The sequence below is a fragment of the Shimia marina genome (genome assembly GCF_001458175.1).
GTDB lineage: Bacteria > Pseudomonadota > Alphaproteobacteria > Rhodobacterales > Rhodobacteraceae > Shimia > Shimia marina.
The window spans coordinates 546,842-604,512 of record NZ_CYPW01000006.1 but is presented as its reverse complement, the minus strand read 5'-3'; the positions used below and the strand labels follow the sequence as shown (position 1 = coordinate 604,512).

Genomic DNA, 57,671 nt, shown 5'->3' with positions numbered 1-57,671 from the left:
CAGACAGGCGTTCCGCCGAGGCTTGAAACAGGCTGTCTTCGCCGGTGAGCTGGGCAAATTGTTTGGGGTAGCTCTTGCGGCTGAGCGGCCAGAGACGTGTGCCGGAACCACCGCAAAGCAACAGGGGATGAATGATCTGTGACATACTGAAATTGTCCTTGGGTAAAATTATCCGCGAAACGAATCCTGGTTATCAAGGAACCAGCGGTAGGTCTCTTTCACACCGTCCTCCAACGCCACGCTCGCTGTCCAGCCCATATCGGCCAGTCGGCTGACATCCATCAATTTCTTCATGGTGCCATCCGGCTTGGTGAGATCCTGCGTGATCTTGCCTTTATATCCGGTCACTTCAGCAATCATATGTCCCAGATCCCCGATGGAGATATCGCTGCCAGTGCCGACGTTGATGTGGCTGAGCATTGGATCGGTATTGGCTTCATAGATGGCTTTGTCGAGCTCCAGCACAAAGAGGCTGGCCGCGGCCATATCATCCACATGCAGGAATTCGCGCATGGGTTTGCCCGTGCCCCACATGACCACCTCTTCCTGACCGGATTGCGCTGCCTCATGGAAACGCCGGATCAGGGCGGGCATGACATGGGAGTTTTCAGGGTGGAAATTGTCCCCCGGCCCATAGAGGTTGGTGGGCATCACAGAGCGGTAATCCACGCCATATTGGCGGTTGTAGCTTTCACAGAGCTTGATGCCGGCAATTTTCGCCACCGCATAAGGCTCATTGGTAGGCTCCAGCGTGCCAGTGAGCAGCGCATCTTCTTTCATCGGCTGCGGCACAGCCTTGGGATAGATGCAGGAACTGCCGAGTTGCAGAAGCTTTTTCACACCGCAGGCATAGGCCTGATGGATGACATTGCACTCCATCATCAGGTTTTCGTAGATGAACTCTGCCGGGTAGGTGTTGTTGGCATGGATACCGCCCACCTTGGCCGCCGCGAGGATCACCACGTCGGGCTTTTCATCCTGCATAAAACCGCGCACAGCCCGCTGATCGGTGAGATCAAGCTCTGCGTGGGTGCGGGTGATCAGCGTGAGATCTTCCCCTGCATCCTTTCGGGCCTGCAACTGACGCAGAATGGCGCCTCCGACCATGCCACGATGGCCTGCGATGTAGATTTTTTTTGTCATTTACTTCGCCAAATCTAGGTCAAAGCAAGCCGTATCAAACGGCTTGTTCCAGCTTGCCTTCACGAAAAGCCTTTGCAATTTCTGGGGTGAAACTTCCAGCTTCTACAACCTCTTGAAGCGCTTCCAGCTCTTTCAAATAAGCCTCTGGCAGCTCTTCTTTGGCGACGCTCAAACCACCGGTTCTAACGTGCTGGCCCTCTTGCAAGCTCTTCTTGCTTGAAATACGCACCTGCGTTTTTTCAACCAGATTGATCGCATCAAACAAAGAACAAGGAGATCCGATGAACTTTGTCACCTCTTCAATGAGTGGCACAGCATCCTGTACCATGCTCTCATAGTTTACCATCAACGCATTCGGCTGATCTTGCCATGACAAGCGGTGACGCACAGCGCGCAAAGCGAACTGGCGGCCTTTTGTGTCCAACCAATTCAACTTATCTTCGCTGCTTGTCTTATTCATACGCAACTGGTGGTGAAACCACGAGACAACTGAGTCGGTCAACTTGCGGTATGTCACAACCACCTTGATGTCGTCTGCAACCAAAAACTTGTAGCCTTCAGAATACTCAATATGTGTCTTGAGAAGCGTGGTCCCTTCTTTCCACTCACCGCTCGCAACATACCCTTCGAGTTTGTCAGGATCCACAGACGGGTTCTTCCAATCGTTGGCCCACTTCTCAGATGGATAGGCTGGGCTCAAGTAGTTGCGAAGGATGTTTTGCATCCAGGTGGATCCGCTTTTCGGTACGCCGTTGTTGAGAATAAGCATCGATGAATTCTTTTCTATGTCTTGGGGTCAAATTTGCGATCAAACAGCAGTAGCTTGAGCGGGTTCCATTTCAAACGTCACATCCGCCGCCCCTAACAGCGACTGTGTTCTGCTATAAATACCTTCAAGTTCTTCAGTGATTTCTGCTGGTATTTCTATGGAGTTACGTTTTTTATCTGCGTATCCGCGATGCGCAGTACTTCCACCTGCACACACTTTTTTACGTTCGCCCGTCCGTACAAAATTCAGTAGTGCCTCGCCCGTCTCATCAGGAGCTGCTGCCAATTCTTCCTGTGCAATGATTGTAAGTTGCGAGGACGGCACAGTTTCAAGTAACCGCCCGATGTGCACATCGTAACATAGGCGCTCTTTAGCATATCGCTCATAATACTCAGACAAAGAAGCTGTCGCGTAAAAATCGCGCTCTTTATAGGCAAAATGGTTCTTATTGCGCCCGGTGACAGCAATCTTTGTATGCATGTTGTGCCAGGAAATGAGGGATTTGACCGGATGGCGGTAACAAAGAACCAAGCTCATTTCCGAATTCAATTGTAGCAGCTCCTGCGTGCCCTGCGACGTAAATGCCCGTGCAACAAATTTATGGGCAAGGACATCACAGGCCGGGGCCGATTCTCGATATCCTTCGAGGTCTTTGGGAGGAATTTCCAAGGAGTCATTTCCGGTTCGAACGACATACACTCGAGGATCTTTTTCGACGATCCGCATCAATGCAGATGTGCCGCATTTCGGAAAACCAATCACCGATAGTTCATGCTTTGATTGCGTAGCCATAGTAAAATTCCTGCATGATTGAATATCCGGATAAGCTTCCGGTAATAGTCGGGCGCCCGCTCAAAACACGGACAACCCGGGATCAAACTAAAATAGCAATATCAAACAGCTAACTTAACCCAGGAGTGGATTACGCGCGCTGCAGTTCGATACCTTTTTTCTTCATAACACGAAGAGCATGACGCATGGCTTGACGGTTTTCTTCCTTTTCAAGCTCCCATGCTGCTTTCATTTCGTCTTCGCTCGCATCCGGATTTGCCAGCTTGAATTTGGAGCGCCAAAAGATACGCGCTACGTCTTTGCTGAGTTCCATGGAGATACCGGCTTTGTCAAGTTTATCACTCATTTGAATGTCCTTTCAATTTTGAGCTTTAAAAGTAATTGTTGAGTAGTCACGACCACTCATACGGTGGCGTGCAGTTAACCATTTTCAACGGAAACAGGCACTTCCATGCCGTGCTCTTTCAACAACGCGTGGCGCTTTGCGACCTGCAAATCCTCGCGCACCATCTCGGCGCACATTTCCTGCACCGTGATCTCTGGCTCCCAGCCCAGTTTCTGTTTGGCATTGGCCGGGTCGCCCAAAAGGGTTTCTACCTCTGCCGGGCGGAAATAGCGGGGGTCGATGCGCATGATCACGTCGCCCACTTTCAGCGCCGGTGCATTGTCCCCTTCAATCGCAGCCACAGTGGCAATCTCTTCTGTGCCGCTGCCCGTGAATTCAAGCGTCACGCCCAGTTCCTGTGCGGACCAGGCGATGAACTCACGCACAGAATACTGCACGCCGGTGGCGATCACAAAGTCTTCGGCCGCATCCTGTTGCAGCATCATCCACTGCATGCGCACGTAGTCCTTGGCATGGCCCCAGTCGCGCAGGCTGTCGATGTTGCCCATATAGAGGCAAGGCTCCAGACCCTGTGCAATATTGGCCAGACCACGGGTGATTTTGCGCGTCACGAAGGTTTCGCCACGGCGCGGGCTCTCGTGGTTGAACAGGATGCCGTTACAGGCATACATGCCATAAGCCTCACGGTAGTTGACGGTGATCCAGTAGCTGTAAAGCTTGGCCACCGCGTAAGGCGAACGCGGGTAGAACGGGGTTGTCTCCCGCTGTGGGATTTCCTGCACCAGACCGTAGAGTTCAGAGGTCGACGCCTGATAGAAGCGTGTTTTCTTCTCCAGTCCGAGAAAGCGAATGGCTTCCAGCAAGCGCAGCGTGCCGATGCCATCCACATCGGCGGTATATTCCGGCGCTTCAAAGCTGACCGCAACATGGGACTGCGCCCCAAGGTTATAGACCTCATCCGGCTCCACTTCGCGCAGGATCCGCGTGAGGTTTGAGGTATCGGTCAGATCGCCATAATGCAGTTTGAAATTGGCGTTATCGACATGCGGATCCTGATAGATGTGATCCACACGGCCGGTGTTGAACAGGGAGGCACGGCGCTTGATGCCATGCACCTCATAGCCTTTTTCCAGCAGGAACTCAGCCAGATAGGAGCCGTCTTGGCCGGTCACGCCGGTGATAAGAGCTTTTTTGGTCATGTAATGTCTACTTCTACAATTCGGATTTTGAAATTCTCATTCAGCCGCATGTTTGCCAGTTTTGCTGGCCCCCAAACGCGCAGCCACAAAACTCTCAACGCGGAGGAAATGGGTTTTGTCTGGGTTGCTGGCCGGCAGGCCTGACAGGACTTTATCCACTGCGGCGCGCACCTGCGAAGAGCCGAGCACGGACAAGGTGTCTTTCGGTGCCAACAAGAGGTTCGCTGCTGCAATTTTCAAAAGCAAAGGATCCGATTTGGCGCCTGCCTTCTTGGCCAGCAACTGCATGAACTCGAGAGAGTCAGGCGTATGCAGTGGCGCGTCGAACAGATCTTGGTCGATACCAGAAATGGGTGCGGCCACTGGTTTTTTGATAAATTCGGATACTTGCGGCACACCGGCCACCGCTTGGGCAATACTGGCGCGCAGCGCATCGCGCAGTTTCACAACATTGCGATCACGGAAAGCAATTTGACGCGCTTTTTCTGCAAGCTGATTGCGCTTCCCAGGGTTGTCCAGCAAGCTCACCAACTCCGCCTCCAGAGCAGAAACTTCGGGCTTCGTCACAACAGCAGCGGCATCGGTCGATCCAAGATAGGCAATGGTCGCGAAATCCGCAGGGCCATGTGCAAAAACGACAGCACCAGAAGCCAGACATTCAGGCGTCTTATTGGCCATGCTGTACTGCACGTAGCGGCGGGTCTCTTCGTTGAAGTTATAAGCGATGACCACCGCATCCGCCTCACGCAACCATTCGCGATACTCCTCGGTGGGGCGATTGGTCGTTTCGATACGCGTGAATTTGAACTTGTCAAACTTATCACCGTGATCGCGGTGCCACCATTTCTGCGTGTTGATCTCAAAGGAAACCGGTTTGCCTTTTTTTGCAAGGTTTTCCACGGCTTCGGCCACACGCAACACGCTGTCCAGCGTCATGTTGGGCGCCAGACCACCGGCATAGCGCACACGCAGCTGTTTGCCTTCCTGATGGCGCAGCTCAGCCCAGTCCACAGGGTTGACGCCGTTGGCGTAGGCTTTGAACGGGTGGCCATAACGCTCTTCAAAGGCTTTAGACATCGCATCGCAGATCGAGAGGCGCACGGCGGATTGCTCCAGAAGCTTGATCAGGTCAGGCCCATGCACAGCCCATTGCTCTGGGTCGTTGCGCTCCATCTCTGCAGGCCAGTCATCCATAAGCCAGGTCACAAGCGGCACATTCAGGCGCTCGATGGTCTGCATGGCGAAGGCGTGCAGCTCTGACGTATTAGGCACCTGACGGTACATGATGACCTCAGGATCGAAGGCATCAATCGCAGCGGTCACTTCTTCTGCGGTGGAGACCTTTGCCGGATAGGTATCATCCTCTCCCATGGTCACCAGAGCCATCTGATCTTTGCCATGTTTGGCAACTTGCAGGATCTGTTCGCTTGGCCAGCCCGCAAACAGGGTGGATTTGATTTCACCGGTTGCAGTGCCATTGCCCATGGCGGTCATATCAATCACCAGCATGCGCGGCGTTTTGGCCAGCTGCTTGGCTTCATTTTCTGCTGCCACAACCTCAGGAGACTTGGCCTCTGGGAAAATCGAGTGGAAGCTGCGGCGCTCAAACACCTCCAGCATGCCCCCGACGGTGGCGTTATAGATCGTCTGGCCGGTGCCTTCCAAGGTACGACGGGCCTCAGAGTACGCTTCAACCATTTTCTCCACTTGCGGATCGTGCCAGCGGAAGCCCTTGCCGAAATAATCCGGGTCAAAATGGTTGGTGTCATCGGACTTCATATCCAGAACACCCACGGCGTAGTCCTGACCTTCCTGTGCGTCAGCGGGAATGTCATAGCTGGCATCCACGCCGATCAGGTAAATCTCTTCAAAACCCAGATAGGCCGCGATCTGCATCATGGAGAAGGTCACGGTACAACCGGTGTAGGTGATCTTGTCCGCTTCCATTGAGAAGTCATAGCCGTCAGGATAGCTTTTGCGCGGGCGGTGATTGTAGAAAATCGTGTCTTCCGCCGCAGGGAAAGCGTAACCCAAATAGGCTGGGAACAATTTGGTCGAGCCTTTGAATTCATTGATCCAAGGCGCGCGATCCTCTGCCACCAGATGGTCTTCCACCAGATAGAAGGTCGGCTTCCAGTCGAGATCCTTTGCCTTCAGGAAGAAGCCATTCACGGCAAAGGTGACTTCGTCCTTAAGCATGCTGAGATCGGTTTCATTCAGGCTGGGCCCGTTGCCGATCAGGAAGCAACGTTTGTGATCTTTGTACTTTTCTTTCAGCTCACGCAGCTTGGGGCGATAGATCGCATCCAAGTCTTTTTTGTAAATCTGATCCACGTGCTCCGCACCGCGGATACGATCAATCATCGGCACCCGCTCGGTCGCGGTGTAAATCGGAGCACGAGACGGCAGCTTGGACAGCCGGTCGTCATAGATCTCTTCGAGTTCTTTCGTGGTTGCTTCGTACAAATTCATGGGAACCTCTGGAGGAAAAGGCGGAATGGAGACAGATCAATAGAATCCGGCGAGCCGGTCGATAGCAGTGTGCGTGGCGCGGATCACCGCATCCACGGTGTTGGAGCCATTGTGCGTGCCCAGAATGCAGCGTTCCATGCCACGGATCGGGCTGTCCATCGGCAGGGGTTCAACTTCAAAAACATCCAAGGCTGCGGAATGCACATGGCCAGATTGCAACGCTGACACCAGCGCCGCTTCGTCAATCAAAGGCCCACGCGCCACATTGACCACACGTACCCCTGCTTTGCATTTGGACAGAACATCAGCGTCCAGCATGTGGAAATTGTGTTTGTTCAGGGCACAGGTGAAGACCAGAAAGTCCAGATCCTCAACCGCTTCCGGCCACGCCGCGCGCTCAAGCCCGGGAATGCCAGCATCCCCTTCGACACCAGGGTCATAGGCCACAACAGTCATGCCGAGGGCCTGCAGACGGGTGGCAACATTGCGCCCAATATCACCCAGACCAATCACGCCAACACGACGGTTGATCAAGCTGATCCCAGCAGGTTTGGGCCAGTTGCCCGCGCGCACGCCCCGGTCAATCAGGAAAAGTTCCCGCGCCAGACCGATCACAAAGCCAACCGCCACATCCGCAACTTCGGAACCAAACATCATCGGCGTGTTGATGATCGGAATACCCAGATCCTTACAAGCCTCAAAATCAACATTGTCCACGCCAATGCCCCATTTCACAGCCGCGCTCAGACGGCCTTTTTGGGCTGTTTCAAACACGCGGCGGGTCGCCGGATCATCGCCGATGATCCAGCCATCATAATTCGGCAACTGTTCGCAGAGCTCGTCTTCGCTCAAGATCTGTGTGACCTGCGCCGGGTGCAGCTTCAGCCCACGCTCGGCGGCATAGTCGTAAAACAGATCAATCTGACCCAGCATTGGAGGGCAGGTTACGAGGACGTCTTTCATTCGGCGGCAACTTTCTCAGTCATGCGGATGCGAGCACAGGCTTCGGCCAGCAACCAGTCTTCGGGGGTATCAATATCAACGGCTTCCATTTTGCCCATTTCAAAGAGGATCGGCTTTTTGCCGATGCGAGCATCGGTTGCGGCAAAGCTCTCAGCGGAGAAGATGAACAGGTTGGAATTCTCCTCAAACCAAGGTTCCAGATCCTGCGTCTGGATCAGGTTGTCGGGATCGTGGTTCACCGGCGTGCCATCTGCACGGTAAAAACGGGTTTGAATTTTGTTCACTGTGAACAAGGAATCTGCAGTGCCAGCGGCGAGACCTTTGTCATATGCCGTGATCGCCCCCCGGATGGTTTCTGGCGTCAGCATCGGATTGGTCGTGTGAGTCATCAGGTAGGTGGCTGCCGGCTCGGCCGCGATATCATCGGCCAGAATACGGTTCATAGACACGGTATCCCCGCACAGCTCTGGCTTGCGGTCGCGGATCTTCACACGATCACTTTCCACCAAGCCGTTCTCCGCCAGGATCTCACGTGCATCGGTATTGATGACCACCTGGTCAATCTCATCCAAGGCCAGCAGACTGTCCAATACCCAGCGAAACAGCGGTTTGTCATGCAGAACGCGGAAGTTCTTGCCCTTAACCCTCTGGCTGTTTGCTTTCATGGGGAGGAGTGCGATACAACGGTTGGAGCCACTCATCTTTATCTGCCTTTTCAATAACCTGAGGGTAAAAATATTGCTGTTTCAAATCTTGGGACAGGAGCCTGTGCTCGTGGTTGCCCTTGTAGGAACCGACATATTGGTTCCAACGATACCGCAGCATATCTATCCGAGATGTCGATGTAATTCCGTTTCGGGCGGCAGAACGCCAATCTCCGAAAGTGCTTGAGACCACACAGCGCAGCACGTCCAGACGGGACAGGTGCACTTCTGGCATGATGTCCCGCAGCGCGATGGCTTCGCGCTCAAAACGACGTCGGACAGATTGCCAGGTTTCGCTATGATGGTGGAAAACAGGGGCCTCAGCGACATAGCCCACCTTGTGACCATCCGCTGTCATGCGCTTGGCCAGTTCCATGTCTTCGAGGCCGGTCAGCTCTTCGTCAAAACGGTAGTTTTCCCATGCGCTCCGCAAAACCGCAGAGTTGGCGTTGTTACAGAAAAACCCCTCCTGCGGCACCTGAGAGGTGTCCGGGAAGTATTTTGCGAAGATCCTACGCTCTGAATAGTAGCTGTCGTCATCGCCAATTTGACGCCCGTATGTATAGGACACCGTACCGTCGATCAGAGGTTGACACAGGTTCTGAAGCCAATGCTCATCCGTTGGAACGCAATGACCCGAAATCAGGATCAGCATGTCGCCGGTGGCATGATCACAGCCCCAGTTGAGCGAGCGCCCAAAGGAGAACTCTGCCTTTGTGATGTGCGTGATGCGGCATCCATGATTTTCGGCGATCTTAAGCGTACCGTCCGTCGACCCGGAGTCGATCAGAACAGTTTCCACATCAAAGTCGGTTTTCTGACGCGCAATCATCACCAGAAGATCATCCAGATGACGGGCTTCGTTCAGCGTCCTAATGACAATGCTTGCAATCATATCAAGCCTCTTCGGTATCAAAACATCACATTCGAAATAAATATTCGCCCAAAGAAATAAGGCGACGACCGAAGTGAAGTCGAGAATTTTGTGAATTTTGTTTTAATCTGGTTAACGGATTCGTGCGGACTTTAGTACCGTTCGTTTGGTGCTGTCTACCCGAGCGCGACCCCCTGCCAAAAAAATACTCTGCTTGACAAAAAAAATCGCCATTTCTTCATGAAAATGGTTAAGCGAATGAGGAGGTGTGCGCCCAAAAAACAAGGCAAGCAGCACAGGCGCCCTAGGAAAATGCTGCGCTTGCGAAGGAGCCTAGGGCGTGTAGCCGAATCTTCTGCACAAATCGTGGTAGACTTGGCTGTTCTCACGTTGGCTTGCCACCTGCTTGGATATTTTGCGACGCGCGCGCGTGCTGATGTCTTTGGTGTGTCGACCGCTGTCGCCGCTCAGGTGAACCTGTTCCCGCCCTTCAATTGCATCAGGAGCAAAGGGCAAATTCAGAACATCGCAGATCTTGCGCAAAGCTGTCTGTGGCTGGCTTACAAAATCTTCGTAAAGCACCACCGGCACATCTTTGTAGCGCTCCAGAAATGTCACATAGCGGCGCGCATATTCTTCGAGCGTGAAAGGCTCGAGGAACTTTGCCCCCCATCCAGCCGCTTCCAACGAGAGAAAGGAATCAAGCGGGTGGCGCACCGTGACCACGGAAAGAACCGGCAGCTCTTCTGCAACCATTTCCCGCAGTGTTGGCCGCGCATTTGGATCCTGCTGTGTGCAGAAGCAGGAATGCGCATGATCGCGCAGAACGAGATTCTGACCGTTGTTAAAAAGCTCATTGCGGATGGTCCGCAACGTGCGCTGGAAGCTCTTGACCACCACCTCATCCGCCACAGGCAGCGGCGACTGACGCAAGGGCCGCAAGAGATCCGTGGGGGTAAAGCGGGTTGAAGGCATCAAGATATCGCTAAGCGGGTCAATTTCACTGAACACCACCGTATCTGGCAAACCGGCAATGCATTTGGAAATCAAAGTGCCGCCGGTGCAGGCGAAATGATGGATCGTTCGCACCGGTTCAAGCGATTGCGCCACGGATGTTCCGCTGGAAAGATCACACAGAATGGCAGAGAGGCCCTCGTTGTGCGCTGCGGGCAAAACATCAGAGTGGACACCATCGTCAATCAGCATGCGCATGGCAGCCCCCAATGACCCCAGATCAGACAGAAGAGACGCCGCCAAAACGCGCAACCACCGGGCGTGGGCCGGGAGCAGGGCCTGTGCCTTGGCAATATGCTTTAAGCTGGTCTCTTTGTGTCCGGGAAGCCGCTGAAAATGTGCTGCCGCCAGCAGATGGCTAAGGGCAGCATGCTCTGGTGACAAAGCATGAACCATGGCGTCAAACGCAGCAGGAAATCCCTCCTCACCGGCCTGCAGACACCGATCAAGGCCCGCCACCAACGACGAAAACTCAGGCGCGTTGCTTTGTGCCCCGAGCGTAGCGTAGATGCCCTGCGCCCGTTCAACAAATCCAGAGACCAGAGCCTGAGGCAGGCCTTCGGACCGCGTGGGGAGAGACATAGCAAACGATGCAGGTCGGGGCGCAAGGGCCAGCGGTGCCGCGGCGGCTTTGCTGAGCTGCGCGGCTTCGCTCCACTCCACATCATAATTGAGCTCCTTGCACAGCAAGGCATAGGCACCCTCTTTGCGATCTGCATCCGTCACGCAAGCCAGCGCGCGCCGTGCCTCTTCTGCCGTCAGATATTTGGGCGTAGCCGCGCTGCTGGATCTGGGTGGCAATCTCGGCGCCTTCAGATCCAATGCTTTACACAGGCTCTGTACCCCCAGAAAATCCCGCACGGACGAAGCGTCCCCCTGTCCTGAGAGGTCAAAGAGCTCTTCGGCCTTCAAGATCGTGACAGAGGATGATGCAACAGCTTCGAAAAGGCTCTGGCAGAACCGATCCAATGCCAACGGCATGTTTGGCGTCGTGCCCAAATGATGCGCATAAGCCCGCAACGGATGGCAGACCAGAGCGGCCCCTCCCAGAGTTGGGGCAACATCGCCCCCCTCGGCCAAGACGACAAGCGGGCGGCCTTCGCGCTGGAGGGCCTTGGCCAGACTGCCAGCCGCCGCACTCAACACCTGCTTCTGGAGCGCGGGTGACACCACATCAATGTCTCCGCCAAGCTGGCTCGTCTTCACGGGCAAGACGGAAGGCAACTGGGTTTGCCACCATGCTGGGCGGGCCTGATCCAATCCGGGAAAGACCCGAAGGAGGCGTGGCACATAAGAGGCTTTCTGTGCCTGAAGGGCTTTCACCTGTGCTTCACAACGGCTGAGCAGGCTGGGCAAGGAGGCTTTTTGGGCGGCATCCGCCACAGGCAGACCTGATCGTTCAACCAGCGCCACTGCACTATCAAGGCTGCTCAAAGCGCGGGCTTCGTGCGCCTCATGATCACGAGTCTCTTTCTTCTTGGACTTGCGCGGCATCAGGATGCTCCATGGGCAAGATCGTCGGCATCTGCGGACACGCGGGGGTCCTCTCCGTCAGAGGAGATGACACGGTCGCGCAGATGTGCGGCGGCTTCCTGAAGCTGAGGCGTGAGCTGTTCCAGCAGATCTTGTAGCGCAGATTTTTCGTCATAGAGCGCGCCAAAGCGGGCCCGCATGTCCTCCAGCTCATCCTGTAGCCGCCCCTGGTTTTCCAGAACAAGCGTGAGGTCTCGACGCGCGAGCTGATAGTCGGCGTTCAACCGAGTGTAACGCTCTTGGTCTTGCGCCTGTGTCACCTGCATTGCCTCGATTTCGCGGGCTTTTTCAAGCGTGGCCTGCTGGGCCTGACGCACGTCCAAAAGATGCTCTTCGATCTTTTCCTTCAATTCCGGGATCTCCTTCAGATCCTCGAGCTTCTTGGTTGCGGCCGCAGTCTCAGTTTTAGATTCGTTCCACTGCGACTTCAGGAAGGCACAGCGCTTCTCAAGCGCCTCCTGTGCGTCTTTGGCTTGTTTTCTCAGTTCCGCGATCTGTTGAGCAGCCTCGGCCTGTGCTTGTTCAGCAGAGCTGCGCTGCGCCTCAAGCTTCGCGTTCAACGTGTCGACTTCTTTGAGACCTTCAAGCTTCTTGCGCTGTGCCAATAAGGCGGCTTCTGCAACTGCCAGTTTTTTCTGCAGCTTATCACCGGAATCACGCAGCTCATCCCGCGCGCGTTTCAGGGCGCTCTGCTGGTTCAGTGCCTCGGTATTAGCGGCCTTCTGATCCGTATTGGCTTGCTTCAGTGTGTCGATCTCTGCCCGCAGCTTCTGCTGCTGTTCCGTCAGCAGATCACATTCCTGCTGTACGCTGTCCCGCGCTGCTTTCAGACGTTTCTCGGTTGTCTGAAGCCGCTCCTGCGCCGCCTGACGTACGCGGTTCATGGTTTTTTTCTGTTTTTCGATTTCAGACCGCAGTGCATCAAGTTCATCCAGCGCCTTGAGCTCTTTCTCAGTTGCTGCGAGTTTAGACTTTTCTGCCACCAGACGGCTGGCAAGATCTTTCTGCTTGGCCTGCATCTGAGTCTGCGTTGCTGCATGTTTTTCTTTCTCTTCCGTAAGAAGCTTTTGCGCCGCTGCGACCGACTGATCAGCCTTCGTCTTTTGCTCTTTCAGCGTTCTTTGAAGATCGTTTATGGCCTTGTCCGATGTTACCTGTGCCGCCTCAGCGGTTTTCTTCAACTCTGCAAGCGCTTTGTCTGCGCTGTCGGCCCTGCTCTCTGTTTCATGCAGTTTCGCCTCTTGAGCCACCAGCTTTGCTTTGTGGTCATCTACACGCTTTTGCAGAGCGGCCTGCTTCACGTTGAACCGCGCTGCAAGTTCCTGTGGCAGGATCGAAACCTTATTTTTCAATGTGTCGACACTGATCTCAAGATCTTTGTTGGCGCTTTTCAGTTCGGCAATTTCCGCGTGCTGCTGCTTGCCCAGCGCCTGTTGCTCGTCCAGTTGGACGGACACCTCTTTGAGCGTTGCCGCCGTGGTTTTCGTGCGGGTTTTATGCTCGTCAATCTTCACGTTCAGACGTTGCACAGTTTTTTCCGTCGAGGTGATCTTGCGTTGACGCTCCGTGGCCAATTTGCTCTTCGCCTTCAGATCGCCTTCAAGCTTCTTGCTCTGCTTACGCAACACTGCGTTTTCTTTGAGGGTTTCGGCTTGCTTTGACGTCAAAGCAGAGAGTTCTGATCGCACCTCGGCCAATGTCGCCGCCAAAACATTGGGGCGCAGCCAGAGCACAGGCCAATCCGGATCTTCCGCATCGGTTTCCATGAGCTGAAAAAAGGCATCTTCCAGATATTTCTGAATGTGCGGCGCCGGATCCGCATTTTCAAAAAAGGCTTCGCCGCCTGCACAAATTGAGATTTGTTCAAGATCAGACAATAGTCCGGCGGCGTGCAAACCTTGCAGCACCGCGATTTCATCACCGGGCAAGTGCATCCACAGACGCAATGGCCCCATGAGTTTACCAAATCTGGAAACCAGCTTTTGGGCTGCGGTGGCCGAGATTTGGGTGGTTTCCCGCACGGACAGGCCAGGCAGCAAAGCTTTGAGCGTCTCTTTGGGCCGCGCGGTGCCAAACAACCCCGGCCAAGTGTACTCTGTGAGGGTCACATCACCGCTTTCAGCGGCCGGAAGGGCCTCAATCAAGGTGGTCCATTCCGGAAGGCCCGCCTGTTCCACCACGGTTTTGGCTTGCGGAGAGACCACTATGATCTGCTCCGGCCAGCCATTCATATGTGCCTGAAAGTTCGTGGCCGCACTATCGGAAATCTGGCCGAGAACAATAAGAGCGCCAGGGATTTTTGTCTGTTCTGTCATAGTGCTTTTTCTCAAAATCTTTGGGTAACAATAAACGGTGGCACCCGTTGGTCTAGTGCCCTTGCAATTCTTGCTTCAAATCCGCGCGACGAAAGACTTCCAACGCGCCACCAACGGTACAGTTTACAATCTCACGTCCGTCTTTTTCATAGATCTGTTTGGCCAATTCGAAAGAGGCCTGCATGTGATCCGTATCCGCAGCCTGCCATATCTTGCCTTGAAAATACGTAGGGTCAAAATGGTTCAGATCAGGCGTTGTTTGTTGCACAAGGTCGCCTTCCTTCAGTGTCTTGTCCTGACGATAGCTGTTGTCGACTCCAATGAGGATAATTTTGCGATATCCCGCGCAATAAAGGATCTGTAGCCAAAAAAATGAGACGGTTGCGTGCCATGCAACCTTCTTTGCAAGATCCTCAGAAAAGAACATCGGGCCGCCCAGCGCGTTCAACCAGATGGTTTTGTCATTGTCACCCAGAAGATGGCCAAGCCAGACAGGAAAGAACCGCCAATGCGCGCCGAGTTGAAACACATGTGGGGCCTGTTCTGCGACCAGAATATTGCTCACCGCCGCGCCGCGGGCGGCCTCAAACAAAGCTTGATGGCGCGTTGCATAGTTGGAAATGAACACGTCCTGCCCCTGCAGTGCATCCAGGTCGGTTACATTGAGAGATGGTCCATTGCCCACCAGAATGGCGGTGTCAGAGCGACGTTGCTTGGCAAACTGTTCAAACCGGGTCTGAGATTTGGTCAGACGGTCCAGAACCCACGACGTGTCAAAGCCAAGGTGTTGCTGTGCTGCATTGAGAGGATACAGCCCGTTTGTCTGTGTCAGAAAAGCAGCGCTGTCGTGCAGCAGGTCAGCCTCAAGCGCAAGGCCGCGGCTGGGAGGCAAGGTGGTCGGACAGGGCAAGGCCAGATCATGATGGGCCATCCAAGCAAGGACATTGGCAGCCTGTTTGCTTTGTGCGTGCCATGTCTGGCGTGCAAGCCGTCTCATCTCATGTTGCGCGGGGGCACTGCTGTTGAAGATACAACACAGCTGTTTGGCGATGGCCGTGATGTCACCCGCCTCATCGGGCCGCGCCTCAAAGACTCTTTGAGCGGCCGAAAACAGATCCTGCAAAGGCACAAACCCATGCAAATCGCGGGTGGGTTCACATAGGTGAAACAGCTGCTGTATCTCTTGGAAGCTCTGCGGTGCGAAGGCTGACATCAGAAATCCACGCCGCTTTGTTCAAACTGACATCCCCGCGGTGCAAGACGGCGTGCCACATCGGAGAATGAACTGCCGCTGCTGGCAAGGAAACGCTTGGACCGCGCCAGAAGCATCATGTCAGCCAGAGCGTACTGTGCCTGCGCGCAGGAGCGATCATAGAGATCTCTGGGGAGGTTCCGCAGACGGTCTCCATAACGCTCCTGAAGGGTCACGTAAGTTTCCGGAAGATCACAGGCCACAAACAAGCTGTCACACGCGCCCTCCGCCACAAGAGCATCCAACCGTGTAATGAATGCGGATACATGGCTTTGCGCCCGCCAGAGCTTCAGTTCCTCATGGCGGATCGCCGGCCAGTTTTCGGGAGCTTCCCAACTGAGGTGATCAAACCCATCGCCTGTTGCCATACGGATATGGGCCGAGACATCGGAGGGAAAGGGCACTTGGTTCAGAAGGTCCAGAACCGGTTGTGAAGGACGCAACCCGTGTAAAAAGCGGTCTTCATGCTCCCAAGAATAGTAGGGGCTGTTCAACGTATAGGCGGATCTGATGTAGATATGTTGCGATGCAAACCGCTGCGAATCGGGCAGGACCGGCTCCTGAAACTGCGCGCCGGGCTCAATCTCCATGTAATTGTACACTTTGGCTGCGCTGTCGCGCATCACATCATCGCTGTCATCGGCAACAACGGGACCAGCATAGTCAAATACATCGACCATATCAGCCTGACAATGATGATCCCGGCGCCAGATCACAACCAACTGCCGCTCTGTCGCATCTGCAATACAGGCCGCAGAGGCAAGCGCACGCATGCGGTTTCCCAGACCATGCTGGGCATCAATAAACAGATAGGGCCTGCGAACGATGGACGCAGGTGCAGGTATCCTAGAGTTTTTGGCCAAAGACGCGCTCACTTTCGCCCTTTCATTGATACCGCCCGCGGGGTTGACCAGCCAATGGCTGCCCCTCAAGTAGCGCCTTTCATGAACTTGGAACGCACAGCGCGGATTGGGCTGGTGATGCGCCAAGAGTTTGACCCATAGACACGATCCAACTCCTGCGCGAGCGCTTCGAGTTCTTTGGTCTGACGGTTGAAGCTCTCCTGAAGCTGCAGCATCGCTTGCCCCAAGGCGGCATCGCGCGCCTCTCCGGTTTGTTTGGCATCCTCCGCCCGTCGAGAAAGCTCTCTGGCAGACCATTTTTTGTGGCCTTCCAGTTCCTCATGCAGGGCGTCAATCTCTTTGTACTGCTGCTTAGTGCGTGATTGCAGATCAACCACCTGCGCCAAGGCGGCGTCACGCGCCTCTCCGGTTTCTCTGACATCCTTCGCCCGTCGAGCAATCTCTTCTTCAGACCATGTTTTATGGCCTTCCAACTCCTCTTGAAGAGCATCTATTTGTTTATACTGCTGCACGATGCGCGATTGCAGATCCAGCATATGCTGACCAAGGACTTCTTCGCGCGCTTTGCGTTGTTCTTCGGCCTGAATAAGGCGACGATCTTGTGCTTCGTTTTCCGCTCTCAGAACATGCATTTCCATCAGTTTGACACGCGCTTCCGCCAATCGCGTTTCCTTGTCCGTGACGCTTTCAGTAAGCGCACGAATGTCCACCATCAGCGTTTGAACAGTCTTTTGTAGCAATCCACGCTCCTTGCGCAGACCTTCGATTTTTTGGGTGTTTTTCTCTGTGATTTGAAGTTGATCGGCCAGACTGCTGCGCAGGAGTTGCTGTTCCTGCAACACCACGTTCAGTTCACCATGCGCTTGTGCCACCAGTGTCACCTGAGCGGCAAGGCTTTCGCGCAACAACGCAATCTCTTCGGACAAAACGTCAACAGCCTGTTTGCGCGCGGAAAGCTGCTCCAGCTGCCCCGCGAGATTTTCACGCAAAAGCGCGCGTTCCTGCTTGATCTCATTCAAGGATACACTGAGTTTGGCGACCTCTTCGCTTTGAGACGCGAGGCTTTCGCGCAGCAATGACCGTTCCGCATCAAGATTGCTTATTGAGGCCGTCAGCTTTGCAACCTCTGCCGATTGCGCAGAAAGGCTTTCGCGCAAAAGCGCGCGCTCCGCTTTCAACGCCTGTGACTCCGTGGTGATTTTGGCCACTTCTTTGGATTGCGCTGAGAGGCTCTCCCGCAGGAGATCACGCTCCCCTTTGAAGCCCTCCGCCCTGGAGGTGGTCTCCGCAAGTTGGCTCAGATGGCTGTCCAGGCTCTCCCGCAGAAGTTTCTTTTCGTTGGACACAGCCTCAAGCGTGGCGCTGTGCTGTGACGTTTGCGCCACTTGCTTTGCGAGGTTGTCTTTGAGCAGGGCACGCTCTTGTTGTGCGGACTTTGCGGTTTCATCCAGCTGTGCGACACGAGATTGCAAATCTGAAACCGCCGTGCGCCAGTTCGACACCTGCTGCCACATTGCATGCGTCTGGCTGGCCTGAGTCTGCTCCGGCGCCCCAATTAGTAAGGCAAGCAGACTGTCAGCAAGCGCTTGCAGATCTTTGTCCTGAGAAATTGCGATAGAAGCAAACCAAAGATCGCTGTCTTGCATAGGCGCGATTTTGGCGGGCTTTAGCGCAATATCAAAGCGCGATTGAAGATTGTCCGCGACGGCTGGATCTGCCGCCAGCATTGCTTCCAGCGACACCAGAGAAACATCGCGCCGCCGCGTTCTCAAGCTTTTGAGGATTTCAGATCCTTGATCGTACCACTGACCAAGCGCCTCAGGCAAAGAAACACCTTGCGAGAGCAAAGCGGCAACCGCAGCGCTCGGTGTGCGCAACGGCACCAAAACAGCGCCTTTGGGCAACGATTTCAGCCCAGCGCCCAGAGTGTCAAATCGCTGTTGTTCAGAAACGGTGGCCTTGCCATCAAAGCAGGCATTCACAACCTCTAGGGCATCCGCTTCTGTCTTCAGGATGACGATGGGCAATGTGTCGTGTGAGACTGAATTTGCAGACATTTTGTAGTCCATAATTGGGCTGTCCGGAGAATTGAGTGACATTAAATTCCTACGATTCTACATCTTTACTAAAAACAATGCCCAGAAGGGCGCACATCAACTCAAACGGGACGTATAAAACTTGTCGCTACACAGACTTTGATAGCCGGATTGGCGCACTGCGTAAACCGCGGGCTCTTGGAGAGACGAAGAACTGTAAATCAAACATCTCTAGGGTGAAATCCTCTGTCGGGAGAGGTATGATAATGGTGTGATACTTATCGTGCCCTGTCAGGCCGTCGGCATCTTCCACAGTATGCATCAGCGTGACGACACGCCTTTTGGCGTCCCAAGGCAAGGCTTCCTGCCATTTGGTGTCGTCAAACTGACCTTGGCGCGCGGAGCTTCTGACAAGCATTTGCGGCTGCCCCGTTTGAGAACACTTCCAATCAAGTGTCAGCCCCAGAACATCGCCAGGGAGAAATTGTCCTAGCCTCAGTATCAAGCAGAGGTTGAACCAATCTGGCGTTCCCGTGACTTTCGCCGTCGTTTTGAATAGAGTGTCATCGTCTCGGCTTGTGGACATATCGACGGAACCGCCAATACTATCCCACGTAAAATAGATGCCATCTCCAAGTTTTTGGCCATTCTCCAAACGCCTGGGCAAGTCAGCAGATCTGACCTGAATCAGTGTGTTGAGCAGAGATTGCGCACAAAGATGGGACATGGACACTTCTCAAATAGACATGCCTTGCATGTCGATCTCCCGACAACAACAAGGCAAAAGCCACCCTGACTGCCAAGACTCGTAAAATTCAATACCCGCGATATACCGCGAAAAAGGATGAACAAATTCGGCAGCAAACTAGCTTGAGACCTACTACAAAAGCAATAACCAGACCGCGCATTTTTTTATTCAGTGACACCTGACGCCCAACAGTAGGGCAGACAGAGGCGCATCTTGGAACAACAGCATCCTCTTGTGGCACAGGCGGCGTAACTTCCGCCTGTGGTATAGTGATTCTGCCTATGCCTTTAAGTTCAGGAAAACCCTTTGCGCCCAATACTGTCATAGGCTTCAAAGCCTGCGCGCTTGGCGTCACGTACAGAATAGATGTTGCGCAGATCGGCAAGGCGCGGAGTCTGCATCTTGCGTGCAAGTTTTTTGAGGTCCAGCGCGCGGAACTCGTTCCATTCGGTCAGGATGACCAGGAGGTCGGCATTCTGTGCGGCTTTATACGCATCCTCGACCCATTGCACCCCGGGCAGCAAAGCTTCACCTTCATGGCGCCCCTGAGGATCTGTCACACGCACCTTGGCCCCACCACCCACAAGCGCTGGCACAAGGGTCAGAGAGGGCGCATCCCGCATGTCATCGGTGTTGGGTTTGAAAGTCACCCCCAAAACTCCGATGGTTTTGCCATTGAAAGATCCGCCACAAAGATCCTGCAACTTATCAATCATGCGCCGTTTCATTTCTTCGTTCACAGAGATCACGGTTTCCGTGATCTGCATGGGGGTGGCGTGCTCCTGACCGATCCGGGCAAGTGCCTTGGTGTCTTTCGGGAAACAGGATCCCCCATATCCGGGGCCGGCATGCAGGAATTTATTCCCGATGCGCCCATCCATGCCCATGCCTTTGGAAACCTGTTTCACATCCGCACCGACTTTTTCACATAGCGCGGCAATCTCGTTGATAAAGGTGATTTTTGTCGCCAAAAACGCGTTGGCGGCATATTTGATCATCTCCGCGCTTTCGAGATCCGTGGTCACCACAGGAAACTCGCGCAGATAAAGCGGCCGATAGATTTCATTCATGACTTCGGCTGCGCGGTCGTTTTGAACCCCAACCACAACGCGATCAGGCTTCATAAAGTCGTCAATCGCCGCGCCTTCACGCAGAAATTCCGGGTTGGACGCCACATCAAACTCTAGGGACGGATTGGCCTTATATACCACCTGCTTCACCTGACGATTGGTGCCCACAGGAACCGTGGATTTGGTGACGATCACAACATAGTCTTTCGCCGCTCTGGCAATTTCCTCGGCGGCGGCCATTACATAGGTGAGATCGGCATGACCATCACCGCGCCGCGTCGGGGTTCCAACGGCAATGAACACGGCCTGCGCACCATCGATGGCGGTCGCGAGATCCTGTGTGAAACTCAAACGACCCGCCGCAACATTTTTGGCCATCAGGACATCCAGGCCGGGTTCGTAAATCGGCACCTCCCCCTGCTCCAGCATGGCAATTTTGGCAGGATCCTTGTCCACACAGACAACATCATGTCCGAAGTCAGACAGGCACACACCGGAAACCAATCCGACATAGCCCGTGCCAATCATTGCAATTTTCATGAGAGACGCCTTTGTGTCTTACGCTTTTCTTCCACGCTGTAATGCGCGCTTGCGTCAAAGCTGTCAACGCGGGCAACACCTGACTGATAAGCCATTAATGTTTCGCTCCAGTGCGGAACGCTCAATGGGTCCTGAGCCTGTGTGTCAGCCTGACCGGCGGGTCGCGCCTTCTGTTAGGAATACATTGGCATGTGACATGGCCTCAGCAATGGTCACGTCCATATCCAAATACCGATAGGTGCCCAGGCGCCCCACAAATGTGACGCCTTCCTCAGCTTGTGCAAGCGCTTCATACTCCAATAATAACGCCTTTTCCTGCACCAATCGGATCGGGTAATAGGGTATATCGCCCGGTGCGCAGGCACGCGAAAATTCTCTGTAGCACACTGTTTTCTCGTGGGTTTCCCAAGGCGCAAAATGTTTGTGTTCCGTGATGCGGGTGAAGGATACGGAAGGATCACCGTAGTTCATCACCGCACAGCCCTGCCAATCCCCATCGGCATCAAACCGCTCAAAATCCAATGTGCGATATCCCAAACGGCCCAGTTTCTCATCGAAATATCCATCTAGAGGCCCCGACCAAAACATGTGATCCACGCGGCTCGCCTGCTCTTTGGAAAACGGCGTGTTCAAATGCACATCGATATTGGGGTGATCCAGGATCGCGCGCACCATCGCCGTGTAGCCGGCCTCTGGAATACCCTGAAAGCGGTGGGCAAAATAATTATCGTCATAATTGAAACGCAGCGGCAGACGCTTGAGAATTGCAGCAGGCAATTGCGTTGGCGCGCAGCCCCATTGCTTCTCCGTGTACCCCTTAAAAAACGCCTCATAGAGCTTAGGCCCCACAAAGCGCAGCGCCTGTTCTTCAAAACTCTGGGGATCTGTAATTGTGAGATCTGCCTGCGTGTTTTCAATGAAGTGGCGCGCTTCATCTGGACGGAAGGTCCGGCCAAAAAACTGGTTGATGGTGTGCAGATTGATGGGCAGGGAATAAACCGCCTCTCCCACTGTCGTTTTAACCTGATTGCGGAATGGCCGGAACACCGCGAAACTGTTGACGTAATCCCAGACCCGCTGATTGTCGGTGTGAAAGATGTGAGGCCCATATTTGTGCAGCATCACACCGGTCTGCTGACACCTTTCCGTGTGGCAGTTTCCGGCAATGTGGGAGCGGCTTTCGACAATGGTGATCTTATGCCCCGCAGTCGCCAAAATACGACCGATCACTGCCCCGGAGAGCCCAGCGCCCACCAACAAAATATTCATCAATTCTACTTTCGCGTCATAAATGCTAATTTTGTAGAAGCTTGTCAGCCTCGAAACAAGCATCGCAGCAGGCGCGCTGTGCATCCATGAGAGAAAGTCGGTGCAAAGCCAGTTGTTTTGTCGTTTTGCGTACCTCCCACCACACCTTCAACAAATTTAGAAGACACGCGTCACAGAACGCAATACACGTTCCGTGACCAAACTTTGGAGATCCTCATGGAGCTTCGCGTCGTATCAACGCGTGGAAAACTCAAACTGTTTTTCTTGAAGGGACGCGATCAGTTTGGCGCGCACATCTTCGATATTGGGCACCAAATCCATCACTCGCGCTGAATTCTGACCCTTCTTAAGCAAGGCTTCATCCACCTGAGCAGCGTAGTTCGGATGTTCCGATGGAACAATTCCCAAGAACGCGATCAAATCTCCAACCCGTTTGCGACCCGCATCAGGATCGCTGTAGACATCTTCAAAATAGACAACAAACGGGCTCTGGCCGCCTTTGGCAAACTGTGTTGCCAGAAACTGGCGACGCTTCTGACAATAGCCCATATGTCCAAGGGCCGCTTTCGTATCGATGTCGTGCAGCTTCACGTCACCAGCTTCCACGCGGTCATAGGTGCCACGTACCCCTTTGCCGCCCCAGGCTCCGGTCTGTTTCGCCAACTCAAGCGACAAGATGCGATCCTGCTCTGCGCGGCGATCGAGGATCACATGCTTATAGCCCAGCTCCGTCGCGCAAACCATCAGAGCACTGTTCAGCTCTTCGGGCACGAGCTCATAGCAGTGTTTGATCACCGGACGCTCTTCCAAAGCTCTGCGCAAGTCTGCCTGAAGCAAGTCTGCATCCTGCTTTTCGCGCCAGTTTCGGGTCACCCAACCCAGCGCTCTCTCAACGTTGAAAGGTTCATGCTCAATTTTCGGATGCTCGGTCAGCTCACTGAGCAGGGCAGCCAAAGTTGTGCCACCGGTGCGCTGCATGGTCCAAATAATGTAGGGGGCGCTCACAAAATTTATCCTTGAAGTAATACTCTAGAGAGTGAGGTAACATCGGCCTAATGCGCAAGCAAGCTTTCGACGTGCTTCATGGCTTTCGAAAAGAACAACTTCCCCCAATTGTGCGGCGCAATGCCATTTGTTGCAGCTTTGAGTGGCAAACCGTCCAATCGATCTCTTAAAAAAAATGGATCTTGGTGCCAAAATCATGGACTGCCCCTTTACGTGGCGGCTGATGTGAGAAACAACTCTGACCAACCCACATTGCAATTTTTTCACTTATTGAAATGACTGAAACAACTGAACGCCTCCCGACAGTATCCATCATTGTGCCCGTTTATAATGTAAGTGCCCATGTCCTCTCCTGTTTGGAGAGCCTGCAAGCGCAGACTTGGACAGACATCGAAGTGCTCGTGATTGACGATGGCTCAACAGATGAAAGCGGCGATATTGCTGCAAAGTTTTGCCAGAGTGACGCGCGCTTTCATTTCTTTCGCCAAGCCAATCTGGGGCTTTCTGGCGCCAGAAACGCCGGTCTGGATCATGCAAAAGGCGAATACATTGGGTTCGTTGACAGTGATGACCGTGTGGCGCCAGACTTTCTGGAGGTGATGCTGGGTGCTTTGCAGGAGAGCAAAAGTGATTGGGTCGCCTGTGCGATACAGTCCTGTCATCCGGATGGTTTGGGGGAGCTGCATTCGGCCATCCATGGTGCCAAGGTACCGGATAGTGCAGCCGGCGCCCGGCGGTATCCTTTGGATAGCTGGACCGACGTCATCCGGCATTTCCCCTCGGCTTGGAACAAAATCTACCGCAAGACGCTGATTGACGGGCTGCGGTTCGTTGAAGGCACCTGGTTTGAAGATCACCAATTTTTCCAGCAGGTGGCGGCGCGCACAGATCATCTGCTACATGTGCCAGAGCCGTTGTATTTGCAAACGCGGGGACGTGATGGTCAGATCACCACAACCGACAGCGAACGCGTTTTTGAACAGTTTGATGTGCTAAGAGGCCTGCGCGATGTCATGCGCGCAACGGCACGGCCTGACGCAGACACAGCCTTTGCGCGCCTCACAACCCGCCTGACATTTGAACGCAGCCTTGCCATTCGTGATCCGGAACGACGGAGCCGTTTCGCACAGGCCTCTGCGGAGTTCATGCAGGAACAGGGCATCACCTTCTCTGCGCATTGGGACCCGGAGATCTGGCGCAGTTGGGCGCTTGAGATCGCAGGCGACACCCCTCTCAGCGTCTGTATTCCCTATCGCCGCACATTGGATGCGCAATTTCAGCAGACATTGAACTGCCTAACGGCTCAAATTGGCCCCGCGATGGAGATCGTCTTGCTCTGTGAAGGCAGATCGGACACTGCACATGCGCAAAACTATGCCCGGACTCATGCAAACCTGAGTGTTCTGCCCTCAACACTGCTGCGGCAGGGAGAACTTTGGTCGCACCTAAAAGGACACTTCGTCATTCTGATGCGCCCCGGTGTGCGTTTTGAGCGATTCATGTTGTTTCAACGGGTAGAGCACATGTTGCGTGCCAATGCAGATATGGGTGTGTCAGCCTTCAATATCTGCCCCGATGCGCCAAATGAAGCCGTTGTTTATCACAATGGCTTCAATGATATGCGCCCCTTTGCGGGTGACGTACCCCAAAGCGGCACACTAAAAATGTCTCCGCAAATTGCCCTATCCATGGCACCCGAAACCTCGGCGCGTATTTTCAGCCGCGCGCTTCTTGCAGAGCAGGGCGTTGCATTCACAAAAGGTGCCAGACCCTCCTGGGCGCTCTGCCTCAATGCAGCGCTTGCGGCGAAACATGTGATTTATAGCAGTCGCGGTGACATAGAAGTACCAGAAGTGCCGCATGATGGCGGCGCTGTGGGCCCCGGTCATGATGCGATGATCAAAGCGCTTTCCGAGAACGTGAAAGATCAGCTGCCTGAAGGATGGGAGCGCCTGCTGTATGACCGTGCCATGCGGGCTGAGCGACAGTCGCTGGCACCTCGAAACAAACTCAACAAAGCCATCGCCTTGGGGCGTGCCTCTCTCGGGGCCAGTCTCAGAGGATTGAGTGGCCCCACGCCGCAGATTGCCGGATTTGATTCCGCTTTTGGTCCGGGATCTGCGCTGTTGATGGACCCCGTTGGGCTGGCTGGGCGTGTGATGGGGCGCCCGCGCAACCGCTCTCTGGCGGAAAGGCAGGCGGAACTGGACGCCGCCGCCGGACAGCTGTCCAACATGCATGAAACGAAATCCATGCTGGTTTTCCCGCTGCAAGACGCAGCCGCGTTTCGCTACTTTGCTGACTTCCGCAATACTCCCTATGCGAACATCTCCCTCTATGCCGGGGATCGTGTTCTGATACCGTTCCACGTCTCGCTGCGATTTGAAGAACAGCTGATTGTTTGTAACGCCTTCGGCAATGACGGCTGGGGGACCGAAACCCGTGAACCTGTCACGCTTGCAAAAGAAGGGTGTTCGGTTGAAATCCTGCTGTCTGAGCGCAAAGTACGCGTGCTTTTGGATGGCGCAGAGATCTTTGCTTTCGATGTTGCGCCATCCGGAAAACCAACAGGCATCGGCGACATCACATCCATTCGCCAAGTTGATCTGCAGGGTGACATCCGTCCGGAACTGATCTTGCCACAACAGCCGCAGAAAGATCTCGCACTGGATGGCAGGCTGGTTCTGGTGGCAGGCTATGCCACCAAAGATCACAAGGTTGTCGATCTGACATCTGGAAACACATTGCCTGCAACAGAGGTACATACCGCAGACGATCATGATGCCCTGCAGGCATTGCTGCCCGGCCGTCTGTGGCGGCATGTTCCCGAAGAAGAACACGCTGCACTGTCTCTGCAAGTGCAAGATCAGAGTGGCCAAGCGCTTGGCGCAGCGCTCAATATCACGCGCGCGCAGATGGCGGCCCGTATTTCTGCGATGATGGCCCTGCATCCGAGCCACGCAGATAGCGCCGCGCTTTTCACCGCCATCGAACACGTGCGCCATGGCGATTTGTTCGCGCTGCTGTCAGGGCAAGCGCAGGAGATCTTGCAAGATCGCACCAGTTTCTACCAATTGGACGGATTCCTCGCGGATGACGCCGATGAGGACGACACGGTCACAGACACCCCGACGGATGAAACCGCCAGCGCAACCCTGCAGGCAGAAGACATCGACCCGGTTGTGCGGGAATTTGAAGCCGCTTTGGCCCTCTTCACAAAAAGCCAAGCCGCAATCCCGCCAGAAGACCCGCTCTCTGTCTATGAGCAAATGTCGCTGTCATGGGAAGCCACTCAACAGGTGACACTGGCACTTGGGGAGTTCTTTACCCGCCAAGGTCAGGATTTTCACGCCTTCCACGCCATCGCCAAGGCCAAAGGCACGGCGCCCTATGAAGGTAATGGCCATGCATGGAACGACTCGGCCATCTTGCCATTCCTGTTTGTGCAGAACGACATCGAAGCGCTTCGGAATTGTTTCTGGTCGCTGACAACACCCACAGATCAATGGATTGTCACACCTACAATTGCTTGGGTGGTGCGGCAGGCTCTGATGGCCACTTATATGGCGGAAACCGATCGTGAAAACATCCTCTATGCCTTCATGGAGTTTGTGGACAAACGCACTGCCGACTATTGGGAGCGTGCCCATTGTAAAGAGCTGACCTATTCGGCTGCACAGCTGGTTTTCAACATGGGGCTGGCACCAGACTATCTGCGACAGGACATCATCTGGTTCTGTCTGCGCAACTACGGTCTGTCTCGACAGTTTTGGGCCTACCTGCCCTCTTCTGAAATTCCGGATCTGCCAGCAGAACTTCAGGTTGCACGTGAAAAATTTGCCGATGTGGTTGCCCACCAAACTGCGCCTGAGCTGGCACATGACGCCCTACAGTTCTTTCAACAGGTTGGGTGTCGCGACGCAGTTCGCACACGGAGGGAGATCTTTGGCCCTGCGGGCATGCCGCTCTCGGAGCAGACTGCCCCCAGTCTGTCAGACTTCGTTGCCGTGCATGGAGAGGCCGCAAAAGCCGCCATTCGATATATGGCTGCGCCACAAAGCAAACCGGTCTCAAAGGCGGTCTCTGACCTCGTGGCCCACCATCTGCCCAGCCTGACAACAGATCAGATCAAAACCCCTTATCTGTGCTTGCAGCGGGATGCCGCACGCAACGCAGCCACGCTGTTGGCGGCGCCCGCAGATACCATCGATCCTGAGACCTTTCAGAACCTTATGGCGCAATGCCATCAGCTTTCTGGCGAACGCTCTGGCTTTCTTGGCTTTGCGGTATGGATCGCATTGATCACAGGCTTTGTCCCTCACCCCTTAAGGCAAAAAGAGATTGGCCAGATCCTCGAGCAGATCAAATGGCGTTTTGAGATGCTTGATTGGGATCGGCGCATGGCGCTCAAAACGGCACCAGCCGTGCAGATGGCCGTGACAACACTGGCCAAGAGCGCCGTGGATGCCAGCATTCTGGCCCCGCTGCTTGCGCTTCTGGACATGCCCAGACCGCTACAAAGTGGCACAGCCAGGACAGATTTTGCCGTCAATCCACTGTTTGACACAATTGTCACTGTGTTTTCCTGCAAACCCTATCTGGACACACGCATTCCGGCTCTGCGCGCAGGCTGGCTCAGCCTGCTTGAAGCACTGGGCGTGCCCTATGTGGTGGTGGTTGGAGATGGAGACGGATCTCAGATCGGTGACGTCGTGCATCTGGATGCACCAGATGATTACGAAGGTCTGCCACAGAAGACACTGGCCACAATTCGTTGGGTACATGACAATACCGATTTCACGCATATGCTGAAAATCGACGATGACTGCTTCATGAATGCGCCGTTGTTTTTCCACTCTCTGAGTTATCGCAAATTTGACTATTTCGGACGTCGGCTGACCCGCAGTATTGGGCAGCTGGACCGCGTTTGGCATCAGGCCAAATCCGCCTCTGCACGCGGCAAAATGGATCTGGACAAGTCCCCGGAACCTTCAAGCTATGCAGATGGCGGATCGGGCTACACCCTGAGCCGCACCGCGATGGCTGCGGCACTTGATGCGGCGGCCTCCCCAGAGGGGCAACAGTTGATTCAAGTGTCTTTCATGGAAGACAAGATGCTTGGCGATCTTCTGGCCCAGCGCGGCATTGAGGTGGTTGAAGAAGATTATGCGGTCACGGTGCGCCGTCGTACCCATAAAGATGCCATCCCTGTTGCATCGTGGCAAAATAGCTTTGATGCCAGCCTAAGCGCGCCGGTGCATTTGGTGCATATGGACACGCATCTGGGCCAGCAGGAGGCCATTGCACAGCTTAACAAGGCCACACTCACCCCCAAGAAGATCTGGCCTGCCTATCAGGAGATCCAGCTGGGCTACCAGAGCAATGCGCTTGAACTGGTTACAGACGAACAAAGACTGGAAGGGGCACGCAACGCAGAGGTGGCGCTTGTGGCCTGTATGCGCAACGAAATGTTCATGCTGCCGCAGTTTCTGGCGCATTACCGCAAACTGGGCGTGGGCGCCTTTTTGATTGCGGACAATTGCTCTGACGATGGGACGCTTGAATATCTGGCCGCACAGCCAGATGTGAGTGTGTTCTCTGTGGATACGGATTATCGGCTGTCCCGCTATGGCGTGGCTTGGCAACAAGCCATGTTGGCAGAGTTCCGCGTTGGCAAATGGTCGATTGTGGCGGATGCGGATGAGCTTCTGGTCTGGCAGAAAACGCAGACAGAAACCCTGCCTGCGCTGGTGGCGCGGCCTGAGTTCGCGGAGGCGGAAGCCGCGCGAATTTTTATGCTCGACATGTATCCCAAAGGCCCGTTGGAAGGTGCAACATTCAAAACAGACCCTTTTGAGGAAGCCGGGTATTCAGACCGCACCCCGTTTTTGACCAACATGCCAGCCTATGGCCCCTACTCGGACCGTCCGACATGGACCAGCGCCCTGCGGCACCGGCTCATTCCGGGGTCACGCCCAAATCTTTTTGTGGCGCAGAAACTGGCCTTGCTGAAATACCAGCCCTGGATGCGCCTGTCGGCCGGGCTGCACTATGTGGGGGATGCCAAATTGTCGGAACGCGAGCTGATTTTTGCGCACTTCAAATACAACGCCGATTTTCGGCGCAAGGCCAAAACCGAAGTCGCCCGGCGACAGCATTTCAACGACGCGGAAGAATACCGCAAATACCTTGCGCTGGCCTCTGAGGGACGCAGCATCATCTATGACGCTCATACCTCTGCGCATTGGACAGATATTGACTTCGTCAAAGAGCGGCTTGATCCATGAACCAAAGGGCGCGTTTATGACGCGTCCTTTTGGTAGTGCGCAAACAGTTCTTTCATATGGCTGGCCATGTCTTTGGGCGCCATGGCAGAGCGCCAATAGGCGTCCATGTCGACCCGCCCCTCCAAGAGCGCGGTCAAACGGTCCTGAAACTGCGCTTCATTTCCGGCCTCAAAGACCATGTCCGGGCAATTTGCGAGCTCTTTGGCACCACCCATATGGGAGGTCAAAAGGGGGATGTGGCGCGCGTGCATTTCAATCGCGACTTGGGGCAAATTATCGTGCCACAGCACCGGGATCACCCCCACATCCACTTTTTCCAAAAGCGTATCGAGATCATCATGATGATAGCCATCCATATGGGTGACCTCTGCGAGATGGGTTTGCAGCGCCTGTAAACGCTGCATGGTTTCCGCATCACCGCGCCGTGCCGCAACGGTCAGATGAATGCGCTGTGCCGTCTCTTTGGGCAGGTTTTCCAGCGCGGACAACAGAAAGTAAAACCCCTTGTCCCGACGCATGTAGCCAAGATACGCCAGCGTCAGCCCACCATCTGTGGCAACAGGGCCAGAGTGGGGTTTGGTACGTTGAAACTCCTGCGCTTCACGGGTGCCAATATAGTTTGTATGCACCAGGTGTGGCGCAATTCCATAGTGTTTTGCCAAATCTGACACCGCATCGGACACACAGAGCACCCTGTCACAATGTGCATTGATCAGGGCAATGAACCGAGATCGCCGCTCCACAAAGCCCTGTGCAGTTTCATGGGGGGGCTCAAGCTTAAGAGACGTCGATTTTCCCAAACCGCGCACCGTGCGCAGCACACGTACCGCGCGCCGCGCCAACCGCATGGTCCAGGTAAAACAAAACTTGAACGTCCAACTGTCAGGGTGCAGACCCGCTTTCTTGAGCCGATAAGATAACCCATTCGCAATGCGCAAATGCCTGGGATTGTGCTGCCCATGAAGACAATCTGCACACTTCATCCCTGCATTAAAGTCCTCACAGGTTTCACGCTCCTGATGCCACAGATTCACCTGTGGGCAGGCAAAGTAATAGTTGTGAAGCGATAGTATGATGCGCGTCTGAGGCCAGATTTCCTTGATCTTCAACACAGAGGCAGGGACACCCTCAAGATTGTTGAAATGGATCACATCATAAGGCCCGGTTGCATTCACAAAATCTATGAAGGCCGCCGTTGTGGCCTCGTGATCCACCTGTGCAGGGTCGCCAAAAGAATGATGGCTGGGTGCCAAAACACCGGAGTTGATCAGATCATACCGGCGCGTATCAGAAGGGCCTGTCTGCGTCGCCTCCCAGCGCGGTTTCCCTCCGAACAGATCATAAGAAATACCCGCGCTCAGAAAGACCTCATGCACCTCGCAATTCTGCTTGAGAGACGACATCAGATTAGCTTGATAGACGGTCACCCCGCCGCCGCGCTTTTCCTGATCGAGGTAATCGACCCAATTGTAATACAGAATTTTCAAATGTCGTTCCCAGTATGTCTTAAACTCAAAAAAATCGGGCTCACTGCACACTGAGGTTTCAAATAGCCCGAAACACCACCACACAGTCCCCTAGGTCTTTAACGCCCCTTAAATCCGGCGCGCGCCTGTTTCACCAGGTCGAGGTGCACGTCAATCGCCTCCTCTACATCTTCAAAATACTGCAACTGTCCGTTGTTCAGCACGAGGCCACGATCACAAAACTGGCGGACCTGCCCCATTTCATGACTGACCATAATGGCGCTAGAGTGTTTCATACGCTCGACAAACACCTCCCGGCTTTTGGCCCGAAACGCCGCATCCCCAACGGCAGTGACCTCATCGACCAGATAGGTATCAAACTGAATTCCCATCGATGCCCCAAAGGTCAAACGCGATCGCATGCCCGATGAATAGGTCCGCACCGGCATGTGAAACTGTCCACCCAGCTCGGCGAAGTCATCAACAAATTCCACCAGAGTATCCGTGTCCACACCGTAAATACGCGCAATGAATCGCACATTTTGCGCGCCGGTAAGTTCTCCATGAAACGAGCCACCAAAACCCACAGGCCAGGAAATGGACCCATCGCTCACGACACGCCCAGATGTTGGCCGCAGTGTCCCTGCTATGATTTGCAGAAGCGTGGATTTGCCCGCACCATTGCGGCCCAGAAGCGCCAGAGCACATCCGCTAGGCAACTCCATATTCAAGTCGTCGATCACAATGTTCCTAACGCCACGCACGTCGAAGCTTTTGGAAAGATGTTCAAACCTCAGCATGTTTCACATCTCTCAGCTGCGATCACGAATGGCATAGTAAACCAATGCCATGACACCCCAACTCAGAGTGAGGAACAGAGCTACAAGCGCGACGATAACGGCACGACGCGGATATTCACTGGTCTCTGCCATGGTGGGTTGGATGTAAGTCGCAAGGTACCGGCTCTGGCGTTCTGCTTTGGCACGCGCCACGTCAACGGCCCCAAGCGCGGCGCGGTAGGTCTCTTCTGAGAACTCACGATCCACAACCAAACCCTCATATTCTGCAATCAGATCAGGGTAGTCTTCCTCACCGGCCCCCGTTTCAATGGACGCGGATGCAAAAGCCTCGCGCTCAAGCTTGATCCGCTGCTGAATGACTTCAATGCGACGTTGGGCCTGCACCAAACGCGGATCCGTCACCTTGGCTGTCTGACGTACCAGATCATATTCGATGAGCGCCTCTGCGAGCTGCTGTTGCAGATTGTTGAGCACGCCCATGCGGCCTTCGATATCGGTATCCGGATCAACGATGCGGGTCCGCGTACGGAACGCATTGATGGCTTCACGCGCCTGTTTCAAACGCTCAACAGCTTCATCAAGATCACGCCGCGCATAGCGCATGGCATCTTCGCGCGCCTGATTGTTGAGAGCATTGATCATCAACTGACTTTCATCGACAATCACAGAGGCAATTGCATGGGCCGTCTCCGGATCAAATGCGAGCACCTGCAGCTCAATCAGACCGGAGCTGCTGTTGTAGGAAATTTTGACGATCCGCTGCCAGAACCATTCGAGATCTTCAATGCTGGCATCTGGCCAAAGGGAGAACACCGGGTCCGTTTCCCAATACATAGAATAGTGTTCGCGTAAACCGACCCTTTCCTCGACACTGCGCACCATGCTCTGGCTCAGAATAAACTCATAGAGGATATCACCATCGCGCGAGCTTGACGTGCTGGCAATTTGCGCAAGCCCGCCCAAAAGTTCCTGCGCCCCTGCGGATTCTTCCTGACGCACGGTGAAACCTGTCACCGAGCTATATTGATCTTCTGCAATGCCCCAAAGGTAGTAAACCGTTACAGCCAAAGGCAGGAAAACCAATAAGAAAAAAGAAACTATCAACCCAAAGTGACGCCGCTTCAACCCAGCCGCTTCGGCGTATGGGTAGGACTTTGCCTGTTCTTTTTGCTTGGGCTGCTCTACCTTTTGAGGCGTGACTACCTGAGAAGCCGCTTGTTGTTTTTTGGCCCATTGTCCCTGTTTGGCCTGACCTGAGTGCTGCCCCTGCGGCCTCGGCTTGTTTGCACCAGCTTGTTGAGGCTTCTGTGCATTTTGGGCCGGCTTTTGCCAAGTCTGTTTTGCGGTATGCGGGTTTTGACCACCCTGTTGCTTGGAAGTTGCATTCGGTCGCGATACTGCACCGTCTGATTTTTCATCGGTTTGAAGGCGCTCAGGGTTAGAGGCTCCTTCGACCCCTTGTGCAGCGCGCTTTTGCTCTTTGCCTTTGGACCCGTCTGCCATTATGTGCTTTCTAAAGAATGACTATTCAAATTTATGTACGTTACTTACATACTGCATTTTCCAGATGCCAGCACAGGAATGTTTTCACATGCCCGCTGACCAAGCCCAATCCCTGTCTCAGGTGCAAAAACCCGCTCAAGGCGTAAAACGCAGCTTTGCATCTTTTCGCGCCATTTCCGCTCTGATTCTGCGTGAAATGTCGACGCGCTATGGAAGGTCACCAGGCGGATATGTTTGGGCGATCATGGAACCTTTGGGCGGTATTCTGCTTCTCTCACTCGGATTTTCTCTGGTGATGCGCACCCCGGCTCTGGGCAACAGTTTTCTGCTTTTCTACGCCACGGGTGTGCTGCCATTTAGCCTTTATAATATGCTTTCCGGAAATGTGATGCGCAGCCTTTTTTTTTCCAAAGCGCTGCTCCAATATCCAGCGGTCACTTGGGCCGATGCGATCATCGCCCGTTTCATACTGACTGCTCTGACCCAACTCATGGTCATGTTTATTCTGGTTGCGGGCATTCTTTTGGTAACAAAAACCCGCGTGATCTTGGAATTTAACCCCATTGTCGTATCAGTCCTGCTGTCGATGTTGCTAGGAACAGGCGTTGGGGTGCTCAACTGTGCAATTTTTGGGCTGTTTCCCGTTTGGGCGCAAGTCTGGAGCATCTTGAATCGACCGCTTTTCATTGCATCCGGGATTTTCTTTCTCATCGATGATCTGCCCCCCGTGGTTCAGGATATTCTGTGGTGGAACCCGGTTGCCCATGTCGTGTCGCTCATGCGGACGGGTTTCTATCCCACATACCGAACCGAATTTGTAAACATCACATTTGTTTTAACCGTTGGCATTGTCACATTGTTCTTGGGTATTGTTTTGGTGAAGCGCTATCACCGTGATATCCTCAACAGCAGATAACCGTCATTTCTGTGATGCCCAGCGCAGCACCTGATCATGTTCCACATTGGTATGTTTGCGCAGCCCGTCTTTCACAGCCTGCCACATCAGGCGCAGAAAAATGCGTCTCTCGCCACCATGCGCGCGGATTTTAAGAAACCACTTGGGCAGAATAATCAGCAGCACAGGCCAAAACATCCAGCCTGCTGCGAGCCGATAGAGCAGCATTAAGTTACGATGATAGTAATAGACTTTCCACAGAGGCCGGAAGCGGCCCCGTTGGCCGGCGAATGTAGAGCAATCGTGTTCGAATTGAACGGAGGGTTCAAAGCCAATTCGGCCCCCAACGTTGGTGAGCCCAAGAGTATAGAGTCCATCATCTCCGTACAGAAACAAATCTGGGTCGGGATATCCAATTTTTTCAACGGCTTGCCGGGAAATGAAAAATCCTACAAAAGAGGTTACATCAATCGGTTGCCCGTGATCTGAGGCATAATCTTCGGCCCGCAGATGAAAGCCACCGCGTCCTCCCCGCAAAGTGCGGATAAACTCAGCACGATGCCAGAAAGGATTGCGCGATGGGCGGTTCATTTCGCAAATCTCGCCAGATGGAAAAAACACTGCAGAGGCGATTCCATCCCATTTTGACAGATCCAGCCGATGGAAGGCCGCGAAAGCTCCAGGTCTGGGACGCCCGTCGTCATCCATCACAACAAGCCAATCCGGATCACAGTCTTGCATCGCCCTACGCATGCCGGCCTCAAAGCCACCCGCACCGCCGCCGTTTTTATTCAGACGTTCTATATAAACTCTTGGATCAGAGACTGTTTCAAGCCATTCCTGCGTGCCATCGTTGGAGGCATTGTCTGCTACGACAATCGCAGAAAGATGCTCCGCAGGGGACTCCAGAAGTCGTGCAATCGTAATCTTAAGCTGTTCCAGCCTGTTGTATGTCACAACCACTGCGACGAGGCGCAATCTGTGCGTTTCATCTGTCATAAGGGAGCTCCGCAGAGACGCTCTCCATAGAGAAGCCTCTAAAATCAATCAAACGTATATCTAATTAAACTTTGTAAAAAGTGACAAAAACTCAGTCTCTTGATAGATTTACGCAAACCTACAGGAGAAGTGCAAGCATGCATGTTGAGGAGACCGCGATTGCCGGTTTGAAAGTGCTCACACCACGGCGCTTTGGGGATTCACGTGGTTTTTTTTCCGAAAGCTGGAACAAAAAGACTTTGTCAGATCACGGCATTGATCTGGAGTTTGTGCAAGACAACCATTCTCTCTCTGCAAAAGCTGGCACGGTGCGGGGCCTGCACTTTCAGGCGCCCCCACATGCACAGGCCAAGTTGGTGCGCTGCGGACGGGGGGCATTGTTGGATGTGGCTGTCGATATTCGCGTGAACTCTCCGACCTATGGGCGCTGGTTTGGGGTGGAATTGAGCGCTCAGAACGGGCGGCAGATTTTGATACCGGCGGGCTTTGCGCATGGATTTGTCACTTTGGTGGAAGACACTGAAATCATTTATAAATGCACCGATTACTACGCGCCGGACTGTGATCGATCGCTACGGTTTGATGATCCTGATCTTACCATCGACTGGGGTCTGCGCCGCGAAGAGGCCATCCTATCGGAAAAGGATGCCATGGCACCGGCGCTTTCAGACATCAAAAGCCCATTTGAATGGGGAGTAAGCTATTGAAATTACTAGTGACAGGCGGAGCCGGCTTCATTGGATCCGCCGTGGTACGACTGGCCATTGCACGCGGCCATGAGGTGATCAATCTGGATGCGCTGACCTATGCCGCCTGTCTGGAAAACCTGCGCAGTGTGGATCAGGATCCAAAGTATCACTTCATCGAAGGTAATATTTGTGATTCAGCCTTATTAGAGACTGTTTTTTCCAAATATGAACCAGATGCTGTGATGCATCTGGCGGCGGAGAGTCATGTCGACCGTTCCATTGATGGGCCCGGCGCTTTTGTGCAAACCAATGTGATCGGCACCTATCATTTGCTTCAGGCGGCACGTGGCTATTGGGAGCAGAAAAACCGCCCTAACACGTTCAGATTTCACCACATTTCCACAGATGAGGTCTATGGATCCCTAGGCGCAGAAGGGCAGTTTACCGAAGAGACGCCTTATGCGCCAAACAGCCCTTATTCGGCTTCCAAAGCCTCCTCGGATCATATGGTCCGTGCCTGGGGGGAAACATATGGCCTGCCCTATGTGCTGACCAACTGTTCAAACAACTATGGCCCCTATCATTTTCCTGAGAAACTGATCCCGGTGGTGATCCTTAATGCATTGGCAGAAAAGGATATTCCTGTTTACGGGCAAGGGTTGAATGTGCGGGATTGGCTTTATGTCGAAGACCACGCCGATGCGCTTTTGACCGTACTGCAGAAGGGAGACATCGGTCGCACGTATAATATTGGCGGCGAGAATGAGGCGCGCAATATTGATCTGGTGAAAATGATCTGTGCCATATTGGATCGGTTGCGGCCTCAAAATAGATCCTATTCCAGCCTAATTCGCTTTGTTGAGGATCGCCCCGGCCATGATCTGCGCTATGCGATTGATCCGAGCCGGATGCGCAACGAGTTGGGCTGGCGCCCCTCTGTGACGCTTGAGGAAGGGCTTGAAAAAACCGTGCAGTGGTATCTGGACAATGAAGACTGGTGGCAACCTCTGTTGCAGCGCAGCGGCGTTGGCACCCGTCTTGGCGTTGGCGGAGCCAGTGCCCCAAAGCCCGCGCGTTAAGATATCGACTCAGGCAAAATCACGCATCGGTAAGGCGTCGGTATTCCAACGGTATTGCGTCGGTGGAAAAACGCCCATGTTGATAAGCGCCCAATCGTTACCCCATCCTGCGCAGGTTTAAGGCAAAATAAACACTTTATGCAGGGCCTTGGGATGGCGCGCGGCGCAGATTGCACTCTTGCGACAAGGCGCTACTGTCTTGGAAACACAAAAGGTGAGGCGCATGAAACTACTGGTCTTCGGTCACAGCGGACAGGTGGCACAGGCATTGCGCGCGCGCGCCTCAGGCAATCTCACCATTGAAACCCTGCCCCGTGCGCAGGCGGATCTGACACAGCCCGGCGCCTGTGCCGCGCTGATTGCACAGAGTGATGCGGATGCGGTGATCAATGCCGCCGCCTATACCGCCGTGGATCAGGCGGAACATGAGCTGGCGCTGGCGGTGCAGATCAATGGGCGCGCGCCGGGGGAGATGGCAGAGACCACAGCGCAAAAGGGGATCCCGTTTCTGCATATCTCATCCGATTATGTTTTTGACGGAACGGGGCACAGCCCGTGGCAGGAAACGGCACAAACCGGACCGATCAATGCCTATGGACGCAGCAAGCTGGCCGGTGAAGAGGCCGTGCGCAAGGCGGGTGGGCAGCATGCGATCCTGCGCACCTCCTGGGTGTTTTCCGAAACCGGCGCAAATTTTGTGAAGACCATGCTGCGCCTGTCACAAACGCGGGACGCGCTCACCATCGTGGGGGATCAGGTGGGCGGGCCAACCGCCGCAAGCGATATTGCCGCGGCGCTGATCACGATGGCGACGCAGATGTGTGGCACGCCTGCGCTGCGCGGCACCTATCACTATGCCGGGGGACCAAGCGTAAGCTGGGCCGGGTTTGCCCGCGAGATTTTCGCCAAAGCTGCGCGCCCGGTCACGGTGACGGAAATTCCTTCGACAGAGTATCCCACACCGGCAAAACGCCCGCTGAATTCCCGGCTGGATTGTGCCAAGATAGAGACAGATTTTAAGATTACGCCTCCAGATTGGGGGGCAGAATTGGATCGTGTGATCCCATTATTGTTGAAAGAGATGACATGAGCGCACGTAAAGGCATTATTCTGGCCGGCGGCACGGGCACGCGGCTGTTTCCGATCACCATTGGCGTCTCCAAACAGCTTGTGCCGATTTATGACAAGCCAATGATATATTACCCGCTGAGCGTTTTGATGCTGGCCGGTATTCGCGACATTGCGGTGATCACCACGCCGCAAGATCAGGATCAGTTTCAGCGCACCTTGGGGGATGGCAGCCAATGGGGGCTGTCGCTGACCTATATTGAACAGCCCAGCCCCGATGGGTTGGCGCAGGCCTATATTCTGGCCGAAGAGTTTCTGAACGGGGCGCCCAGCGCCATGGTTCTGGGGGACAATATCTTCTTTGGGCATGGGTTGCCCACGCAATTGGCCACGGCGGATACCCGCACGGAGGGCGGCACGGTGTTTGGCTATCGCGTGGCCGATCCGGAACGCTATGGGGTGGTGGATTTTGCCGAGGATGGCAGCGTGCGCCATATTGTTGAAAAGCCCAGCAAAGCGCCCTCACCTTATGCGGTGACCGGGCTTTATTTTCTGGATGGCACCGCGCCAGAGCGCGCGCGGCAGGTCACGCCCAGTGCGCGCGGCGAGCTTGAAATCACCGCGCTCTTGGAGATGTACCTGAAAGACGGCGCGTTACATGTGGAGCAGATGGGGCGCGGCTATGCCTGGCTGGACACGGGCACCCATGGCTCACTGCTGGATGCGGGGAATTTTGTGCGCACCCTGTCTGAACGTCAGGGGCAGCAGGTGGGCTGTCCGGAGGAGATCGCCTGGGCGCAGGGCTGGATCAGTGATGCGCAATTGCGCGCCCGTGCGGAAGCTTTTGGCAAAAACAATTATGGTGCCTATCTGCACGCCCTGCTGGAGCCGTGAGCGCCATTGACAGAACGCTGTGACAGGCGGCATCTGAAAGCTGAGGCGCGTGAGGTTTTGCGCCATGATATTTGAGAGATGCCTTTAGATGACTTGGAAAATCCTGTCCTCCCAGCAGTTGATGAAACGCCCGCCGTTTCTGGAGATTGAACAGCAACAGGTGGAGGTGCGCCCGGGCCAGATCGTGGATGATTTCTATCAGGTGCATCTGATGGATTTTGCTTTGGTGATCCCGTTTCTGGAAGATGGCCGCGTCGAAGTGATCCGCCAGTACAAACATGGGCCACGGCGTGAGGTTCTGGGATTTCCTGCCGGACATGTGGATCCGGGCGAAGAGCCGGGGCCAGCGGCGACGCGGGAATTGCTGGAGGAGACCGGCCTTGCGCCTGCGCAGATGCGGCATCTGGGATCATATGTGGATCACGGCAATGCGCGGGTCTGTCAGGGGCATTATTATGTGGCGCAGGGCTGTCGCCGGGCGGCGCGGCCTGATCCCGGCGATCTGGAAGACTTTGCCTATGAAACACTGACGCCGCAGGAGATCGACGCGGCGATCAAAGCTGGGGATTTTGGTGTGATGCACCATGTGGCGGCCTGGGGCCTGTGGAAGATCCACAACAGCTAAAGCTGGTCACTTGCCGCCAGAAGCTCGGCTTTGCTTAGGGTGAACTCTGAAGCAATCCATTGGGCCTCAAGCGCCTTGAGCGCCTTACCCAGTGCAGCCCCCTGAAAACGGTCCATCAGATCGGCCGGACGGATGGGAAAACTGGCTGCGCTGCCCTGTTGCGCCGCAGCGAGCGCGTCTGGCATCAGGGGCAGTTCCAGCATGGCGGCCCGCAGCAACAGAATAGACGCTGCGGTGTCATGGCCATGTCTGTAGCCGAGCGCGCCGGGGGTGTCGGTGCTTTCCACGCCTGCGTGCAGCAGGTCGCGCTGACGGGCGGCTTTCTTGGACAGGCGCAGGGCTTCGGACAGGTCCGCACCGCCCAGTGCGGTCAGACGGCAGATGGGATCGGGGAGCAGGCCAATACTACTTTCCAAATGCACCAGAGGCGCAAGCGCGCGATCATCGGCGCCGGGCAGAAGGTTTCCCAAGACACCGGTGCTGCGCATTGCGGCCACGGCGGGGGCCGGATCGGGCGCACCCAGCAGCTTCATCATTTCGCTGCCCACCCGCTCTTTGGACAGGGACGCCAGACCGTCGGTATTGGCGGCAATCGCCGCCAGCGCCTCAGGATCCATGCCCTCAGCGGGGTCGCCATAATGGGCATGAAAACGGAAGTAGCGCAGGATGCGCAGGTAGTCTTCGCGGATGCGGTCTTCGGCATTATCAATAAAGCGCAGGCGCCGTGCCTTAAGATCAGACAACCCGCCGAGCGGATCCACCACTGTGCCATCCGCGCGGGCATACAGCGCGTTCATGGTGAAATCGCGGCGGTGGGCATCATCTTCGACATGATCGGAGAAAGCCACCACAGCGCGGCGGCCATCGGTTTCTACATCGCGGCGGAAAGTGGTGATCTCATGCGGGATGTCCTTGGCCACGACGGTGACAGTGCCATGTTCAATGCCGGTGGGAATGGCGTTGAGCCCGGCGGCTTTGGCAAGTTCCATCACCCGTTCCGGGCGCGCATCGGTGGAGATGTCGATGTCATTGACCGGCACGTGCATAAGCGCGTTGCGCACGCAGCCGCCCACCAGAAGCGCCTGATGCCCATGCGTCTCTAACATGGCACAAACCGCCTGAGTTGGAGCCGCAGTCAGCCAATCACCGGAAACTTTCATTGACCTGCCACCCGTTCTGCGAAACCGCGCAGAATGCGCGCGGTGGCCCCCCAGATGTAATAGGGGCCAAAGGGCACCGTGTAATAGTGGCGTCGTTGTCCCTGCCAGCGGCGAGATTGCACAGAAAAACGCGCCGGATCGGTCACATGAGACAGCGGGACAGTAAAGACCTCTTCGACCTCACCGGGTTCCGGGATCACGTCAAATGTGTCTCTAACAAGGCCCAAAACCGGTGTCACAAGGAAACTGGTGACCGTTTCATGGGTGGGCAGAGTGCCGAGCACTTCGACGTTTTCGGAGGGCAGACCAATCTCTTCGCGCGCCTCACGCAGAGCGGCGGCGATGACATCTGCATCCGCCTCATCCTGTTTGCCACCGGGAAAGGCGATCTGACCCGGATGGTGTTTGAGATGGCTGGACCGTTTGGTGAGGATCACCTGCGGGATGCCCGCTTTGATCTCTATGGGCACAAGCACGCCAGCGGGGCGCAGCTTGCGACCTTTGGGCAGAACCACATCAGGATTGAGATCAAAATCAGAAGAGGCCGCGCTGTCGCGTGACAGCGCGGCCTTAAGGAGGTGACGCGGATCAGACGCCTGCGGCATCTGAGCTGCGATCTTTGGGCGGCATGCCAACCGTGGTTGGATCCATATCGTAATGGGCACCACAGAACTGACAATCGGCGGTGACGCGGCCCTCTGGCGTGGTCATTTTCTCAATGTCGCGCGCCGAGTAGATCGAGAGCGACTGGCGCACACGTTCCTCTGAGCAGGTGCAACCAAATTTCACCGACTGCGCATCATAGACACGCGGCTCTTCCTCGTGGAACAGGCGCACCAGAAGATCGGTTGGCGGCACGGAGGGCCCAATCATTTCCAGATCTTCGACCGTGTCGAGCAGGATGTTGGCGCGATTCCAGTTCTCTGCGTCATCTTCATTGACCACATCTTTGGCCAGAAGATAGCCGCTTTCGCCGCTGCCCCCTTCCCCAGAGATCTCAGGGCTGGCCTTGGGCATATGTTGCAACATGATGCCGCCGGCGCGCCAATGTTCACCAACGCCGGGCTCAATCGACTTGCCAAACTTCAGCGAAAAGCGCGTCGCCAGCTGTTCAGATTGCGCAAAATAAGCCTCAGCGGAGGCCTGAAGTGACCCACCCACAAGACCGGAGATGCCCTGATAGGGTTTCATGCCATCACCTTGGTCGATCAGCAGCGCAAAATAGCCATTGCCAAGCTGCTCAAAGGGGGTGCCCTCGGTCAGGCGCTCTTCGTCAAAGCTTGCATAGGCGCGGATGCGGGCGATCTCACCCTCATTCTGCGGCGCATAGTAATCGGTGGCGATCATGCGCACAGGCCCGTTGGTCTGCACCTGAAGCGACAGCTTCCAGCGCAGGCTGATGGTTTGCCCGATCAGCGCGGTCAGAAGGGCCATTTCTGCGACCAGTGCCTCGACCTTTTCCGGGTAGGCATGCTGTTTGAGGACGCCGGAGAGCACGCCATCAAGACGGGCCACGCGCCCGCGAATATCAGATTTGTCCAGCTGGAACGGCAGCACTGTGTCGTCCCAGGCAATTTTGCTTTCAGCTTTCATGGGGTTTCCTTATCGGCCTTCCCTTGCCATACCGCGACTATATAGGGCCAGCAAGGGCGACAAAAAGGGGTTTCACATATGATACCACGTTTCGGCACGCCGCCGGAGAGAAACAAGCGCTATAAGCTGCGGGCCGGGGCCTATGCGATTTTGCTGCGCGGTGATCAGATGCTGGTGACCCATCAGGCTGCACCAACCCCGGAATTCCAACTTCCCGGTGGAGGCATTGATCCGGGGGAAAGCCCGGTGGTTGCCCTGATGCGGGAGGTGTTTGAGGAGACCGGATACCGGATTTCAAAGCCGCGCCGACTGGGTGCCTTTCGCCGGTTTACCTATATGCCGGACTATGACCTTTGGGCAGAAAAGCTCTGTGCCATTTATCTGGCCACACCAACGCTACGCATTGGCCCACCCAGCGAGCCGGGGCATAAAGCGGTCTGGATGGATGTTGAGATGGCGGTGGCGCAGCTGGGCAATGCCGGGGATCGCCATTTTGCCGCCCGTTTCCTACGTTAAGTCCACGCAGCGAAAAGCGATTTAATCTTTGTATTCCATCAGGATACCAGACACGTCATCTGGGAATCCTTTGCCGCCGGAAAATTCATCCAGTTTCCAGACCATCGCCTGTAGCGTGCTTTCCAGATCGTGCTGATAGAGCCCTTTCAACAGGGTTTCCAAGCCGGTTTCCCCCAACATGCCGGTGCCCATATCCGGGCATTCGGTGACCCCGTCAGAAAGCAGGAACAGACGATCACCGGGATTGAGCTTCAGCGTAAACTGCGCAAACTCGCCCCCCGGAATGAGCCCCACCGGAAGACCGCCCGGACCGTCCTGTTCGATGGTGCCATCAGCACGCTGCACCACAGGATGCGGGTGCCCGGCCTGACAGAGGATGACCTCACCGGTTTGCAGATTCACATCCGCAAGCAGCATGGTGAAATAATGTTCGGTCTCCATCTCATCGAGGATGATTTCATTAAGACGCGCCACCACCTGTTCCGGGGGATGGTGGGTGTGGGTGCCATCGGGCAGCACCTGAATGGCAATATTGTTTTCCGGAGAGCTGCCGGACAGATAGCCCGCCAGACGCGCAGTGATCAGAGCAGAGCTGATTCCGTGTCCAGAAACGTCGATGGCATAGAGCCCAATCCGGGTTTCTGAAATTTTGTAATGGCCCACCAGATCGCCGCCGACATGGCCGGAGGATTGCAGCAGCAAAGAGACCGCTGCGTGATCGAAAGTGCGGAACCGCTCAGGCACAAGAGACTGCTGCAGCTTTTTGGCGGCAAGCAGGTCATTATCAAGCGAATCATACAGACGCTGAAGCTCATCGAGCGTTTCAGAAATCATCTTGTTCTTGTCGGTCAGCTCCCGCTGCATGCGCAGAATACGCTCGGCGGCGGAAATCCGGGCGCGCAGCTCATAGCCGTTGACCGGCTTGGTCAGGAAGTCATCGGCACCGGCATCAAAGCCCTGTGCCACTTCCGTCTTTTCACTCTTGGACGTGAGGAGGATGAAATAGCCGTAGGCTTCGGTCTTCAACTCGCGGAACGCACGGCAGAACTCAAGACCGGACATGCCGGGCATCATCCAGTCAGACAGGATCAGATCCGGCGGATCTTCGCGACAGATATCCAAGGCTTCCTGCCCTGAGGCGGCTTCGATCACATCATAGCCGTCGCGTTTGAGAGACAGGCTGAGAATGCGCCGCTGTACGCGGCTGTCATCCACGAGAAGCACACGTTTGATCACCCCGGCTTCAGGGGCGCCAGTTTCAGCGGATTGAACAGACGTGGAAGACAAAACTTCGGAGCCTTTACACATGGTTTTCACTTATTGACACAGATACCTACAATCTTGCTACTTAACATGCCGTCAAAAGTAAAAATGAGATAGTTCAAATTCTATCAGATAGGATTTGTTAACACTTTTTTGCCAATGTGGGCCGCGGAATAGTGAGGAAGTACCCATGATTGACTGGGATAGAGTAGACGAGCTGCGTGAAGAAATTGGCTCTGAAGACTTCGGGGAAGTCGTCGACCTCTTCTTGGACGAGGTAGAAGAAGTGATTGATCGCCTGCGCGATGGTCCCAAAATGGAGGATCTGGAAGCGGATCTGCACTTTCTGAAGGGCGGTGCGCTCAACCTCGGATTCCGTGCGTTTTCGCAATTGTGCCAGGCCGGCGAAGCGGCGGCGGCGGCAGGTAAGGCCGACACCGTCGATGTGGATGCGATTCTGGATGCCTTTGCCGAAAGCAAGGACGTGTTTGCACAGAAGCTCGCAGCTGCCTGACAGCACTCATCCCTGCCAGTCTTTTGTCGCCATGCATGACCTTGGGCCTGCGTGGTGTTTTGCAATACGCATAGGATCGCCCGAAGGCAGAGGCCTACAAAACAAACTGCCCGAGCGTTTCATCATTGGTGATGTCGGTGAACGTCATCCCCGCAGCGGCGATACGTTCAAAAAGCGCTTCGAAGTTCTCAGGTTTTGAGGTCTCGATCCCAATCAGCACCGACCCGAAGTTGCGGGCGGATTTCTTGAGATACTCAAAGCGGGCGATGTCATCTTCGGGACCAAGCGTTTCCAGAAAATCGCGCAGCGCGCCGGGGCGTTGTGGCATGCGCAGGATGAAGTATTTCTTCACACCGGAATAGCGCTGTGCGCGTTCTTTCACCTCTGGCAGGCGTTCAAAATCAAAGTTGCCGCCGGAGGTCACGCAGACCACGGTTTTGCCCCTGATCTGATCCGCCACATCGGTGAGCACGTCCACCGCCAGCGCGCCTGCGGGTTCCAGAACGATGCCCTCCACATTGAGCATTTCCAACATGGTGGCACAGATACGATCCTCGGGGGCGGCGAGCACATGCGCAGGGTCCATGGTCGCAAGGCGGGCGAAGGTCTTGTCGCCAATGCGCGCCACTGCAGCGCCATCCACAAAGCTGTCGACATGGGCCAGCGTGACCGGATGCGTGGCATCCAGCGCCGCGGCGAGGCTCATACCGCCTTCAGGTTCCACCAAGGTGTAATCCGTCGTCGCGCCAAAATAACTGTAGATGCCGGAGGAGAGCCCACCGCCGCCTACGGGGAGGATGATGTGGTCGGGCGCGCGGCCCAGCTGGGCTTCGATTTCCACCGCAACAGACGCCTGACCTTCGATCACATCCTCATCGTCAAAGGGGGACAGGAAGGCGGCGCCTGCCTCGGCACAATAGCTCTGCGCGGCGGCCAGCGTGTCGTCAAAATAGTCTCCAACAAGGCGGATTTCGACGTTCTCACCACCAAAGACCTGTGTCTTGAAAATCTTCTGCTGCGGCGTGGTGACCGGCATGAAGATCACCCCCTGCACATCAAAGTGCTTGCACATAAAGGCCACGCCCTGTGCGTGATTGCCGGCGCTGGCGCAGACAAAAATCCGTTGATCTGGATCGGTGGCGCGGCATTTGCGCATGGCATTGAAGGCACCGCGCAGCTTGTAGGAGCGCACAGGCGTCAGGTCTTCGCGCTTGAGCCAGATGTCGGCACCAAAGCGGGCAGAGAGGTGGGCATTCAGCTGCAGAGGCGTGGCGGGAAAAACGCTGCGCATGGCGGCTTCGGCAGTGCGGGCACATTTACGAAATTCGCTCATGTGCCCTCAGTGGCCCAAGCCGCCGCTTTTGGCAAGGGGCGGTTGCCCGGATCAGTCGACAGAGCGGCCTTCGATGAAGTGGCCATGCAAGGTAGTCAGCACGCTGATATTGAGCAGAGTGGCCAACACAGCTGCGACAACTGAGAAGATCGCAGATAGCGGAGCAAACAGAAGGGTCGTCAAAGAGACGGGAAGCTGAAGCAGGATCTGGAACCCAATCAAAGACAGCAGAAGCAGCAGGAAACTGCCACCAAAGCCTTTTGTCGCCTCAAAGGCCTGTCCAATGGAAATCGGTGCGCCGATGGCAGCAGCAGGCAGCAGAATGGACAGGCGCATGTAGCTCACAATGAGAAGAAAATAGACCGGTAGACCGATCAGAATGGCAATGGGCAGGCTGACCTCTACAAAAGACACCAGAAGAACACCAACCGGTAAGCCCACAACGATAGCCAAAAGCGTAATCTTCAGCATTTGCCACCAGTAAGAAAAGATCCGCCCTATGTTGAAAGGGGGGATCCAGCCCTGCGGTATCTCCTCCAGAAGGACAAACCGGTGCCAGGCCACAATGCTCCATGTTGCAACGATCGCGTAGAAGATCATCACGGAAAAGATGGCCAGACCGATACCGGAACCAACGGGACCTGAGGCTTCGAGCCGATCTGCAAAGACTGCGATAAACGCAACGATGCCCAGAATGCCGACTATGGTTGGCACCAGAAAGATGCGCAGAACTTCGCGCCAGTTGCCAAAAATCATGCGCAGCGCATGTTTGAAAAGTTTCCAACCCAGCATAAAGACCTCTTTGGGATGTGTGTTATTGTAAATTATCGCCCTTGTGGCAGATTTACGCAGGCCAGAACAAGTCAGGTAAGCCCATACAAAAAAATGGTTTTACGACATCAGTCGAGGGAACGGCCTTCGACATAGTGGCCGTAGAGTGTGGTCAGGATGCTGACATTCAGCAAACCCCAAAATGCCACTCCCACAGCTAGGACCGGCATCTCAACATAGTCAGGTAAAACCGAAATGATTTGACCAATAAACTCCAGAAAAATCTGCAATATTCCAACCAATATCAACAATAGAAAAAGCGTCCATCCTGCGCCATTGGTCGCAGCGAGAGCTTCACGTATTCTCAATGGCTTACCCACTGCGGCCGCCGGAAGGATGATAGATACACTCAACCAGAGCACGGCAAGGAAACAATACAGTGGGGTTAACCCCCAAAAAACTTCTTTTCCGAAACCGGCTGAAAAAGACAGGAAAATGATCAATGCCAGAGGGATCATTACAACCAGGGTCAGCAACCACAAAATCACAACATTGCCCAAATACGACAGGACGCGTTGTTCATGAAAGGTTGGCACCCAGCTGCGTGGCAACTCCTCCAGCAACACGAATCTGTGCCAGTTGACCAGCGGCCAAAACAGCACGCACAAAAAAAGGAAAAAGCCCACCAGCCCAACCATTGTGACAAGAACACTTCCAAATCCGCTCTCTTGCAAAAAAGCCAAAATGAAGATGAAAACAGCCGTGAATGCCATTGTTGCCACGCTAGGCAAGAGAAAGATCTTTAACGCCTCCCTCCAATTGCCCGTGACCATGCGCAGCGCGTGTTTGAACAGCTTCCACCCCTGCATTCAGTACCTCTTAAAGATAGTATTTTTCCTCAATTTCACCCTCTTCTGACAGATCGCCCCCAACAAAAGCAAGCCTAGGCCCCCCGTCACCTTGCCCCGGAGGACAAAACCCGCTATCGCGCGAGCGTTATATGGACGAAGGGAAAAGACATGTCGGCTCCGAAGAAAGTTGTGCTGGCCTATTCCGGTGGCCTGGATACCTCGATCATCCTGAAATGGCTGCAAACCGAATATGGCTGTGAGGTGGTGACCTTCACCGCGGATCTGGGTCAGGGCGAAGAGCTTGAACCCGCCCGCAAGAAGGCAGAGCTGCTGGGCATCAAACCTGAGAACATCTATATTGAAGATGTCCGAGAAGAGTTTGTGCGCGACTTTGTGTTCCCGATGTTCCGCGCCAATGCGGTCTATGAAGGTCTCTACCTGCTGGGCACCTCGATTGCGCGTCCGCTGATCTCCAAACGTCTGATTGAGATCGCAGAAGCGACCGGTGCCGATGCTGTTGCCCACGGGGCCACCGGCAAAGGCAACGATCAGGTGCGCTTTGAGCTGGCGGCCTATGCGCTGAACCCGGACATCAAAGTGATCGCGCCTTGGCGTGAGTGGGATCTGAGCTCCCGCACCAAGCTGATCGACTTTGCCGAGCAGCATCAAATCCCGATTGCCAAAGACAAACGTGGCGAGGCGCCTTTCTCTGTGGATGCCAATCTGCTGCACACCTCCTCTGAGGGCAAAGTGCTGGAAGATCCAGCCGTGGCGGCACCGGATTACGTCTATCAGCGCACCGTGCATCCTGAAGACGCGCCCAATGAGCCTGAGTTCATCGAGATCGGCTTTGAAAAAGGCGACGCGGTCAGCATCAATGGCGAGGCGATGAGCCCGGCCACCATCCTGACCAAGCTGAACGAATATGGCGGCAAACACGGCATTGGCCGTCTGGACCTCGTGGAAGGCCGGTTTGTGGGCATGAAATCCCGCGGCATCTATGAAACGCCGGGCGGCACTGTGCTGCTTGAGGCGCATCGTGGCATTGAATCCATCACCATGGATCGGGGCGCAATGCACCTGAAAGATGAGCTGATGCCGAAATATGCAGAGCTGATCTACAACGGTTTCTGGTACAGCCCAGAGCGGGAAATGCTGCAGGCGGCGATCGACAAGAGCCAAGAGCATGTCACCGGCACCGTGCGCGTGAAACTCTATAAAGGCAGCGCCACCACCGTGGGCCGCTGGTCTGAGTATTCGCTCTATTCCGAGGAACATGTGACCTTTGAAGATGATGCGGGTGCCTATGATCAGAAAGACGCCGCAGGCTTCATCCAGCTGCAGGCGCTGCGTCTGAAGCTGATCGCGATGCGCAACAAACGCACTGACAGCTGATCCTGCTCTGATCTGAGAGATTTGGCCTCGCCCTTTTGGGCGGGGCTTTTTTATGCGCTGGTCAGCGATCTGAGTGGATCCTCCAGAAATCTCTTTGAGAATGGGTCATCGCGCGACTAGGCTTTTCAAAAGACACAATAAGACGCGACTTCCAAAGACGCCGGGGAGGGCTGCTGGGATGGGGACGATCACCACTTGGGTCATCAAGGGGATGTCGACGGCAGCCTGTGTGCTGCTGTTCGTGATAACGGCCTGGGCGCAGGAGCAGGAGCCGCTTCCAGCCGAAGACACGCCAAAGACACTTGATGAAGAGATCTTTGTGCAGACCATCGAAGTGGATGGGGAGCCGCTGTTTGCGGTGCGGGGCTCCACGGCGCTGCCGGCTGAGGAACGGGCCGCGCTTGTGGCCAAACGGATTGTCGATATTGCCACGCGAAGTGAAGCCAAAGACGTGGTGATGCGCATTGAGCGCAGCGAGCTGGGGCAATCCATTTTTGCCGACAACACCATGGTATCTGTCACAACTCAGGCGGATGCCGTCTTTGAGAAGATGGACGTGGATGTGCTGGCGACGTTGCATGCCGAAGCCATCAAGGCGGCCATTCTGGCGTATCGGGCCAACCGCACGGATGAGGCATTTTCCCACAGCACTCTGACGGCGCTTCTGTGGAGTGGGATCTTTGCGCTCTATTGTATTGTGCTGCTTTGGCTGCGCAAACGGGTGCCCCAGTTTGTGGCCGGTATCGTGGAACAGCGCACACGGGTGATTCAGGAAGCCACCAAAGACATTGTTCAGAGCCGCGCCGTGTCTGATATTGCGAAGTTTGTGATCAGATTGCTGGTGGATGTGACCCTGTTTGCGGGCTTTTACTACTATCTGTCTTTTGTGCTGCACTCCTTTCCAAACACGCGCCCTGTGGCAGAGCTCTTGCTGCGCTATGTGACAGGGCCAATCCTGGGACTGTTGAAAGGGTTTGTCAGTTTTCTGCCCAATCTGATCACGCTGGCGATCATTGCCGCAATCACCCGCTGGATGATCAAAGGGGTCTATCTCTTTTTTGAAAGTGTAGATCAGGGGGTTGTGGAGCTTAAATCCTTTGAGCGGCACTGGATCTGGCCCACCTATAATCTGATCCGTGGCACGCTGATCCTGACGGCGGCTGTGATTGGGTTTCCCTATATTCCCGGATCAGATTCCGCCGCTTTTCAGGGTCTGACCATTCTTGTGGGTGTGATGGTCTCTCTGGGTTCAAACTCGGTGATCTCAAACGTGTTGGCCGGGCTGTTTGTGCTCTACAAACGCTCCATGAACATCGGGGATCGCATTCGGGTGGGGGAGTACTATGGCGATGTGATGCAGATCAAGCTGATGGAGACCTACCTTAAGTCGGTCAAAAACGAGCTGATCTCGATCCCGAATGCGACGCTGCTGTCCTCAGAAGTGATCAACTATTCCAGCAAAATTGATGGTAAGGGGCTGCTTTTGCACACCACGGTGGGCATTGGCTATGAGGAACCCCGCAAAAAGGTGGAGGCCATGCTGGTGGAAGCGGCGCGGCGCACCAAGGGCCTGAAAAACACTCCCGCACCTTTTGTGCTGGTGACCGGATTGCTGGATTTTGCGGTGAACTATCAGATCAATGCTTTCACAACACGCGGGTCTTATCTGCCACTGCTGCTGAGTGATCTGCATAAGAACATCACCGATGTGTTCAATGAAAACGGTGTCCAGATCATGACGCCCCATTATGAGAGCGACACAGCAGAGCTTAAGATATCAGACGAAGACTGGGATGAGCCATTGGCGCACGAACGGATACAGCAGGATGAGCGCCAGGACGGCTGACCGCGTTTGAGGCAAAAGGTAATACTCTTGTAACGACCGCCACGTAACCCTTGCGGCGACGCAGATTCTGCGATCCATTTTTGGCAGATACAGTTTAGGGGACATACGATGCTTGCAGAGATTACAGAAAAGATGGCGGATGCACTGAAAACGCGCAATTTTGACGGCTCGTTGAAGTTTGATTGCGGCGATGCTGGTGTGATCGTTCTGGCCGAGGGGACCGCCTCGCAGGAAGATCGCGACACCGATTGCACCGTGGCGATTTCCGAAGCCAATCTGGTGAAACTGCTGGCGGGGGATCTGAAACCGACCACCGCGTTGATGCTGGGCAAGCTAAAAGTCTCCGGTGATATGGGCACCGCGATGAAACTGGGTCAGCTGCTGAGCTAACCCTCGCCCCTGTGTTTTGGTGGCGGCTCAGACAGCCCGCCGAAGTGTATGAAAGCCCGCAGCCTCCCGCTCGCGGGCTTTTTGTTGGCCATAAATGACGCGGATTTTTGCGCGATGGTCCCCTTTTTCCGATGCTTCGGACGATTGTGGGCGGTAAGGATCAGCCGCAGTTGACAGAGGGCGCGATGCGCGGGCTAACTGCGAAAAATAGATTGGGTTTTATGACTTTGACTTCCGAAACTTGCACAGAGCCAGCCAACGACGAAAGGGCGCGGACCCTGCTGATCCTTGGGGCAAACGGCAAGTTGGGGCGACTGATGCGGGCGGCCTGTGCGCGTATACCGGAGCTGCAGGCAGGATGGCGGATCATTTGGGCCGCACGCCGCGAGGGTGCCGGAATTGATCTGGTTGTGCCCAATGGCGTATTGCCGACGGGTTTTCCCCAAGCCGATGCCGTTCTGGCGCTTTGGGGCGTGGTGCCCGGACAGGGCAATCTTGAGGACAACACCCTGCTGGCACAGCGCGCGCTGGAGGTGGCGCGCGCCTCTGGGGCGCAGCGGGTGCTGCATTGCTCCAGCAGCGCGGTGTACGGCCCCGGGCGCGATTGTGATGAGCAGGCCGCGCTGACCCCTGTGAACGCCTATGGTCTGGCAAAAATTGCGATGGAAGAGCACATTCTGGCGCAGAAACAAGCGGACGCCGAGTGGCCAGAGAGCTGCCTTTTGCGGATCGCAAATGTGGTGGGCGCGGACAGTCTGTTTGCGGCCATGACGCGCGGGGGTCCTGTGACACTGGATGCCTTTGAGGTCGGCCAGAGCCCAGTGCGCAGCTATGCCACGCCTGAGATCCTCTGGCAGGCTGTCTGTGCGGCGCTGTCAGCAGAAAGACTGCCAGAGGTGCTGAATGTGGCGGCGGCCAATCCGGTGGCGATGCACCAGCTGCTGGAGGCGGCGCAGCATCGCTTTGTCTGGCAACCCGCGCCGTTCACGGCGGTGGCAGAAGTTTCCATGAATGTGACGCGCCTGCAGCGGCTGACCGGGCGGCGGTTAACTGTGCCCCCTGAAGAGATGATCCGACAGTGGCAGATGTTGTGTGAGGAAGAGGTATGATCAGACAGGACACCACATTTGGGCGGCGCATGATGGATTTGGGCTGGGTGCTGCTGCTTCTGGTGGTGTTATGGCCGCTGATGCTCGTGATCGCCGCGCTGATCCTGATCCGGGACGGCTGGCCAATTTTCTATGTTTCTGAACGCATGCGCAGCCCGACGCAGGGCTTTATGCTCCTGAAATTTCGCAGCATGTCCAATGTGGACAGCGACAGCGGCGTGTCAGGTGGCGACAAGGCACATCGCATCACCAAGACCGGCTATTTCATGCGCCGCTATCGGCTTGATGAGCTGCCGCAGCTTTTCAATATCCTGAAAGGCGACATCAGCTTTGTGGGCCCACGCCCGCCGCTGCGCCGCTATGTGGAGCGGTTTCCCGCGCTCTATGGTGAGGTACTGAAAGAGCGCCCCGGTGTGACCGGGCTGGCCACATTGATCTATCATCGCACCGAAGAGCGGCTTTTGGCGGATTGTGCAACCCCGGCAGAGACCGAGGCGGTGTATGAGCGCCGCTGCGTGCCACGCAAGGCGCGGCTGGATCTGATCTATGCGCGCCGCCGCACGCTCTGTTCCGATCAAAGGCTGACAGTGGCCACCGTGTTTCGCCGCCTGCCACCGGTCTATCGCAAGCGCGGGCATCGGTAAGGCGCAAGCTCACTGCGCTTCACCATGGCGTGACAAGTGGTTTCATGGGATTGAGCCGCACCATTTTGGCGCGCAAGCTGATGCGTGAAGGAGAGATCCCATGAAACGCATGAAAAGACTGACCGTGACAAAACTGCAAAATCTGAAATCCGTGGCGCTGTTTGTGCTGATCCTGTTGGGAGGGCTGGCGGAAGGCCAGCGGGCCGAAGCTGCCGGACAAGAGAACCTTGTGGTGGCTGGCGGCTGTTTCTGGTGCGTGGAAAGCGATTTTGAAAGCGTGCCCGGGGTGATTGAAGCCGTATCCGGCTTTACCGGGGGCAGCGCCAAAAACCCGACCTACAAACAGGTCACCAGCGGCGGATCCGGCCATTATGAGGCGGTGCAGATCACCTTTGATCCGGCGCAGGTCAGCCGGGGGCAATTGCTGGACATGTTTTTCCGCTCGGTAGACCCTACCGATGCGGGCGGGCAGTTCTGTGATCGCGGAGACAGCTATCGCACGGCGATTTTTGTGGAGGGTGCCGCACAGAAAGCCACCGCAGAGGCCGCAAAGGTGAAGGCGCAGGCGCAGTTGGGTCAGACCGTTGTGACCCCGATCCTCTCTGCCAAAACCTTTTACCCGGCGGAGGCCTATCATCAGGACTACTACAAAGGCAGCAAGATTGTGCTGACCCGCTTTGGCCCGAAACGCCAGAGCGAGGCCTATAAACGCTATCGCAAGGCCTGTGGGCGGGACGCACGGGTGCAGGAACTCTGGGGCAAAGACGCACCGTTTGTGGGGCATTGATCGCGGATGTTTCAGGGGGCTTTGCCCCCGTCACAGCAGGCTGTGACTCCCCCAGGATATTTGGATCAAGAGGAAGAGAAGCGGTGACAGACCCGGATCAGAACCGAGCCTCTGTCACCTCTTTAAGATCTGGGATCACATCAGCGGTGCCGTGCCGGGTTACCATCAGGGCCGCAGCGCGCATGGCAAGGGTTATGGCCTGTGGCATCGGCAGGCCGCGATCGCGGGCAGCCAGCACATAGCCGGTGAACGTATCACCAGCGCCGGTAGTGTCCAGCGCGGTGACCGGAAAGGCCGGGAAATCCTGTCTTTTGCCCTTGTGGAGCCAGCGCGCACCTTTCCCGCCAAGCGTGATGATCACATCTGGCACGCCCAGTTGCTCTGGTGTCTGTCCGGTGGCTTCTTCTAACTGTGTGGCTTCAACTTCATTGAGGATCAGGAAATCAAGAAACGGCAAAACTTCGGTGACGGCGGCGGCCTCAAAAGGTGCAGCAGCATAGGCGATATAGAGATCAAGATCGCGCGCCATTTTTGCGGCTTTACGCTGATTTAGGGTCTCATTTTGCATCAGAAGCGTATCACCCGGGCTGGCCTCTGCAAGGGCTCCGGCCAGAGTGGTCTGAGGGATCGCATGATTGGCTCCCCGCAGCAGCACGATGCTGTTTTCGCCCGCCTGATCCACCGTGATGATGGCCTGCCCGATTGGCGTATCAGGCAAACCGGCAATGTGGCGGGTATCGACGCCAAATTCCATCAGCCGCTCCTGTGCCCAGAGCCCATCATGGCCAACCGCACCAATGTGCACTGCATGGGCCCCGGCGCGAGCGGCGGCCACGCTCATATTGGCCCCTTTGCCCCCCAGACCACGTGTGAAGCTGCTGGCGGCAAGGGTTTCTCCAGCCTGCGGCAGATGGGGCACGTGATAAAAGAGATCGGCATTGATGGAGCCAAGATTGTAGATCGCCATTCTGTTCCTGCCTGCTGACTGTGCGCGGCCAATGCACCAAAATCGGCTTGCCTTGTCCATCCTCAAAGCGGTCTGGGCGTTTTGCGCTTTTGTTTGCAGGGTCGAGTTTGCTATCTGAAGAGAACCAAACCTTGGGGGGTTCTGAGCAGTGAAAGGCGACAAGCCAGCCGTCACGCCGATGATGGCGCAGTATCTGGAGATCAAAGCGCAATATCCGGATGCGCTTTTGTTTTATCGGATGGGTGATTTCTATGAGATGTTCTTTGACGACGCGGTGGCGGCGGCAGAGGCGCTTGATATTGCACTGACCAAACGCGGCAAGCACAGTGGCGAAGATATTCCCATGTGTGGCGTGCCCCATCACGCCGCAGAAGGCTATTTTCTGACTCTGATCCGCAAGGGCTTTCGGGTGGCGGTCTGTGAACAGCTGGAAAGCCCGGCGGAGGCCAAGAAGCGCGGCTATAAAGCGGTGGTGAAGCGGGATGTGGTGCGGCTGGTGACGCCGGGCACGTTGACCGAAGACAGCCTGTTGGACGCGCGGCGACATAATTTTCTGGCCGCTTACAGCGTGGTGCGCGACGAGGCTGCGCTGGCCTGGGCGGATATTTCCACCGGGGCCCTGCATGTGATGCCGCTGGCACCGGTGCGGCTGGCGCCGGAACTGGCGCGGCTGGCGCCAAGTGAGCTTTTGGTGGCGGAGGGATCTGAGCGAGATCTGGCCCCGATTGTGGACGATATGGGGGTGCCGCTGACCGCTGTCTCACGGGGAAGTTTTGACTCTGTTACAGCGGAAAAACGTGTATCCGCGCTTTTCAAAGCCTCCTCGCTGGAGGCCTTTGGCACATTCACACGGCCCGAAGCCGGGGCGCTTGGGGCGATTGTCGATTACCTTGAGCTGACGCAGAAGGGCAAGCTGCCACTGTTGCAGGTGCCTGTGCGGGAAGCCACGCAGGGTGTGATGCAGATTGATGCGGCCACGCGGCGCAATCTGGAGCTTACTGCCAGCCTGTCAGGCGGACGGGCCGGATCGCTTTTGGCCACGATAGACCGGACGGTGACCGCCGGGGGCGCACGGCTGCTGGAGCAGCGGGTGTCTTCGCCGTCGCTGCGGCTGGCCACCATTCAGGGGCGGCTTGAAAGCGTGTCCTATATGGTTGCGCATCGCAGCGAGGCCAGTGATATCAGAGAGGCGCTGCGCAAAGTGCCGGATCTGGACCGGGCCTTATCACGCCTGTCACTGGATCGCGGCGGGCCACGGGATCTGGCCGCCATTCGCAACGGGCTTGGCCAAGCCGGAGAGCTGGCAGAACGGGCCTATGCCGGAGAATTGCCAGATGAGCTCACGGCGGCGCGCGGGGCGATCCAAGGGCATGAGGCTTTGCTCACCCAGCTGGAAGATGCGTTGATTGCGGAGCCGCCTCTTTTGGCGCGCGACGGGGGCTTTATCGCGCCCGGATTTGACCCGGAACTGGACGAAAGCCGAGAGCTGCGCGATCAGGGGCGCGGCGTGATTGCCGGGATGCAGGCGCAATACAGCGAACAGACGGGCATTGCCGCACTGAAGATCAAGCACAACAATGTGCTGGGCTATTTCATCGAGACCACCGCCAAACATGCGGATGCGATGATGTCACCGCCGCTGAATGAAACCTTTATTCACCGTCAGACCACGGCCAATCAGGTGCGCTTTACCACCGTGGAACTGAGCGAGATGGAAACCAAGATCCTGAATGCCGGAAACCGGGCGCTGGAGATTGAAAAGCGGCTCTATGGAAGCCTGAAACACGCCATTTTGGACTGTGCCGGGGCTGTGGCTGCCGCCGCGCGAGGCTTGGCGGAATTTGATCTGGCGACGGCGCTGGCAGAGCTGGCCGCAACAGAAAACTGGACCCGTCCAGAGGTGAATGAAAGCTATGATTTTGCCATTGAGGGCGGACGGCATCCGGTTGTGGAAGCGGCGCTGCGCAAGTCTGGCGATCCTTTTGTGGCCAATCACTGTGATCTGTCGGGGGGCGATGCGGCGAGCATCTGGCTTCTGACCGGTCCGAACATGGCCGGTAAATCAACCTTTCTACGGCAGAACGCGCTGATAGCGCTCTTGGCGCAGATGGGCAGTTTTGTGCCTGCGGATCGGGCTAAGATTGGCCTTGTGAGCCAGCTTTTCAGCCGCGTGGGCGCGAGTGATGATCTGGCGCGGGGACGCTCCACATTTATGGTGGAGATGGTGGAAACCGCCGCAATCCTCAATCAGGCCGACGACCGCGCGCTGGTGATTTTGGATGAGATTGGCCGGGGCACCGCGACCTATGATGGTCTGTCGATTGCCTGGGCGACATTAGAACATCTGCATGACGTGAACAAATCGCGTGCGTTGTTTGCCACGCATTACCATGAGATGACACAGCTGGCCGGGAAGATGGCGGGCGTGGACAATGCCACCGTTTCTGTGCGCGAGTGGGAAGGCGAAGTGATCTTCCTGCATGAGGTCACACAGGGGGCCGCAGATCGCTCTTACGGGGTGCAGGTGGCGCAGCTCGCAGGATTGCCTAAAGCGGTTGTGGCGCGTGCGCGTGTGGTTCTTGAGGCGCTGGAAAAAGGCGAGCGAGAGGGCAAGACACAGAAGGCGTTGATTGATGATCTGCCGCTTTTTGCCGCCGCCCCACCGCCGGTGGCAGCGCCACCCAGTGGGCCGTCTCCGCTTCAGGAGAAACTGGCGGAGATTTCGCCAGACACGCTAAGCCCGCGCGAGGCGCTCAACCTGATTTATGAGTTGAAGGATATGGCCGACGGGTGATGCCCGCTGTCTACGCGAGAGGCGCTTTTTCAGATCGGCAAGAAAAAAGCCTCCGAGTTTTTCGGAGGCTTTTATATTTTGTCCGTCAGCCGCTGATTAGGCAGGGATGCTTAGGCCGGGGTGGAGCTCACACCCACCTGTGCGGGGCGCAGCAGGCGATCATGCAGCATGAAGCCCTGAGCAGAGACCTGAATGATGTCGCCCGCCTTTGTGCCGGGCACAGGCGCTTCAAACATGGCTTCGTGCACGTTTGGATCAAACTTGTCACCCACTTCAGGGGAGATCATCTCGATGCCATGTTTGGAGAAGGTTTTCAGCAGCTCACGCATGGTCAGCTCGATGCCTTCGATCAGCGCGGAAGAGGCCGCTTTCTGTTCTTCTGTGATGGATTCAACTGCGCGTTTCATGTTGTCAAACACAGGCAGCATGTCGCGGGCCAGCTTGGAGCCGCCATATTGTTCGGCATCCCGGCGGGCTTTGTCGCCGCGCTTGCGGGCGTTTTCAGCATCGGCCAGCGCGCGCATCC

At 55.5% G+C, this 57,671-nt stretch carries 48 protein-coding genes (2 of these 48 running past the window's edge); 16 read left to right on the top strand and 32 right to left on the bottom strand.

All coding sequences use genetic code 11. The annotated features are described in order from the left end of the window. The 19 genes from SHM7688_RS04735 to SHM7688_RS04645 form a co-directional block, all read right to left on the bottom strand. Positions 1-145 carry the 5' end (the start) of a mannose-1-phosphate guanylyltransferase/mannose-6-phosphate isomerase gene (locus SHM7688_RS04735; RefSeq protein WP_144432486.1) on the bottom strand. 1,304 nt of this gene lie to the left of the window's left edge, so only the first 145 of its 1,449 coding nucleotides appear in the window; its start codon is at positions 143-145; its stop codon lies off the left edge, out of view. 23 nt (positions 146-168) lie between these two features. After that, complete coding sequence (fcl, locus tag SHM7688_RS04730; protein ID WP_058238820.1) at positions 169-1,143, bottom strand: GDP-L-fucose synthase; 975 nt, start codon at positions 1,141-1,143, stop codon at positions 169-171. A 34-nt stretch (positions 1,144-1,177) separates the two neighbouring features. Then, positions 1,178-1,912 carry a sulfotransferase domain-containing protein gene (locus SHM7688_RS04725; protein ID WP_058238819.1) on the bottom strand — a complete coding sequence of 245 codons (735 nt, stop codon included), beginning with the start codon at positions 1,910-1,912 and terminating at the stop codon, positions 1,178-1,180. 39 nt (positions 1,913-1,951) lie between these two features. Continuing rightward, on the bottom strand, positions 1,952-2,704 hold the full coding sequence (locus tag SHM7688_RS04720) for a sulfotransferase family protein (protein WP_058238818.1): 753 nt from the start codon (positions 2,702-2,704) through the stop codon (positions 1,952-1,954). Between the two features lie 130 nt (positions 2,705-2,834). Then, entirely contained in the window at positions 2,835-3,050 is a 216-nt protein-coding gene (locus SHM7688_RS04715) for a hypothetical protein (protein ID WP_058238817.1), read from the bottom strand. A 74-nt stretch (positions 3,051-3,124) separates the two neighbouring features. Continuing rightward, positions 3,125-4,249, bottom strand: a complete 1,125-nt coding sequence (gene gmd, locus SHM7688_RS04710; RefSeq protein ID WP_058238816.1) for a GDP-mannose 4,6-dehydratase — start codon at positions 4,247-4,249, stop codon at positions 3,125-3,127. Positions 4,250-4,285: 36 nt separating this feature from the next. Next, positions 4,286-6,721 carry a 6-hydroxymethylpterin diphosphokinase MptE-like protein gene (locus SHM7688_RS04705; protein ID WP_058238815.1) on the bottom strand — a complete coding sequence of 812 codons (2,436 nt, stop codon included), beginning with the start codon at positions 6,719-6,721 and terminating at the stop codon, positions 4,286-4,288. A gap of 36 nt (positions 6,722-6,757) precedes the next feature. Then, the gene (locus tag SHM7688_RS04700) at positions 6,758-7,684 is read right to left on the bottom strand and encodes a phosphoglycerate dehydrogenase (RefSeq protein ID WP_058238814.1); all 927 of its coding nucleotides are present in this window, start codon (positions 7,682-7,684) and stop codon (positions 6,758-6,760) included. Next, a complete protein-coding gene (locus SHM7688_RS04695; RefSeq protein WP_058238813.1) occupies positions 7,681-8,349 on the bottom strand; it encodes an acylneuraminate cytidylyltransferase family protein in 669 nt (222 codons plus the stop codon). The genes SHM7688_RS04700 and SHM7688_RS04695 overlap by 4 nt, the downstream gene beginning before the upstream one ends. Next, positions 8,324-9,283, bottom strand: coding sequence for a glycosyltransferase family 2 protein (locus SHM7688_RS04690; protein ID WP_058238812.1), 960 nt, complete (start codon positions 9,281-9,283; stop codon positions 8,324-8,326). Before SHM7688_RS04690 ends, SHM7688_RS04695 begins: the two co-directional genes overlap by 26 nt. Before the next feature lie 312 nt (positions 9,284-9,595). After that, positions 9,596-11,770 (bottom strand): sulfotransferase, encoded by a 2,175-nt coding sequence (locus tag SHM7688_RS04685; RefSeq protein ID WP_058238811.1) that lies wholly within the window; start codon positions 11,768-11,770, stop codon positions 9,596-9,598. Then, the gene (locus SHM7688_RS04680) at positions 11,770-14,124 is read right to left on the bottom strand and encodes a coiled-coil domain-containing protein (protein WP_058238810.1); all 2,355 of its coding nucleotides are present in this window, start codon (positions 14,122-14,124) and stop codon (positions 11,770-11,772) included. The genes SHM7688_RS04685 and SHM7688_RS04680 overlap by 1 nt, the downstream gene beginning before the upstream one ends. Positions 14,125-14,176: 52 nt before the next feature. Then, positions 14,177-15,337, bottom strand: coding sequence for a hypothetical protein (locus tag SHM7688_RS04675; RefSeq protein ID WP_058238809.1), 1,161 nt, complete (start codon positions 15,335-15,337; stop codon positions 14,177-14,179). Further along, complete coding sequence (locus SHM7688_RS04670; RefSeq protein WP_144432485.1) at positions 15,337-16,149, bottom strand: O-fucosyltransferase family protein; 813 nt, start codon at positions 16,147-16,149, stop codon at positions 15,337-15,339. The genes SHM7688_RS04675 and SHM7688_RS04670 overlap by 1 nt, the downstream gene beginning before the upstream one ends. A 155-nt stretch (positions 16,150-16,304) precedes the next feature. Beyond that, positions 16,305-18,296: a coiled-coil domain-containing protein gene (locus tag SHM7688_RS04665; RefSeq protein WP_144432484.1), complete on the bottom strand. Its 1,992-nt coding sequence runs from the start codon at positions 18,294-18,296 to the stop codon at positions 16,305-16,307. Positions 18,297-18,423: 127 nt separating this feature from the next. After that, positions 18,424-19,002 carry a hypothetical protein gene (locus SHM7688_RS04660; RefSeq protein WP_058238806.1) on the bottom strand — a complete coding sequence of 193 codons (579 nt, stop codon included), beginning with the start codon at positions 19,000-19,002 and terminating at the stop codon, positions 18,424-18,426. A gap of 314 nt (positions 19,003-19,316) precedes the next feature. After that, complete coding sequence (locus SHM7688_RS04655; RefSeq protein ID WP_058238805.1) at positions 19,317-20,633, bottom strand: UDP-glucose dehydrogenase family protein; 1,317 nt, start codon at positions 20,631-20,633, stop codon at positions 19,317-19,319. Positions 20,634-20,777: 144 nt separating this feature from the next. Then, positions 20,778-21,902, bottom strand: a complete 1,125-nt coding sequence (glf, locus tag SHM7688_RS04650; RefSeq protein WP_058239013.1) for a UDP-galactopyranose mutase — start codon at positions 21,900-21,902, stop codon at positions 20,778-20,780. Between the two features lie 234 nt (positions 21,903-22,136). Further along, positions 22,137-22,907 carry a hypothetical protein gene (locus SHM7688_RS04645; protein WP_058238804.1) on the bottom strand — a complete coding sequence of 257 codons (771 nt, stop codon included), beginning with the start codon at positions 22,905-22,907 and terminating at the stop codon, positions 22,137-22,139. A gap of 275 nt (positions 22,908-23,182) precedes the next feature. Between SHM7688_RS04645 and SHM7688_RS04640 the strand changes: the two genes are divergently transcribed. After that, positions 23,183-29,194 (top strand): glycosyltransferase, encoded by a 6,012-nt coding sequence (locus tag SHM7688_RS04640; RefSeq protein ID WP_058238803.1) that lies wholly within the window; start codon positions 23,183-23,185, stop codon positions 29,192-29,194. A 14-nt stretch (positions 29,195-29,208) separates the two neighbouring features. Here SHM7688_RS04640 and SHM7688_RS04635 read toward each other — a convergent pair whose 3' ends face one another. The 3 genes from SHM7688_RS04635 to SHM7688_RS04625 form a co-directional block, all read right to left on the bottom strand. Then, positions 29,209-30,681 (bottom strand): glycosyltransferase family 4 protein, encoded by a 1,473-nt coding sequence (locus SHM7688_RS04635; RefSeq protein ID WP_144432483.1) that lies wholly within the window; start codon positions 30,679-30,681, stop codon positions 29,209-29,211. 98 nt (positions 30,682-30,779) lie between these two features. Then, positions 30,780-31,460 carry an ABC transporter ATP-binding protein gene (locus SHM7688_RS04630; RefSeq protein WP_058238801.1) on the bottom strand — a complete coding sequence of 227 codons (681 nt, stop codon included), beginning with the start codon at positions 31,458-31,460 and terminating at the stop codon, positions 30,780-30,782. 12 nt (positions 31,461-31,472) lie between these two features. Beyond that, a complete protein-coding gene (locus tag SHM7688_RS04625) occupies positions 31,473-32,528 on the bottom strand; it encodes a KpsE/RkpR family capsule polysaccharide export protein (protein ID WP_223229153.1) in 1,056 nt (351 codons plus the stop codon). A gap of 436 nt (positions 32,529-32,964) precedes the next feature. On the opposite strand from SHM7688_RS04625, the gene SHM7688_RS04620 reads away from it, so the two are divergent. Continuing rightward, positions 32,965-33,879: an ABC transporter permease gene (locus SHM7688_RS04620; RefSeq protein WP_223229154.1), complete on the top strand. Its 915-nt coding sequence runs from the start codon at positions 32,965-32,967 to the stop codon at positions 33,877-33,879. Between the two features lie 3 nt (positions 33,880-33,882). Here the strand turns inward: SHM7688_RS04620 and SHM7688_RS04615 are convergent, their stop codons facing one another. Continuing rightward, positions 33,883-34,857 (bottom strand): glycosyltransferase, encoded by a 975-nt coding sequence (locus SHM7688_RS04615; protein WP_058238800.1) that lies wholly within the window; start codon positions 34,855-34,857, stop codon positions 33,883-33,885. A gap of 137 nt (positions 34,858-34,994) precedes the next feature. On the opposite strand from SHM7688_RS04615, the gene rfbC reads away from it, so the two are divergent. The 5 genes from rfbC (at position 34,995) to SHM7688_RS04590 (ending at position 39,212) form a co-directional block, all read left to right on the top strand. Next, complete coding sequence (gene rfbC / locus SHM7688_RS04610) at positions 34,995-35,564, top strand: dTDP-4-dehydrorhamnose 3,5-epimerase (RefSeq protein ID WP_058238799.1); 570 nt, start codon at positions 34,995-34,997, stop codon at positions 35,562-35,564. Then, positions 35,561-36,625: a dTDP-glucose 4,6-dehydratase gene (rfbB, locus tag SHM7688_RS04605; RefSeq protein ID WP_058238798.1), complete on the top strand. Its 1,065-nt coding sequence runs from the start codon at positions 35,561-35,563 to the stop codon at positions 36,623-36,625. Before rfbC ends, rfbB begins: the two co-directional genes overlap by 4 nt. Before the next feature lie 223 nt (positions 36,626-36,848). Further along, the gene (rfbD, locus tag SHM7688_RS04600) at positions 36,849-37,715 is read left to right on the top strand and encodes a dTDP-4-dehydrorhamnose reductase (RefSeq protein ID WP_058238797.1); all 867 of its coding nucleotides are present in this window, start codon (positions 36,849-36,851) and stop codon (positions 37,713-37,715) included. After that, positions 37,712-38,587 (top strand): glucose-1-phosphate thymidylyltransferase RfbA, encoded by an 876-nt coding sequence (rfbA, locus tag SHM7688_RS04595; protein ID WP_058238796.1) that lies wholly within the window; start codon positions 37,712-37,714, stop codon positions 38,585-38,587. Before rfbD ends, rfbA begins: the two co-directional genes overlap by 4 nt. 88 nt (positions 38,588-38,675) lie before the next feature. Further along, a complete protein-coding gene (locus SHM7688_RS04590) occupies positions 38,676-39,212 on the top strand; it encodes an NUDIX hydrolase (protein WP_058238795.1) in 537 nt (178 codons plus the stop codon). Here the strand turns inward: SHM7688_RS04590 and SHM7688_RS04585 are convergent. Genes SHM7688_RS04585 through hslO form a run of 3 tightly spaced genes read right to left on the bottom strand, consistent with a single transcriptional unit; the run spans position 39,209 to position 41,965 of the window. Continuing rightward, positions 39,209-40,372 carry a CCA tRNA nucleotidyltransferase gene (locus tag SHM7688_RS04585; RefSeq protein ID WP_058238794.1) on the bottom strand — a complete coding sequence of 388 codons (1,164 nt, stop codon included), beginning with the start codon at positions 40,370-40,372 and terminating at the stop codon, positions 39,209-39,211. The genes SHM7688_RS04590 and SHM7688_RS04585 overlap by 4 nt on opposite strands. After that, positions 40,369-40,977, bottom strand: coding sequence for a CoA pyrophosphatase (locus tag SHM7688_RS04580; protein ID WP_058238793.1), 609 nt, complete (start codon positions 40,975-40,977; stop codon positions 40,369-40,371). The genes SHM7688_RS04585 and SHM7688_RS04580 overlap by 4 nt, the downstream gene beginning before the upstream one ends. After that, the gene (gene hslO, locus SHM7688_RS04575; protein ID WP_058238792.1) at positions 40,961-41,965 is read right to left on the bottom strand and encodes an Hsp33 family molecular chaperone HslO; all 1,005 of its coding nucleotides are present in this window, start codon (positions 41,963-41,965) and stop codon (positions 40,961-40,963) included. The genes SHM7688_RS04580 and hslO overlap by 17 nt, the downstream gene beginning before the upstream one ends. 78 nt (positions 41,966-42,043) lie before the next feature. On the opposite strand from hslO, the gene SHM7688_RS04570 reads away from it, so the two are divergent. After that, positions 42,044-42,481: an NUDIX hydrolase gene (locus SHM7688_RS04570; RefSeq protein ID WP_058238791.1), complete on the top strand. Its 438-nt coding sequence runs from the start codon at positions 42,044-42,046 to the stop codon at positions 42,479-42,481. A 21-nt stretch (positions 42,482-42,502) separates the two neighbouring features. On the opposite strand, the gene SHM7688_RS04565 is transcribed toward SHM7688_RS04570, so the two are convergent. Then, positions 42,503-43,789 carry a PP2C family protein-serine/threonine phosphatase gene (locus tag SHM7688_RS04565; protein WP_083498915.1) on the bottom strand — a complete coding sequence of 429 codons (1,287 nt, stop codon included), beginning with the start codon at positions 43,787-43,789 and terminating at the stop codon, positions 42,503-42,505. 145 nt (positions 43,790-43,934) lie between these two features. Here SHM7688_RS04565 and SHM7688_RS04560 point away from each other — a divergent pair, with 145 nt between their 5' ends. Then, positions 43,935-44,258, top strand: a complete 324-nt coding sequence (locus tag SHM7688_RS04560) for an Hpt domain-containing protein (RefSeq protein ID WP_058238790.1) — start codon at positions 43,935-43,937, stop codon at positions 44,256-44,258. Positions 44,259-44,352: 94 nt separating this feature from the next. On the opposite strand, the gene ilvA is transcribed toward SHM7688_RS04560, so the two are convergent. The 3 genes from ilvA to SHM7688_RS04545 form a co-directional block, all read right to left on the bottom strand. Then, positions 44,353-45,591: a threonine ammonia-lyase IlvA gene (gene ilvA / locus SHM7688_RS04555; RefSeq protein WP_058238789.1), complete on the bottom strand. Its 1,239-nt coding sequence runs from the start codon at positions 45,589-45,591 to the stop codon at positions 44,353-44,355. Between the two features lie 51 nt (positions 45,592-45,642). Continuing rightward, positions 45,643-46,383, bottom strand: coding sequence for a hypothetical protein (locus tag SHM7688_RS04550; protein WP_058238788.1), 741 nt, complete (start codon positions 46,381-46,383; stop codon positions 45,643-45,645). A 107-nt stretch (positions 46,384-46,490) separates the two neighbouring features. Continuing rightward, complete coding sequence (locus tag SHM7688_RS04545) at positions 46,491-47,231, bottom strand: hypothetical protein (RefSeq protein WP_058238787.1); 741 nt, start codon at positions 47,229-47,231, stop codon at positions 46,491-46,493. A 150-nt stretch (positions 47,232-47,381) separates the two neighbouring features. Here SHM7688_RS04545 and SHM7688_RS04540 point away from each other — a divergent pair, with 150 nt between their 5' ends. The 6 genes from SHM7688_RS04540 (at position 47,382) to msrA (ending at position 53,384) form a co-directional block, all read left to right on the top strand. Then, positions 47,382-48,608 carry an argininosuccinate synthase gene (locus tag SHM7688_RS04540; protein ID WP_058238786.1) on the top strand — a complete coding sequence of 409 codons (1,227 nt, stop codon included), beginning with the start codon at positions 47,382-47,384 and terminating at the stop codon, positions 48,606-48,608. A gap of 178 nt (positions 48,609-48,786) precedes the next feature. Continuing rightward, positions 48,787-50,454, top strand: coding sequence for a mechanosensitive ion channel family protein (locus SHM7688_RS04535; RefSeq protein WP_223229155.1), 1,668 nt, complete (start codon positions 48,787-48,789; stop codon positions 50,452-50,454). A gap of 108 nt (positions 50,455-50,562) precedes the next feature. Beyond that, on the top strand, positions 50,563-50,844 hold the full coding sequence (locus SHM7688_RS04530) for an SCP2 sterol-binding domain-containing protein (RefSeq protein ID WP_058238785.1): 282 nt from the start codon (positions 50,563-50,565) through the stop codon (positions 50,842-50,844). 221 nt (positions 50,845-51,065) lie between these two features. Beyond that, positions 51,066-51,953 (top strand): NAD-dependent epimerase/dehydratase family protein, encoded by an 888-nt coding sequence (locus SHM7688_RS04525; protein ID WP_158500667.1) that lies wholly within the window; start codon positions 51,066-51,068, stop codon positions 51,951-51,953. Continuing rightward, complete coding sequence (locus tag SHM7688_RS04520) at positions 51,950-52,597, top strand: sugar transferase (RefSeq protein ID WP_058238783.1); 648 nt, start codon at positions 51,950-51,952, stop codon at positions 52,595-52,597. Before SHM7688_RS04525 ends, SHM7688_RS04520 begins: the two co-directional genes overlap by 4 nt. A gap of 109 nt (positions 52,598-52,706) precedes the next feature. After that, positions 52,707-53,384 carry a peptide-methionine (S)-S-oxide reductase MsrA gene (gene msrA, locus SHM7688_RS04515; protein ID WP_058239008.1) on the top strand — a complete coding sequence of 226 codons (678 nt, stop codon included), beginning with the start codon at positions 52,707-52,709 and terminating at the stop codon, positions 53,382-53,384. A 97-nt stretch (positions 53,385-53,481) separates the two neighbouring features. Here msrA and SHM7688_RS04510 read toward each other — a convergent pair whose 3' ends face one another. Continuing rightward, positions 53,482-54,351 (bottom strand): ribokinase, encoded by an 870-nt coding sequence (locus tag SHM7688_RS04510; protein ID WP_058238782.1) that lies wholly within the window; start codon positions 54,349-54,351, stop codon positions 53,482-53,484. 178 nt (positions 54,352-54,529) lie between these two features. Between SHM7688_RS04510 and mutS the strand changes: the two genes are divergently transcribed. Continuing rightward, a complete protein-coding gene (gene mutS / locus SHM7688_RS04505; protein ID WP_058239007.1) occupies positions 54,530-57,145 on the top strand; it encodes a DNA mismatch repair protein MutS in 2,616 nt (871 codons plus the stop codon). A gap of 110 nt (positions 57,146-57,255) precedes the next feature. Here mutS and SHM7688_RS04500 read toward each other — a convergent pair whose 3' ends face one another. Beyond that, positions 57,256-57,671: the 3' portion of a nucleotide exchange factor GrpE gene (locus SHM7688_RS04500; protein WP_058238781.1), read on the bottom strand. Its footprint extends 145 nt past the window's final position; 416 of the gene's 561 nt are visible here — the last part of the coding sequence; the start codon falls outside the window, past its right edge; the stop codon is at positions 57,256-57,258.

What these genes read in the sequence shown, in the direction of transcription:
- fcl (WP_058238820.1), bottom strand. Translation starts at nt 1,143, where the DNA reads ATGACAAAAAAAATCTACATCGCAGGCCATCGTGGCATGGTCGGAGGC.
- SHM7688_RS04725 (WP_058238819.1), bottom strand. Translation starts at nt 1,912, where the DNA reads ATGCTTATTCTCAACAACGGCGTACCGAAAAGCGGATCCACCTGGATG.
- SHM7688_RS04720 (WP_058238818.1), bottom strand. Translation starts at nt 2,704, where the DNA reads ATGGCTACGCAATCAAAGCATGAACTATCGGTGATTGGTTTTCCGAAA.
- SHM7688_RS04715 (WP_058238817.1), bottom strand. Translation starts at nt 3,050, where the DNA reads ATGAGTGATAAACTTGACAAAGCCGGTATCTCCATGGAACTCAGCAAA.
- gmd (WP_058238816.1), bottom strand. Translation starts at nt 4,249, where the DNA reads ATGACCAAAAAAGCTCTTATCACCGGCGTGACCGGCCAAGACGGCTCC.
- SHM7688_RS04705 (WP_058238815.1), bottom strand. Translation starts at nt 6,721, where the DNA reads ATGAATTTGTACGAAGCAACCACGAAAGAACTCGAAGAGATCTATGAC.
- SHM7688_RS04700 (WP_058238814.1), bottom strand. Translation starts at nt 7,684, where the DNA reads ATGAAAGACGTCCTCGTAACCTGCCCTCCAATGCTGGGTCAGATTGAT.
- SHM7688_RS04695 (WP_058238813.1), bottom strand. Translation starts at nt 8,349, where the DNA reads ATGAAAGCAAACAGCCAGAGGGTTAAGGGCAAGAACTTCCGCGTTCTG.
- SHM7688_RS04690 (WP_058238812.1), bottom strand. Translation starts at nt 9,283, where the DNA reads ATGATTGCAAGCATTGTCATTAGGACGCTGAACGAAGCCCGTCATCTG.
- SHM7688_RS04685 (WP_058238811.1), bottom strand. Translation starts at nt 11,770, where the DNA reads ATGCCGCGCAAGTCCAAGAAGAAAGAGACTCGTGATCATGAGGCGCAC.
- SHM7688_RS04680 (WP_058238810.1), bottom strand. Translation starts at nt 14,124, where the DNA reads ATGACAGAACAGACAAAAATCCCTGGCGCTCTTATTGTTCTCGGCCAG.
- SHM7688_RS04675 (WP_058238809.1), bottom strand. Translation starts at nt 15,337, where the DNA reads ATGTCAGCCTTCGCACCGCAGAGCTTCCAAGAGATACAGCAGCTGTTT.
- SHM7688_RS04670 (WP_144432485.1), bottom strand. Translation starts at nt 16,149, where the DNA reads ATGCGTGCGCTTGCCTCTGCGGCCTGTATTGCAGATGCGACAGAGCGG.
- SHM7688_RS04665 (WP_144432484.1), bottom strand. Translation starts at nt 18,296, where the DNA reads ATGTCTGCAAATTCAGTCTCACACGACACATTGCCCATCGTCATCCTG.
- SHM7688_RS04660 (WP_058238806.1), bottom strand. Translation starts at nt 19,002, where the DNA reads ATGTCCCATCTTTGTGCGCAATCTCTGCTCAACACACTGATTCAGGTC.
- SHM7688_RS04655 (WP_058238805.1), bottom strand. Translation starts at nt 20,633, where the DNA reads ATGAAAATTGCAATGATTGGCACGGGCTATGTCGGATTGGTTTCCGGT.
- glf (WP_058239013.1), bottom strand. Translation starts at nt 21,902, where the DNA reads ATGAATATTTTGTTGGTGGGCGCTGGGCTCTCCGGGGCAGTGATCGGT.
- SHM7688_RS04640 (WP_058238803.1), top strand. Translation starts at nt 23,183, where the DNA reads ATGACTGAAACAACTGAACGCCTCCCGACAGTATCCATCATTGTGCCC.
- SHM7688_RS04630 (WP_058238801.1), bottom strand. Translation starts at nt 31,460, where the DNA reads ATGCTGAGGTTTGAACATCTTTCCAAAAGCTTCGACGTGCGTGGCGTT.
- SHM7688_RS04620 (WP_223229154.1), top strand. Translation starts at nt 32,965, where the DNA reads ATGTGCTTTCTAAAGAATGACTATTCAAATTTATGTACGTTACTTACA.
- SHM7688_RS04615 (WP_058238800.1), bottom strand. Translation starts at nt 34,857, where the DNA reads ATGACAGATGAAACGCACAGATTGCGCCTCGTCGCAGTGGTTGTGACA.
- rfbC (WP_058238799.1), top strand. Translation starts at nt 34,995, where the DNA reads ATGCATGTTGAGGAGACCGCGATTGCCGGTTTGAAAGTGCTCACACCA.
- rfbD (WP_058238797.1), top strand. Translation starts at nt 36,849, where the DNA reads ATGAAACTACTGGTCTTCGGTCACAGCGGACAGGTGGCACAGGCATTG.
- rfbA (WP_058238796.1), top strand. Translation starts at nt 37,712, where the DNA reads ATGAGCGCACGTAAAGGCATTATTCTGGCCGGCGGCACGGGCACGCGG.
- SHM7688_RS04590 (WP_058238795.1), top strand. Translation starts at nt 38,676, where the DNA reads ATGACTTGGAAAATCCTGTCCTCCCAGCAGTTGATGAAACGCCCGCCG.
- SHM7688_RS04585 (WP_058238794.1), bottom strand. Translation starts at nt 40,372, where the DNA reads ATGAAAGTTTCCGGTGATTGGCTGACTGCGGCTCCAACTCAGGCGGTT.
- SHM7688_RS04580 (WP_058238793.1), bottom strand. Translation starts at nt 40,977, where the DNA reads ATGCCGCAGGCGTCTGATCCGCGTCACCTCCTTAAGGCCGCGCTGTCA.
- hslO (WP_058238792.1), bottom strand. Translation starts at nt 41,965, where the DNA reads ATGAAAGCTGAAAGCAAAATTGCCTGGGACGACACAGTGCTGCCGTTC.
- SHM7688_RS04570 (WP_058238791.1), top strand. Translation starts at nt 42,044, where the DNA reads ATGATACCACGTTTCGGCACGCCGCCGGAGAGAAACAAGCGCTATAAG.
- SHM7688_RS04565 (WP_083498915.1), bottom strand. Translation starts at nt 43,789, where the DNA reads ATGTGTAAAGGCTCCGAAGTTTTGTCTTCCACGTCTGTTCAATCCGCT.
- SHM7688_RS04560 (WP_058238790.1), top strand. Translation starts at nt 43,935, where the DNA reads ATGATTGACTGGGATAGAGTAGACGAGCTGCGTGAAGAAATTGGCTCT.
- ilvA (WP_058238789.1), bottom strand. Translation starts at nt 45,591, where the DNA reads ATGAGCGAATTTCGTAAATGTGCCCGCACTGCCGAAGCCGCCATGCGC.
- SHM7688_RS04550 (WP_058238788.1), bottom strand. Translation starts at nt 46,383, where the DNA reads ATGCTGGGTTGGAAACTTTTCAAACATGCGCTGCGCATGATTTTTGGC.
- SHM7688_RS04545 (WP_058238787.1), bottom strand. Translation starts at nt 47,231, where the DNA reads ATGCAGGGGTGGAAGCTGTTCAAACACGCGCTGCGCATGGTCACGGGC.
- SHM7688_RS04540 (WP_058238786.1), top strand. Translation starts at nt 47,382, where the DNA reads ATGTCGGCTCCGAAGAAAGTTGTGCTGGCCTATTCCGGTGGCCTGGAT.
- SHM7688_RS04535 (WP_223229155.1), top strand. Translation starts at nt 48,787, where the DNA reads ATGGGGACGATCACCACTTGGGTCATCAAGGGGATGTCGACGGCAGCC.
- SHM7688_RS04530 (WP_058238785.1), top strand. Translation starts at nt 50,563, where the DNA reads ATGCTTGCAGAGATTACAGAAAAGATGGCGGATGCACTGAAAACGCGC.
- SHM7688_RS04525 (WP_158500667.1), top strand. Translation starts at nt 51,066, where the DNA reads ATGACTTTGACTTCCGAAACTTGCACAGAGCCAGCCAACGACGAAAGG.
- SHM7688_RS04520 (WP_058238783.1), top strand. Translation starts at nt 51,950, where the DNA reads ATGATCAGACAGGACACCACATTTGGGCGGCGCATGATGGATTTGGGC.
- msrA (WP_058239008.1), top strand. Translation starts at nt 52,707, where the DNA reads ATGAAAAGACTGACCGTGACAAAACTGCAAAATCTGAAATCCGTGGCG.
- SHM7688_RS04510 (WP_058238782.1), bottom strand. Translation starts at nt 54,351, where the DNA reads ATGGCGATCTACAATCTTGGCTCCATCAATGCCGATCTCTTTTATCAC.
- mutS (WP_058239007.1), top strand. Translation starts at nt 54,530, where the DNA reads ATGATGGCGCAGTATCTGGAGATCAAAGCGCAATATCCGGATGCGCTT.